Genomic DNA, 57671 nt, shown 5'->3' on the forward strand with positions numbered 1-57671 from the left:
ACAGGACGCCCAGCCCTCTACGACAACGCTATCGACACCGACTACACCCACTCAATCGGCATTCAAAAAGGCCAAATCTAACCCCCGCGACACGCCGAGCCAGACACACATTTTGACCCTTAACCCGAAAGTATTTGATTTTCCTGTGCGAAAACCACATTTGATAATAAAAAATACCCCCCACTTGTTTTACCAAGTGAGGGATATGTTGCGCGCCCCAGGAGGGAGTCGAACCCCCGACCAAGAGATTAGAAGGCTCCTGCTCTATCCACTGAGCTACTGAGGCTAGCCGCTGTTTATATTATCGATTCCTCGGCTAAAAGTCATATCAGCTCCGGGAGGGAGTCGAACCCCCGACCAAGAGATTAGAAGGCTCCCGCTCTCATCTGGAGGCTATATACTCACCTCGTAGAGGGACGAGCGCTGGCCGCGGCGGAGTACTCGGCGGGTTGCCGGGTCGAAGAAGACCAGCCAGAAGGCATAGGCCACGCTGAGCACAGCCGCAATGAGGCGGCCCATGTTCTGATCAAAGTTATCGAGATAGGGCGAGACGGCAAGCTGATCTGAGACCCCGTACATGACAAAGAACAGGGTTGTCAGGAAATAGAAATCTAGCTGCCAGTCGGTACGCACACCTGCCACCACAAACAGCGGGATGAACCAGAGCAGATACCAAGACTGCAACATGGGTGAAAAAACCACAACCATAGCTAGGGCCAGGCCGGTGCGGCGGATGAGGTTTTCGTCCTTTCCCACAAACATGACGACTACGGCCAGCAGCATGCCGGCTAGTTTCCCCAGAGAGAAGAAGGTATCGCGCACCGAATTCGCCAGGGCATTATCACCGGTGATAGACACCAGGATTTGGTTGATTTGTAGCCCCAGGAAGCCAATGGGGGTGAACCAGATGTACTGGCCGCCGGTGGTAGCTAGGGCTCCAATCCATCCAAAGCCCAGGTCGGTTACAGCTCCGAGCACCCAGAGCTCCGCCATGGAGATAGCCAGTGTCATAGCCCAGAAAATAAAGCGGCGGGGCCAGCTGGCTCCCCTACCGGCCCAGAACAGCCCGATAAAAGGTAGGGCGACCAGGGCAATGGGCTTGACAGCTACGGCTGCGGTCACCAGGGTAATTCCCAGTAGGCCGCCCATCGTATCGCGCCGGGCTGCCGCGTGGTATACACCTGCCAGCACCAGGCCGGTCATCAGGGCATCATTATGGGAAGAGGTGATGAAGGCGGCGATAAAGAGGGGGTTGGCCAGCACTAGCCAGTTAGCGCGTATGCCATTGATGCCGTGGAGCTTCGCTAGCTTGGGCACGTAGTAGGCAATAAGCCCCACCCCGATAAGAGCAACCAGCCTAAAGAGGTAGAGGGCGGTATCTACGGAGTCACCGGCGATTTGGGCTACCCATTTTTCAATGTACAGGAAGATGGGGCCGTAGGGCGGAGCCGACTCAGACCACATCTGGTCAGCACCGTACTGGAAGAAGTTATTGACAGAAGAAACCCCGTAATCATAGGGGTTAAGCCCTGAGGCCATGACGCGTCCCTGAGCAAAGTAGGAGAAGACGTCACGGCTATAGAGGGGGAAAGCAAAAAGCTGGGGAAGCATCCAGCAGATAATCGCTGCGGTTGCCCAGCGTTTTGCACGCTGATCCCAAACGAGCAGCTTCTGCACCATGCGTAGCCATTCACGGCAGAGCATCATCGACCCCACAACGAGCAGGGCAATACAGGTAATTAACCCGGGTGCTGTGTAGCGCAGCGGGATAATCCAGTCCACGCGGCGGAAAGGTGAGGCGTCTGCGAGCCACCCCACCCCAAAGGATGCAAACATCACCAGCAGAGAACCGATGGTTCCAAAGATGAGGGTTCGCAGGGGGCTACCCGAAACATAGTGAGCTGTCTTGGGGTTATACCGGTGCACCGGGATGCTGGCGGTATGGGTTTGCGCTGTTCTGGGGCTCATGGTCCTCCTGGCCGAGCAAATGAGTACACCTGATTTTACCCGCCGGCTGAGTGGCACAGGCAGGTCTTAGACCTTCTGCTCTATGAAAATCTGCTGTGGGTTAGGCCCCTAAAGGGGTAGATTGGTTCTGTGTCTATTTCAAATGAACGTATTGTATGGATTGATTGTGAGATGACCGGCCTCTCTCTAGAGAAGGACGCCCTGATTGAGGTCGCCGCGCTGGTGACTGACGGGGATCTCAATATTTTGGGTGACGGCGTGGATGTCGTCATTAAGCCCGAGCCCGAGACCCTTGAGCAGATGGATGATTTTGTGCGCAACATGCACACGGTCTCTGGTCTGCTGGACGACCTGGATCAGGGCATTACCATGGCTGAGGCCCAGCAGCTGGTGCTGGATTATGTGAAGCAGTGGGTTCCCGAGCCGCGCAAGGCTGTACTGGGTGGTAATTCTGTGGGCACCGATAAGACTTTTTTGGTGCGAGATATGCCTGAGCTCGTGGACTACCTGCACTACCGCGTGATTGATGTATCTACTATCAAGGAGCTTTCCCGCCGCTGGTTCGAGAAGGCTACCTATAACGCTCCGGCTAAGACCGGTAACCACCGGGCACTGGGCGATATCCAGGATTCCATTGACGAGCTGCGTTACTACCGCGGAACGGTCTTTGTTCCCTCCCCCGGGCCCGATAGCGCAACCGCCCAGAAGGTTGCCCAGGAGGTTGCGGCAACCCGCCAGCAGGTTAATCCTGCGTAGGGGTTCAGGCGGTGCGGACGCTGCCCGTTGCCTGGCCGCGTCCGCCCGACCCCCAGCCCCAAAAGTCCGTGAGCACAGTCACCCCATATAACCTCATTTTCGATTTGCGGGGAATCAAAACTGTGTGTAAGCTAGTATCCGTTGCCAAAACAAGCCGGTGAAAGAAACGGTAGTTTTTGCAAACATGGTGGTCGTAGCTCAGTTGGCAGAGCGCCTGGTTGTGGTCCAGGAGGTCGCGGGTTCAACCCCCGTCGATCACCCCGAGTAGAAGGGTCGCTACGGTTTTTATCGTAGCGGCCCTTTTTGTTTACCCCGTGTGAGAGGTTATGTCATGACTGTTTTGCCCATTGTTATTCACGGTAACCCGGTTTTGCACCGCCCGGCTGCCCCGGTGACGTCCTTTGATGATGAGCTGCGCAAGCTGATCGACGATATGTACGAGACCCAGGAGGTCTCGAACGGTGTGGGCCTGGCTGCCCCCCAGGTGGGTGTGGGCCTGCGCCTGTTCACCTACAAGTTTGAGAATGAGGACGGTGTACCCCCGCTGGGCGTGGTGGTTAACCCCGTGCTGACTCTGGGTAAGATTTCGACGGCTGATCCTGATCCCTACGATGAGGTTGAGGGCTGCCTGTCCTTCCCCGGTTATTCTTTCCCGCTCAAGCGCGCTGACTGGGTCACGGTCAACGGGTTCGATGGTGAGGGTAACCCGCTGAAGTTTGAGGCGACCGGATGGTTTGCCCGCGTCATGCAGCATGAGACTGACCACTTGGATGGCAAGCTCTACGTGAATCGACTGAACGCCAAGTACACCAAGAAGTACAAGAAAGTTGTTAAAGCTGAGGGCTGGACTGCCGAAGGTAACACCTGGATGCCGGGCGTAGACCCCGACCCCTTTGGTCACGGGGAGTAAAGAACGGGACGCCCGATAAGCCTGGGATGAAGCGCATTTTTCCGAGCGAGGAATCAAAAAATGCGCTGAATCGGTGAGCGCCAGCGAACCGCAGAACCCGGCGTGCGCCGCATAAAACTAAAAGAACGGGACGCCCGATAAGCCGGGTTCTGTACCTACCCGAGGGTAGGCGGCAATCATCCATCTAGACCCGTCGTTGCCGGCGGGTTCAAGCAGCCTACCCGGGCGCTTCACCGCACTGGTTACTAGCGCGCCCTGTTTGGCCTTGCTCCGGGTGGGGTTTACCGAGCTACCGCAGTCGCCTGCGGTACTGGTGAGCTTTTACCTCACCTTTTCACCCTTACCCCGTGGTGGGGCGGTTTGTTTTCTGTGGCACTGGCCTGCAGGTTACCCTGAGTCGACGTTATCGACCACCCTGTGCTGTGGAGCCCGGACTTTCCTCGAAGCGTTTGTGCGCTGCGCGATTGCCTGGGCGTCCCGTTCTGGGGTTCTACTTTACTACACTGGTGGGTATGTTGATTTTGTTTCCGCCGTCTGAGGGTAAGACTCCTGCCACATCTGGTTCCGGGGTTGAGTTGGGTGAGTTGTTGGCTCCTGAGTTGACGGGGGCTCGTGAGGCTGTGGTGGATGAGTTGGTGCGGGTGAGCGGTTTGCCCGATGCTGGGCAGCTGTTGAAGGTGGGCCCGTCCTTGCTGGCTGAGGTTGAGCGGAATACTCGGTTGTGGTTGGAGCCGGCGGCGCCTGCGTCCGAGGTGTATTCGGGCGTTTTGTTTGAGGCTTTTGGGTACGGTTCTTTGGGGGCGGACGCGCGGGCGCGGGCTGATAGGGCTGTTGTGGTGATATCTGCGGCCTGGGGTGCGGTGGGTCTTACCGATATGATTCCGGCCTACCGGCTGTCGATGGGCACGAAGCTGGGTGAGATTGGGGATCTGGCTAAGTTTTGGAAGGGCGAGCTCAAACGCCCCCTAGATGAGTTGGCCGGGGATCAGCTGGTGGTGGATGGCCGCTCTGCTGCTTATGCGAAGGCGTGGACGCCTGCCCCGCAGCGCCATCTGCTGGTTCGGGTGGAGAGGGTGGCGGCTGACGGGAGCCGCAAGGTGGTCTCGCATATGGCTAAGCATTACCGGGGCCTGCTGGGCCGCTATCTGGTGCAGGAGAATCTGACTGAGATTGAGGACGCCGGTGAATTGGCTGAGGCGCTTGCCCCCGGTTTTGAGGTGGAGTTGCTCTCCCCCACCGAGAAGAAGCCGGGTACCCTGACTCTTCTGGTGAGGGAGTAGGGCTCCTAGCGGGTGGAGGCTGAGCCTGCTACCTGCCCGGTGGAGACGGTGAAGTCCCAGGGGTCGGTGTTGAGGGTCGAGACGTAGGTATCGATAGTGAAGCCTCGCTCCTCCAGTTTTTCGGTAAGGAGCCGGGCTGCCCCGTCCATCCAGAGCCATTCGCTGGCGTAGTGGGAGCAGTCGATCAGGGCCGGGGTGCCGCCGCTGATGAGGGCCTGCTCGCGGGCTTCTGAGGCCGGGTGGTGGCGCAGGTCGGCGGTGATGTAGACGTCCGCACCCGATGCGCGGGCATCGCCAAAGAGGGAATCGCCTGCCCCGGTGCAGAGGGCAATTTTTTGGACGCTCTGGTCGGGCCGGCCTGCGATGCGTAGACCGCCGGCGGTTGCCGGCAGAAAGTCAGCAATTTTTTCAGCCAGTTCCTTGAGGCTGACGGGGGCAGGCAGACTGCCAACGCGCCCGATGCCGACGCGAACGTCCGCCCCCTCAATCTGTACGGTCTCTTCCTCGGCCAGGATCTCGGTATCGGTGATGCCCAGCTTGCTCATGAAGACCTCGTTGGTGCCGTGCGGGGCCGAGTCCACGTTGGTGTGGGCGCCCAGCAGGCCGCAGCCAGCCTCAATGAGGGTGTGCACGATTTCGCCCTTGTAGTCGGTATCGGGCAGGAAGGACGCCCCGCGCAGCAGCAGGGGGTGGTGAGTAATGAGCAGGCCCGCGCCTTTTTCTGCAGCCTCGCGGGCAGTTGCCACAGTGGCGTCCACCGCGAAACCAACGGTGGTGACGGGGGCATCAGCGCGCCCGACCACCAGACCAGCAGCGTCCCACTTCTCGGCAAGAGTGGGCGGGAAAATATCGTGGAAGGCCCGGGTTACATCGTTCAGGGTGGGAGTTGAAAGTTCAGTCATGCCCCTATTGTGTCATGAGCGCCGGGGCGGGAATAAGACAGGGGAGCCTACGGTTACCCGAAGTATGCAAAGTTTTGTTGTAGGCGGCGGATGCTTCTGGTGCATCGACGCCGTATATCGTCAGTTTGAAGGAATTACCGCCAGTATCAGCGGCTACACCGGTGGGCACGTTGAGAACCCCACCTACCGCGAAGTCTGTTCGGGTACCACAGGCCACGTCGAGGTCGTCAAGGTGGAGTTTGACGAGACCGTCATTCCCGCCGAAACCGTGCTCGATATCTTCTTCACCTCGCACGACCCCACCAGCTGGGACAGGCAGGGGGCGGACGCCGGCCCCCAGTACCGCTCGGCCCTCTACTACGAGAACGAGGAGCAGAAGGCCCTCTTCGAGGCAGCCATTCAGAGGGCCTCTCAGCTGTGGGACCAGCCCATCGTGACGGTGGTGGAACCCCTGGGCACCTTCTATGAGGCTGAGGACTACCACCAGAACTACTACGCCCTTAACCCCTACCAGGGGTACTGCATGGCCGTCATCAATCCCAAGCTGGCTAAGGCTAGGCAACATTACGCCAGGTTTCTTAGAAGTTAAGCCCTCCCCCTTTGTTTCGTAAACTAGAGGGCGAACCATTCATCGCTTCCACCTGAAAGGTACACTCGTGTCAAAGATGTACAACAATATCACCGAAGTTGTCGGCCGCACTCCCATCGTCCGCCTCAACCGCCTGGATGCTGATCTGCCCGGCAACGTCGCAGTCAAGCTGGAATTCTACAACCCCGCCAACTCCGTCAAGGACCGCATCGGTGTAGCTATCATCGACGCCGCTGAGAAGTCCGGCGCCCTCAAGCCCGGCGGCACCATCGTTGAAGGTACCTCAGGCAACACCGGTATCGCCCTGGCTATGGTGGGCGCTGCCCGCGGCTACAAGGTCATTCTGACCATGCCCGAAACCATGAGCAACGAGCGTCGCGTCATGCTGCGCGCCTACGGTGCTGAAATCGTGCTGACCCCCGGTTCTGAGGGTATGCGCGGTGCTGTTGAAAAGGCCAAGGAAATCGTAGCCTCCACCGAGAACGCTATTCTGGCTTCTCAGTTCTCCAATGAGGCTAACCCCGAGATCCACTACAAGACCACCGGCCCCGAGGTCTGGGAGGCAACCGAGGGCAAGGTTGACATCTTCGTTGCAGGTGTTGGCACCGGTGGCACCGTCTCAGGCACCGGTAAGTTCCTCAAAGAGAAGAACCCTGACATCAAGGTCGTTGCTGTTGAGCCCAAGGACTCCCCCCTGCTGACCGAGGGTAAGGCTGGCCCCCACAAGATCCAGGGCCTGGGCGCTAACTTCGTACCCGATACCCTCAACCGCGACATCTACGACGCCGTCACCGACGTTGCTATCGACGACGCCGTTGCTACCGCCCGCAAGCTGGGCACCGAAGAGGGTATCCTGGGCGGTATCTCCTCCGGTGCAGCCGTTTGGGCCGCCCTGGAAGAGGCTAAGAAGAGCGAGAACGCCGGCAAGCTGATTGTCGCTGTTGTTCCCGACTTCGGTGAGCGCTACATCTCCACCCTGCTCTACGAAGATATCCGCGGCTAAACATTTAGCTCCGTGATAATCTCGGGCACCCCGCTGCTTGGCAGCGGGGTGCCCGTGTGTCTACGTCTGGTGGCCCGCGCGGACGCCTGCCCCGGCTTGACGTAAATATTTTGGGTGAGACGGAATATCGTTCTAGCCGTGACTGTTGTAGAGTTCAGCAAGAGCGCCCGCTGCGCTCCCCTGCCTAGATTTTGAGGAGAAGCATGAGTTTCCGAGCGCGCCTGCGTGAAGACTTAGACACCGTCAAAGCACACGACCCCGCAGCCCGCGGTGATGTGGAAATCATGATTAACTACTCGGGCATGCACGCCATCTGGGCTCACAGGCTGGCCCATAAACTGTGGCAGAAGGACTCTACCCGCACACTAGCCCGCACCCTCAGCCAGTTTGCCCGCTTCATGACGGGGGTTGAGATTCACCCCGGTGCCACCATTGGCCGCCGCTTCTTCATCGACCACGGCATGGGGGTGGTGATTGGTGAAACCACCGAAATCGGTGACGATGTCATGATTTACCACGGGGTGACTCTGGGCGGACGTTCTCTGGAGAAGGGGAAGCGCCACCCCACTATCGGCGACCGTGTGACTATCGGCGCCGGTGCCAAGGTGTTAGGCCCGGTTCTCATCGGTGCTGACTCGGCTATCGGCGGTAACTCGGTGGTCGTACACGACCACCCCGAGGACTCCATCATTACCGGTATTCCTGCCCGCTCGCGTCCGCGCACTCCCGAAAACAAAAAACCCCTGGTCGACGCCGTCGAGTACGTCGACCCAACCATGTGGATCTAATAAAAAATCCCAGCCATACAGGCTGGGGTTTTTTATTCTCCCCATTTTTGGGTGATTAAACTTCGAGATACGACGTTATCGTGACGATACTTCTGGTATTTCTTATTCCAGGGGGTGCGGGCGTGGAAGGCAAAGACTTCGGGGTCCTGAACGAATACGAGCTTTCCGCTGGCACGAGAGAAAAAATCTCTGTGTTCGTTTAGCCTAAGCTCGTCGTCCCAGCCCCCAATAGAACGAATTGACTCAGTGCGTGCTAAGAAGTCATTGGAGGTCATTAGCCGGAAAGGAAGCCCGTGAACCAGCTGCCCGGGTTCGTATGCGGGGTCAGCTGATTTAGCGTACAGGGTATCCGCTTTTGAACCGTAAATATGGGTGCGGAAGGTGGGAACCTCAATCAGGGTACAGGCTACTGCATCCACATCAGGGTGGGCTTCTAAATACTCATAGGCTTTCTGCCAGTTGCTCGCACGAGTATGGACAGTATCGTCATCGGTAAATAGAACATACTTCGTATTTACCTGCTCTAGGGCAGCATTTCGGCCTCGTGAGATGCCCACGTTAAAGGGTAGCTCTACGACCTGAACCGCGGGGTCCCTAGTTGACCAGTGCTTTTCAGAATCATCAGCTACAACTACGCGCCCGGTAAACGTTGTCTGTCGAATGCCGGAAAGGCAACGGTTCATGGTTTTAGGGCGTAAGAAAGTCTTTACCGCAAAGGTCACGTTCTCGTTAAAATCCGAGCTGATGGGAGTCTCTTTACGAAGAGTGTAGCGGGCAGTGAGACTGTAATACTTTACGATAGCGCCTACTACCAGGCCATAACCGAATGTAGTAAGTTTATTCCCCTGATCTCCGATGAGTACTTTCTTCATCTTTGAACGTAACGACATCTCATTCCTTCATCTCTTTGATGCGATATAAATCTGTGCCCTGAGCGATGAAGCGTCAGGGCACAGAGAATATCGAGGTTAGGCGTAGGGCCTAGTGGGTGTGGGAGTCCTCAGCGTTGATTTCGCTGCGGTCGCCGCTCCACTCGGTGTGCCACATGCCCTCGGAATCGATACGGCCGTAGGTGTGAGCACCGAAGAAGTCACGCTGGCCCTGAATCAGGGCAGCGGGCAGGCGCTTGCGGCGCAGGCCGTCGTAGTAGCTCAGGGAGGACGCAAAGACGGGGACGGGCACGCCCTCGGCGGTTGCCTTAGCAACCACGCGACGCCAGGAAGGAACGAGTTCTTCCATGAGCTTCTTGAAGCCGGGAGCCAGCAGCATGTTGGCGGGGGTCTCGTCCTTGTAGGCGTTCATAATTTCGCCCAGCAGTTCTGCACGGATGATGCACCCTGCACGCCAGAGACCTGCGATGACGTCGAGCTTGAGGTCCCAGCCGTACTCGTCACCAGCCTTAGCCAGCATGTCGAGACCCTGGGCGTAGGAAACCAGCTTGGAGGCAAACAGGGCCTTGCGGACGTCCTCAATAAATTCTTCGTCGCCGTTAGCAACGGCGGTGGTTGCGATCAGGCCTGCGGGTAGCTCTTCCTGGGCCTGCTTGCGGGCATCAGAGTTGCTGGAAGACAGGGCGCGGGCGAAGACTGACTCAGCAATGCCGGAAACAGGGGCGCCTAGGTCAAGGGCTGCCTGGACAGTCCAGCGGCCGGTGCCCTTCTGGCCAGCCTCATCGACGATAACGTCAACCAAGGGCTTGCCAGTTTTAGCATCGACCTGAGCCAGAACCTCAGCGGTGATTTCGATGAGGTAGGAGTTGAGGTCGGTGGTATTCCACTGCTTGAAGATTTCTGCCTGGGCAGCGGGTTCTAGACCTGCCACGGTGCGGAGCAGGTCGTAGGCTTCACCGATGACCTGCATGTCAGCGTACTCAATGCCGTTATGGACCATCTTGACGAAGTGGCCAGCGCCATCGGTTGAGATCCAGGCGCAGCAGGGATCGCCGTTGGGGGCCTTAGCTGAGATTTTTTCGAGCAGGGGGCCGAGGGATTCATAGGACTTAGCGGAGCCACCGGGCATGATGGAGGGGCCGTTGAGGGCGCCTTCTTCGCCACCGGAAACACCGATACCGACGAAGTGCAGACCCTTTTCGGCCAGCGCACGCTCGCGGCGGATGGTGTCGGGGAAGTGGGAGTTACCGCCGTCGATGATGACGTCGCCTTCATCGAGCAGGGGTTCGAGCTGTTCAATGACGGCGTCGACGGGGCCGCCTGCCTTCACCATAATCAGGATGCGGCGGGGAGCTTCGAGAGAGTCGACCAGTTCCTGCAGGGTCTCGGTGCGGATGAAGTCACCTTCATCGCCGTGGGCTTCAAGCAGGGCATCGGTTTTTTCAACGGAACGATTGTGCAGGGCTACGGTGTAGCCGTTACGGGCCAGGTTGCGGGCCAGGTTTGCACCCATGACAGCCAGGCCGGTTACACCAATTTGCGCCTTACGAGCAGTATTGTTTTCAGTCATGTCTTAAGACTACGCTGGTCTGCTCTATTTATGCTTCAGGGCTGGGTGAGATGAAGCAAACTCTCACATTATGGGAGAGCAGTAGGGGTCATGGGTTTTTAGGAGTCGTAGGTATCGGTGAAGAGCACCCACACTGCCGCAGCCCCGATAACCAGAGCCACACACGCAAAAATCGACCATAGGGTCACCATGGTTCCTTGAGTGAGGAAGAAGATAGAGATGAGTAGCCAGGTTACGGACAAGAAGACTGCGGTAAAGTTTCGAGGCTTAAAGTTTCTGTTCATCAAAGGGCTACTCCTCGTAGGCGTTTATGTATCGAGATTATTGGCTCGGCAGTTATCCCTCAAAGAATACTGTACGGTCTGGTAGCGGACAGAAAAAGGGAAGAGCCCGGCGTGGAGCTCTTCCCTCTTTAATGTGGGTTGTAAAAATTGCCCTTAGGAAGTCTTAGTTGAAGGTGCAACGGTAGACGAGGTAGTGCTAGCTGCGCCGTTGACTGAGTAAGTCGCGATGTAGCCGGTGTAGAGGCCAGTAATCTCGCTGGGAATCATAGCGTTACCTCCATCTGTGAATTGGCCAGCGATATTAGTCGAGATTGCAGTTCCATCAATCGGAGTTGAGTCTTTACCGGCAATTGAAATATCGCTCAAATCGGTGACGGTGCGGGTAGAGCTGTAAATCAGGTAGTTATCTGATGAGAGCGTAGTACCGTCAGCTAAAGTTACGGTAGATCCGCTATAGGAGCTGAAGGGGCTCCACTCTCGTGCAGATACCTGGTAGTTATGCTCCAGGCCGTCGATTTTATAAAGAGTATTTTTAGGAATCAGAATGACATAGGTCAGTGAAGCGATACTGACGCTTGCAGTGCTTCCATCAGTGGTATAGAGGTCGAAACCACCCTGGCCGCCTCGGTTAGTAGTACCGGTAAAGGAGGCAGGGTCTGTACTGTTTGCAGATTGGAACTCAAATACTTCGCCAAAGCCGGTAGCGTTCACCGTTGGAGTGGACGCAGCGTAGGCAGGGATAGCGGTAGTTGCAAGGACGGCGGGCGCGGCCCAGGCAGTACCCTGTAGCAGGGTACGACGTGAGGTCGGCATGTGGATTCCTCCAATGAATGTGTGCGGTGCGATGAATGAGATTAATAGTTTACCTAGAATTCGCGTACCGAAAGGGAAGAACTGGGGTGAGGTGCGCCCCCATATGCGCCTACAGTTCCCCTTCCAAAGACTTCTTGCATGAGAAGAGGGACCGGGCAGCAAAAAGCCCCACACCGGAGTGTGGGGCTTACCGGTGGGTCCTACCGGGATCGAACCGATGACATCCACGGTGTAAACGTGGCGCTCTACCAGCTGAGCTAAAGACCCTTGCTGTCTCTTCCGCGTTATCTCTCGCGGCGACATGTAATACTCTACGCAGGTCAAAACAGCTGCGCAAATCGAAAAACTCCCCCGAAGCGCAAAAAGACCCGATTTTCTGACCGTTTTCAACAGACAAATATCAGAAAAGTCCATCTTGACATGGGGTTATATTTTTTTTAAAAAAATTATTAACTTTTTTCTACACAGCCCCTTCCAGCGCCAAAATCTGCCAAAAAGGGCCCCTGTCTCACGAGACAGAAGGCCCTCATTCCTATTTCCCTTGCTTCATCACCAGGCGGGAAGCAGCCCAGTCATGCGCCAGAGACTCAGATGTAGTCACATGCAAACCCGCTAATGGAGCAGCTTCTTGAATCTCCACCGGCGGGATATGCCCCTCGCGACCGTTCTTTGGAGTCAGAAGCCACACGACTCCCCCCTCATCCAGGGTTGCCAGCACATCCATAAGCCCGTCGACCAGATCGCCATCTTCAGCACGCCACCACAGCAAGATACCGTCGACCACTTCTTGGTCGTCTTCATCGAGCAGTTCTGTACCCAGAAAATCCTCCAGGGCATCGCGCAAGTCGAAGTCGACGTCCTCATCGTAGCCAAACTCCTGCATCAGGCTGCCAGCAGGCAGTCCTAGCTTCTGACCAACAGTCTCTTTAGTAGCACCGGTGGCGCTCACGTATGTCCTCCAAGAATCAAAAGAAAGTAACGGGCTTGCCATTCCGCAGACCCCTGCGCACCCGCGTCCACTCCTTTGATGAGTGAGCACAGGCATGCTCATAGTTCCTACTGAACACGCTTCAAGGCCCCAAATCAACAGAACACGACCAAAACAGGTCACCTAATTTCACCCACAGAAAAAGAAGGGGCAAGTGACGGCTAATTCACACCCCTAAATCCCTGAAACCACGACCTTAAAACCGGCAAATTGTGACAACATAGAAGAGAAGTTGTCTTAGCGCCTGCCCACCGGCCGCGCAAGGCATACACCCAAGGCTCACCAGGCACATACGCTGCCACAGGTGAACACATACCCCTACAACAAAGAGAGGTTGACTAGTGGGACCCTCAGAAACGAACGATCACGTTTTGAGTGCACTGACCAACAGCTTCACCGACATTGATCCCGAAGAGACCAGCGAGTGGATTGAGTCTTTCGACGACCTGGTTGAAGCTCACGGCACCGAACGTGCACAGTTCATCGTGCGCTCACTCATGCAGCGCGCTGGCCAGAAGTCGATCACCGTACCCATGGTGACTACCACTGACTACGTCAACACCATTCCTGTCGATCAGGAACCCGAATACCCTGGCGACGAACAGATTGAACGCCGCTACCGCGCTATGCTGCGCTGGAACGCTGCCATGATGGTTCAGCGCGCCCAGAAGGCTACCATTGGCGTAGGCGGCCACATTTCCTCCTACGCGGGTGTAGCTACCCTCTACGAAGTAGGTTTCAACCACTTCTTCCGCGGCCGCAACCACCCCGGTGGCGGCGACCAGATTTTCTTCCAGGGCCACTCATCCCCCGGTAACTACGCACGCGCCTTCCTCGAAGGCCGCATCACCGAAGAGCAGCTCGACGGCTTCCGCCAGGAAAAGACCAAGCAGGGCACCCACCTGCCCTCCTATCCCCACCCCCGTAACCTGCCTGATTTCTGGCAGTTCCCCACGGTTTCAATGGGCCTTGGCCCCTTGAACGCCATCCACCAGGCACAGTTCAACAAGTACCTGCACAACCGCGGCATCAAGGACACCTCAGACCAGCACGTCTGGGCCTTCCTGGGTGACGGCGAAATGGATGAGCCCGAGTCACGCGGCGCCCTGCAGCTGGCTGCCAACGACAAGCTCGATAACCTGACCTTCGTGGTCAACTGCAACCTGCAGCGTCTGGACGGCCCCGTTCGCGGTAACGGCAAGATCGTTCAGGAACTTGAAGCCTTCTTCCGCGGCGCAGGCTGGAACGTCATCAAGGTCCTCTGGGGCCGTGAATGGGACTCCCTGCTCGAGAAGGACAAGTCCGGCGAGCTCGTCCGCATCATGAACGAAACCCGCGACGGCGACTACCAGACCTACAAGGCTGAGTCCGGCGGCTTCATCCGCGAGCACTTCTTTGGCCAGACCCCTGAGACCAAGGAACTCGTGGCGGACATGACCGACGACGAAATCTGGGCTATGAAGCGCGGCGCTCACGACTACCAGAAGGTTTACTCAGCCTTCAAGGCAGCTGTTGAGCACAAGGGTCAGCCCACCGTCGTTCTTGCTCAGTCTGTTAAGGGTTACGGCCTGGGTGCCTCCTTCGAGGCCCGCAACGCCACCCACCAGATGAAGAAGCTGTCGATGGAAGACCTGAAGCAGTTCCGCGACCACCTGCGTATCCCCATCTCCGATGAAGAGCTGGAGAAGGACCTCTACAACCCGCCCTACTACCACCCCGGTAAGGACTCCGAAGAGTACAAGTACCTCATGGCTCGCCGTGAGGAACTGGGCGGTTTCGTTCCCTCCCGCAAGAACGTTCAGCCCAAGATTACCCTGCCCTCAGACAAGGCCTACAAGGGTGCATTCAAGGGCACCGGTAAGCAGATGGCTGCTACCACCATGACCTTCGTGCGTCTGCTCAAGGATCTCATGCGTGAGAAGGACTTCGGCCACCGTATCGTGCCCATCATCCCCGATGAGGCCCGAACCTTCGGCATGGACTCCTACTTCCCCACCGCCAAGATTTACAACCCCAACGGCCAGAACTACCTCGCTGTTGACCGTGAACTCATGCTGGCCTACAAGGAATCCCCCGAGGGCAAGATTATTCACGTGGGCATCAATGAGGCTGGCGGCACCGCTGCTTTCACCGCCGTAGGTTCCTCCTACGACACCCACGGCGAACCCATGATCCCCGTCTACATCTTCTACTCGATGTTCGGTTTCCAGCGCACCGGCGATGCCTTCTGGGCAGCAGCTGACCAGATGACTCGCGGCTTCATCATGGGCGCAACTGCTGGCCGCACCACCCTTACCGGTGAAGGCCTGCAGCACGCAGACGGCCACTCACCGGTCCTGGCCGGCACCAACCCCGCAGTGATCCACTACGACCCTGCCTACGGTTACGAAATCGGCCACATCGTCAAGCGCGGTATCGAACACATGTACGGTGACAAGGACGAAGACCACAACGTCATGTACTACATCACCGTCTACAACGAGCCCATTCAGCACCCCGCTGAACCCGAGAACCTCGATGTTGACGGCCTGCTCGGCGGTATCTACCGCCTGCACGAGGCAAAGAATGACGGCCCCCGCGCCCAGCTTCTGGCCTCAGGCGTTGCAGTTCCCTGGGCTGAAAAGGCACAGCAGATTCTGGCCGAGGACTGGGGTGTCTCAGCAGACGTCTGGTCAGTTACCTCATGGACCAACCTGCGCCGCGACGGCCTTGCCGCCGAGCGCGAGCTGCTGACCAACCCGTCCGCCACCCCCCGCACCCCCTTCGTTGCCCAGCAGCTTGAGGGTGCAACCGGCCCCATCGTCGCTGTGTCTGACTACCAGACCGACCTGATGGACGGCATCCGCCAGTTCGTTCCCAACGAATTCGCGACCCTGGGTGCAGACGGCTTCGGCTTCTCAGACACCCGCGCCGGTGCCCGCCGCTTCTTCAAGATCGACGCCGAGTCCATCGTCGTCCGTACCCTGCAGATGCTGGCTAAGCGAGGCGAGGTCCCCGCTGATGCACCTGCTAAAGCCTTCGAGAAGTACGACCTGAACAACATCAATGCAGGCACCTCAGGTACCGCCGGTGGCGACGCCTAAGCCCCTGTGCTGACATGTTCCTAGCTCACAGCGAGTCCTAGATTCGCGCTGAGTGTAAGGGCGGCCCCCACGATTATCGTGGGGGCCGCTTTTGTTCTGGGCAGTCTTTTGCCTAGTCGGTCTTACCCTCTAGTTTTCTTGGGCCGAAGCCCTTAGCTGTGAGTTTTCTTGGCTTTTGAGATTGAACAGCTGTGCCGTCCCGGCTGGCCTGCTAACAGGAGTAGGATAGTTATTTGAACAAAGCGCTAGAAACTTTCAAGTTCTAGGTCTCACACTCTATTTTCAAGGCGGTTACGCGTGATAGCACTGGTGTGCCCCGGCCAGGGGTCGCAGAAGCCCGGGTTCCTCTCAAGCTGGTTAGACCTCGATGGGGTACGCCCCCACCTCGAGCGCCTCTCTGAGGCTGTAAAGCTCGACCTGGTTCATTACGGCACCGAGGCCGATGAGGAAACCATCAAGGACACCGCTATTGCCCAGCCCCTGATTGTGGCAGCTGGTCTTGTCACCGGTCGCCTAGCCCAGAAGGCCCTAGAGGGCCAGAAGCTTGTTTTTGCCGGTCACTCAGTGGGTGAGATTACCGCTTCAGCCCTAGCCGGTGTGCTCACCGAAGAGGACGCCATGCGTTTTATCAAGGTGCGGGCCGACGGCATGGCCCAGGCAGCTGCCGCTACCCCCACCGGCATGGCCGCCGTGCTCGGCGGAGTTGAGGACGACGTCCGCGCCGCTATCGCCGAAGCCAACCTCACCGCCGCCAACTCGAACGGCGGCGGGCAGATTGTAGCCGCTGGTTCCCTCGACGCTCTTGCAGCTTTCGCCGAGAACCCGCCCGCCAAGACCCGCGTGATTCCGCTGAAGGTAGCCGGTGCCTTCCATACCGACTACATGGCGGCAGCCCAGGGGCCCCTGGCAGACTTTGCGGCAGGTCTCTCCCCCGCAGAACCGACTGCTGAGCTGCTCTCGAACTTCGACGGCCAGCCCGTTGCCTCGGGGGCAGCGGCCCTTGAATCGCTGGTTGCCCAGGTGACCCGCCCCGTCCGCTGGGACCTGTGCATGGCAACCCTCGCGGAGCAGGAAGTTACCCGCCTGGTTGAGGTTGCTCCCGCCGGTACCCTCGTGGGTCTGGCCAAGCGCGGTATGCGCGGCACACCGGCGTCCGCTATCAACACCCCCGATGACCTTGCAACCCTAGCCCAGGCTCTTCAGGCCTAAAGTTTCCCCGAAAGGACTTCACGATGCCTACTCTCAAGCAGGTTGAGCCCAACCGCTACTCCCGTATTCTGGGCTACGGTGCTGCCCGCCCCGACCTAATCGTCACCAACGACGATATTGCCGGCCCGATTGACTCCTCAGATGAATGGATCATTCAGCGCACCGGCATCAAGACCCGCCACCGTGCCTCAGAAAAGATTTCTGTAACAGACCTTGCTGTGGGGGCTGCTAAGGACGCCCTGACCGCCTCAGGTGTGCAGGGTGAAGAGCTGGATGCCGTCATCGTCGCCACCATCTCCCACCCCTACGCAACCCCCGCCCTCGCGACCCTGGTAGCTGAAGCTGTGGGGTCCAAGGCTCCCGCTTACGATATCTCAGCAGCCTGTGCAGGCTTCTGCTACGGCATTGCCCAGGCGGACGCCCTGGTGCGCTCCGGCACCGCCCAGAAGGTTCTGGTCATCGGCGTTGAGAAGCTCTCAGACTTCATCGACAACACCGAACGCACCATTTCCTTCTTGCTCGGTGACGGTGCTGGTGCAGCGGTCGTAGGTGCCTCCGATGAGCCCGGTATTGGCCCCACTATCTGGGGGTCGGACGGCGAGCGCTGGGGCGCTGTGGGCATGACCCATTCCATGCTTGATATCCGCAACCGTGATTTTGTGGCTAACCCGGTGCAGGAGGGCGAGAAGCTTTGGCCGACCCTACGTCAGGACGGCCAGACGGTCTTCCGTTGGGCTGTGTGGGAGATGGCTAAGGTTGCGCAGAAGGCTCTCGATACTGCCGGTATTACCGCAGATGACCTGGGGGCGCTGGTGACTCACCAGGCCAACATGCGCATTATCGACCAGATGGTGAAAACCCTGAAGCTGCCCGAGAGCGTTGTGGTGGCCCGCGATATTGAGTGTGCAGGTAACACCTCTGCTGCCTCTGTTCCGCTAGCTGCCCACCAGCTGCTCCAGGACAACCCCGGCCTCTCTGGCAAGTTTGCCCTGCAGATTGGTTTCGGTGCGGGTCTGGCCTACGCGGCCCAGGTTGTTGTGCTCCCCTAACCTGCCCTGTGCCGGGTCGTCGGGGCGGGCGTCCGCACCGTATTTTGACAAAATGTTAGATTTATTTCAAAAATTAGGTGGCGTCACAGCTTAGCTTTGTGCGGGCTAGGGGCTACACTCAATTTTGGAAGCTAAAGTGGGCTCTGCCCGCTTATCCCTCAACCGCTGCGCGCCCCTGCGCGGTGAGTTACATCAGTGGCCCCACGCCACTCATACTAAGACGAAGGAGCCATCATGGCAGATCAGAACGAAATCCTCGCAGGTCTTGCAGAAATCGTGAACGAAGAGACCGGTGTAGAGGTTGAGGACGTCCAGCTCGAGAAGTCCTTCACCGAAGACCTGGACATCGACTCCATCTCAATGATGACCATCGTTGTGAACGCTGAGGAAAAGTTCGGCGTTACCATTCCCGACGAAGAGGTCAAGAACCTGAAGACCGTCGGCGACGCTGTTAACTTCATCGCTAACGCCTAAGTCGCGTTGATCAGGTTGGGCACGGTCTTATCGTGCCCAACCTGCTTTTTATTCTTTACCCCAACCCAAGACTGTATTCGAAGGAATCAAGCATGACTCGTAAAGTTGTGGTCACCGGCCTCGGCGCCACCACCCCCATCGGTGGGGATGTTCCGACGACCTGGGAAAATGCGCTTGCAGGTGTCTCAGGCATCACCACTATTGAAGAGCCCTGGGTTGAGGAATTCGACCTGCCGGTTTCGATTGCTGGCCGTGTGGCTGTAGACGCTGTTGAGTCGGGCCGCCTGACCAAGGTTGAGGCTAAGCGCCTGGACCCCTCGGGCCAGCTGGCTTTGGTTGCGGCGCGCGAGGCCTGGGAGGACGCCGGTTTTAGCGGCCCTGACGCTGAGGCTGCTGAAGAGTGCGATCCGCTGCGGACCGCGGTTGCTTTTGGTACCGGTATCGGTGGTGTGTGGACTCTGCTTGATGCCTGGGATACTCTGCGCGAGAAGGGCCCGCGCCGTATGCTGCCCATGACGGTTCCCATGCTGATGCCCAACTCAAATGCTGCTGCCGTCTCGATGAACCTGAAGGCCCGTGGCGCTGCCCAGACCGTGGTGTCCGCCTGCGCTTCGTCGACCGAAGCTCTCGAGCTCGGCCTGATGCTGATTCGCTCGGGTAAGGCCGATGTGGTGATTGCCGGTGGTTCTGAGGCTGCAATCCACCCCATGACGATTGGCGCCTTTGCAAAGATGCAGGCCCTATCGACCCGCAACGATGACCCTGCTGGTGCTTCCCGCCCCTACGATACCGACCGCGACGGTTTTGTGATGGGTGAGGGCGGCGCTGCGCTAATTCTTGAATCTGAGGAGCATGCGCTGGCCCGCGGTGCCCGTATCTACGCGGAGCTGGCTGGCACCGGCGTCTCAGCGGACGCCCACCACATCACCGCTCCCGACCCGGATGCTCTGGGTGCTACCCGCGCCCTGCAGGAAGCTCTGACCGATGGCGGTATTTCTCCTGAGCAGGTAGTGCACGTCAATGCGCACGCAACCTCTACTCCCGTGGGTGATATCCCCGAGTCCCTGGCTTTGCGTGAGGTCTTCGGGGAGCACACCGGCAAGGTGGCTGTATCTGCAACCAAGTCAATGACCGGTCACCTGCTCGGCGGTGCCGGTGCTCTTGAAGCTGTACTGACTGTTCTTGCGGTTTACCACCGTAAGGCTCCCTGCACCATTAACCTGGAGAACAAGGACCCCGAGATTGACCTCGATGTTGTCACCAAGGCTCGGGACCTTCCTGCCGGTGAGATTGTTGCTGTCTCGAACTCCTTCGGCTTTGGTGGTCACAACGCTGTAGCGGCTTTCCGTAGCGTCAGCAACTAACACCGTGCTGGTCTAGCTTGTGAGAGAGGGCCCTTCTACGCGAACTCTAGTTCGGGCAGAAGGGCCCTTTTCTGTGCTCTGGGGCGGGGGTGCTCTTGCCTTAGGCCCGGAGCCTGACGGTGGCGCTGGCCGATGAGGCGTTAGGACGCAGGGGCTCAAGTTCGTCGTCCCAGGGCTGGCCAACGGCCGCAGAGAACTGCCGGTAGAGTTCATCGAAATTACCGGCTGCCTTTTCGAAGGCGTAGCGGATGCGGTCTTCGGTTACGGTGAAGTTGCCCTGTAGGTCTACCGGTAGGGTACAGATGCCGAGTTCGGGGGTGTGCATGATGCGTAAGGCATCGGAGGATGCGGTGCGGCGCTCGGTGACTTCAAAATAGCTGTCCTTGAAGTGACGGAGGGTGGAAGCGATGAGGGCTGCTCCCCCGCTGTTGCCCTGCCAGCTGATATCTGCACGGTGGTAGCCCGGTTTCTGGGGTTGGGCTTGCCAGGTGGGGGTCAGCCGGTGGGCAGTGAGATTTTCAAGAGCCCAGGTCACGTGGCTTGTGAGGGCTGAGGGGACAGCCAGCAGAAAGATAAAGCCACCGGTAGGGTTGCCGGTTGTCTCTGATGGAAGGGGGACGGGCTGGCCGGTCTTTTCTGCTGGTGAAAACATGGTCTTCCCATCCTATACCTTCTGCCTTACCTTTAGGCCCGGGGGTGAGCCCTGCTATAGGCCTGGGCAAGGCGGTCTACCGAGACGTGGGTGTAGACCTGGGTGGTTGCTAAAGAACTGTGCCCAAGAAACTCTTGGACGGCTCTGATGTCTGCTCCCCCATCGACCATGTGGGTTGCAGCTGTATGGCGGAAGACGTGGGCGCCTGTGGCTTCGGTATCGCCCAAAGTACCCAGCAGGGTGGTAAGGTCTTGGCGAATCTGCCGGGGGTTGGCGCGTTTACCCTGGGGGCCGATGAAGAGGGCGTGTTGAGCCGGGGCGCTTTTAGCTTCTTCTATCTCGGGAAGCCACTGCGGGCGTCCTGCCACAACCCACCGGTTGAGAGCCTGCATAGCCTGGGCTCCGAAGGGCACAACCCGCTCTTTATTGCCCTTACCCAGCACGCGTAGGGTTCGCTGGTGGCGGTCAATGCTTGCTAGGTCGAGACCTGTGAGCTCTGAGATGCGCAACCCGCTGGCGTAGAGTAGCTCCACTACCGCCTGAAGACGCAGGAGTCGGGCGTCCCGCGGGGTCTGCTCCAGAGCTGCTGTGAGGGTTGTGGTGAGGGCCTGCATCTGGGTTTCGCTGAGTACCGAGGGCAGGTGGTTGCTCTTCTTGGGGGTAGTGAGTTTGAGTGCCGGGTTGGCTTGGATGAGTTCTTCTTCCTCCGCCCAGGTGAAGAAGGTCCGCAAGGACGAGGTCCGTCGGGCCATAGAGCTCCGGGCAGCTTGTTTGCGGTGATGGTAGGCTAGCCAGTCTCGAATGACTTCAAGGGTGATGTGGGAGAGGTGGGTGGTGCCGTGCCTGCGAGCGTGGGCAAAGAAATCGGTGAGATCAGAGACGTAGGCCCGAATTGTTTGGGGTGAGCGGTGGAGCTCGTAGGTGAGGTAGCGTTCAAAAGCTTCAAGGGCTCGTACGAACTCTCGGTCTTCGTCGACCGTGGAGGCCCCGATTTTGAGGGTGGTGGGTAGCTGGTCTGCAGAGTGCACCGTACTGCTCCTTCCTACCGGTGACTGAGGTGAGGTCTTCATTCTATCCCCCGGAGCTTTCCGCCGGTGGTTTGGTTTTTCGCCAGCCCATGCCTTCCTGCTCTGCGAGGTTGAGTCGGTTGAGTTGAGATAGGGCAATCATGACGGTTCGGGCAGGTAGCGCAAGGTCAGCACTGAGCTGTTCGACGGTAGCCGGAGTGCGGAGGGGCAGTACGTCCCACACCCGTCTTTGAGTTTCGGTAAGCGAATCCAGGAGCTGCTGGTGGGCAGAAGGAGCTGCAAATAGGCTGGTTTGTTCTGCAGCTATCTCCGAAGTTCTGTCGTCAAGAATCTGCCGGGCATCGGTCACAAGTTGGGCTAGACCGTCTCGAATCAGACGGTGGCAGCCTTCTGAGGTCGGTGAAAAGATAGGGCCGGGTACAGCGTAGACGGGGCGACCCAGTTCCAGAGCATGATGGGCTGTGTTGAGCGCGCCACTGCGCCAGCGGGCTTCGATAACTATGCTGGCCCCGGTGAGAGCGGCGATAAGCCGATTACGTTGAAGGAACCTGTAACGGGTGGGGTTCTGCCCCAGGGGAACCTCGCTCAGCAGCAGGCCCCGTTCAATAATCTCGTGCAGCAGGCGTTCATTGGGCTTGGGGTAAAGACGGTCAAGACCTCCCGCCATCAAAGCTACCGTGGGCAGGGAAGACGTCGCCGTAGCGAGGGCAGCTCGATGGGCGGTGGCATCTACACCAAAGGCTCCGCCTGAGACCACCGTATAGCCCCGGTTTGCTAGTTCACCGGCCAGGTGGCTGGTTGCTGAGTTACCGTAGGAGCTGACATCGCGGGACCCCACTACCGCATAACTCTTTTCGGTGGTGAGCTGAGCCAGCAGCTGGCGGTCTCCCCTGCCCCAGAGGCCGACCGGAGTTTTTTCTGCGAGGTCATTCAAGGCCTGTGGCCAGTCTGGGTCTTCGGGTATACACAGCCAGCTGCCGCTAGCCCGGGCTAAAGCCGTATCCTGTTGGACGCTGATACCTGCCCGTCTGTTCTTCCACCGCTGCGTCCGTTCGCCGATGGCACTAGCTAGGGCAGGTGCCGCAGAGACATCGTGCGCTCCTGCTTCCTCAAGGTGGCGGGCTAAAAGATGCGGGGTGAGCTCCTGACGGCCGGTGAGGTAGTCTGCGGCACGCACCGGTCCCACAAGCCGAAGCAGGGTGTAGGTGGCGACGTCCTCGGGGTCGGTAATGCGCAGGATCTCGGTGCGGGCTCTACGAATATCGTGGTGGGGGTCGTGATGTGTCATGTTTGGTAGCTTTCAGTGGCATGGTTGCGGAAGTAGAGGGCAAGATCAAGGTGGTCTCGGCTGGGGCTGGTGGCTCCATCTAAATCGGCTAAGGTCCAGGCTGTCCGCAGCACTCGGTCATAGCCGCGGGCTGTGAGGGTGCCGTGGTCCAGGGCTGTGGAGAGGGACGAGGTCAGTTGAGCTGAAAGCTTGAGAGGGCCTCGCAGAATCTTGCCGTTCGTCTCAGCGTTGGTGGTCACGCCCAGCGGGGTCAGTCTTTCCGCCTGGGCTTGGCGGGCTTGGCTAACCCGGTAACGGATTTCCTCTGAGCTTTCGTTGGTGCCGCTTGTAGCGAGGTCGGCGGCCGTTACTTTAGGAACACTGATATGAAGATCAATACGGTCGAGCAGGGGCCCCGATAGCCGGCTGAAGTAAGACCTTCGCTCACGGCTGGTACAGGTGCAGTCTAGGCCGCGCCCCACGTTGTAGCCGCAGGGGCAGGGGTTGGCAGCTAAAACGAGTTGGAACCTAGCCGGGTACCGGGCTGAAGCAGCTGATCGGCTAATAATGACTTCGCCGCTTTCGAGGGGCTGGCGCAGAGAATCTAAGACGCTGCGCTTAAATTCCGGGGCTTCATCGAGAAAAAGGACGCCCCGGTGCGCCTTTGAGATGCACCCCGGCTTGGGCAGCCCGGCACCGCCTCCCATAATCGCAGGTGCGCTGGCAGTATGGTGGGGCGCTTCGAAAGGCGGTCTGGTCATCAGTTCGGTGAGCGGCTCCCCCGAACGGCAGAGCGAGTGCACCGCGGTGACATCCAGAGCTTCTTGTGGCGTGAGCGGAGGAAGAATACCGGGGAGGCGTTCAGCCAGCATGGTCTTGCCAGAACCGGGTGGGCCGGTCAGCAACAGGTGATGGCCCCCTGCAGCCGCTATTTCAAGGGCTAGGCGCCCCTCGGCCTGCCCGGCAACATCTGCCATATTAGCGCTCTGCTGCGGGCTGCTGGGCTCCGCAACGGTCCTTTGGCGCCCCACCAGAACTGGTCTTTTGAGCTTTTCTGGTTCGGGACAGCCCAGAAGTTCAAACACTTCAGCAAGACAGCTGACCCCGGTCACTTCAACCCCCTCTATGAGGGCTGCTTCTTGGGCGTTACCCTCGGGCACAACTACCCGCTCATGCCCGGCATCACGGGCAGCTTTGACGGCAGGCAGTACTCCGGGAACCTGTCGCACGCTCCCATCGAGACCGACTTCGCCCAGGAAGACCGTGCGACCTGATGAACCTAGCTGCCCTGCCGCCTGCTGGGCTGCAACCAACATGGCCATATCAAATGCCGAGCCTCGCTTGGGAAGGGTAGGCGGGGTGAGGTTAATGGTGAGTTTCTGGGGTGGCAGGGGCAGCCCGGAATTCTTCGCGGCAGACCGTACCCGGTCTTTGGCCTCGTTCAAAGAACTATCGGGCAGACCGAGCAGCACGAAGCCGGGTAGGGCAGATGAAATATCGGCTTCTACTTCGACGAGGTAGCCGGTGACGCCCACCAGGGCAACCGAATAGGTTCGTGCGAAGGCCACGGCTACACCACCGCCTGCCGATGCTCAAAGGTGAAATCCATTGGGCTCCCGCACAGGGCAATAGCGTCTACTCTCATGGTGGAATAGGGAGCCCGGTTTTCTGCTAACCAGGCGTAGGCCAGGTGTCGTAGCATCTGGCATTTCCGGGCAGTAATGGATTCAAGCGGGTGCCCGTAGCCCGCACCAGAACGGGTTTTAACCTCGATAAAGACCAGGGTCTGGTCGCTATCGCGCATAATCAAATCAAGTTCACCGCTCCACCGCGGCCGCTCTTCAGTTCGTGCAGGCCGCCAGTTACGAGCTAAGAGGGTATAGCCCTGTTGCTCTAAGACTGCCAGGGCGATATCTTCACCCCAGCGCCCCACTTCTTTGGGCCGTAAGGACGCATGGGGTGAGGATGGCTGTAGTGCGGGGTTCATGGGGGGCCTCCTTCAAGTATCAGGGTTAGCCCCATCATGACCTGCAGGGTCTGGTTCTACCTACCTCTGCGCTGGCTGTGGATATCACCCCTTCCCTATACCACCAGGTCAGCACCAGATAGCTCCCGTCTTCGCGCTCATAAACGGTACAGCCATGACGCAACTATGACGCCCCGTGCGTCTTTATCCCCAGCCAGCTGCACCGGGCGTCCGCGCATCTCTGCATACGAAAAACCCGCCCCCTTCCCTCACGGGAAGGAGGCGGGCTCACACGCTAGTTTTTAGGCCGAACCGGGGTCGAAATCACTCATGGTCGGCACGACCAGGTCTTCGGCGGCAGCGCGTTCCTCAACGTTCACATCGCGCACCGAATACACCTTCACATTCTTAACAAACCGAGACTGGCGGAAAATATCCCACACCCACACGTCCTGCATCTCAACCTCAAAATACAGAGACCCGTCAGCAGTTCGCGGGGTCACCTGTACCTGGTTGGCCAGGTAAAAACGGCGGTCGGTCTCAACGATATAGGTAAAGAGCTCAGCTACATTCTTGTACTCTTCATACAGGGCCAGCTGGGCACCTGACTCGTAGCTCTCAAGATCCTCTTGGCTCATACTTCTTCCTTCTCTCGTTCCACCATAGCCTGCTGGATTTGCGCCTCGGTAGCCGGCAACGACCAGCTCAGCCGATGCAAGGGGGTTGGCCCCATCGTTTCTACCGCGGTGCGGTGGGCACCCGATCCGTAGCCCTTATTTTTCGCCCAGCCGTAGCCGGGGTAGCAGGCGTCCAGCTCGTCCATGAGGGCATCGCGCTCCACCTTAGCCACCACCGAAGCTGCCGCGATAGAAGCACAGCGGTAGTCACCCTTAATCTCCATCTGCACCGGCCCGAACCAGCCACCTGGCTCCCCCGCCAGACCTGCCCAGGCTTCAGCCACCAGCCCACGGTAGAGGGCGCTTGCCGGATCAAGATCGGCAAAAAGGTCAGCCTCGGGAGCAGAAAGCCAGTTATGCTTGCCGTCCAAGAGGACGGCATCAGGGTAGGCCCCAGCCCGAGCCACCTGGGCAAGAGCCCGCTGCCCCGCTAAACGCAGGGCCGTGGTGATACCCAGAGCATCAATTTCAGCAGGGCTGGCGTGCCCCACTGCGGTCACGGCCCACTGCTTCACCTGCGGAGCCATCGCCACCCGCTTTTTCTCGGTCAGGGCCTTTGAATCGATAAGCCCCTCGATACTGAGCTGGGCGCTCGCCTCAATCACGGCAACCCCAACGGTTACCGGCCCGGCCAGCGGACCGCGCCCCACCTCGTCCATACCCGCCACCAGGGTCTTGCCCGAGGCAAAAAGCTCGGTTTCGACGCTCAGGTCAGCGGACGCGGTTTCTTTAGTTGGCACGGTCTTACTCGGTATCGGGTACGTCGGCAAAGACATCGCTAGCCCCACCAATGAAAGTGAAGCTAGACAGGGGCCAGGCGACGACGAAGACTTCGCCCACAACATCGGCATCGTTGATGAACTCGGTGCCGGTCTGAATATGGTAGCGGGAGTCAGCAGAGTTAGAGCGGTTATCGCCCATGACGAAGTAGGAGTTCTGGGGAACGATCACGTCGAAGGGAAGCTCGGTGGGGCTTACACCTGGCTTGAGGTAGGTCTCGTCAATTTCTACGCCGTTGACGGTAATACGACCATCGGCGGTACCCACGATGTGGTCACCACCCACGCCAATCACGCGCTTGACCAGGTAGTTTGATGAGCTATCGGGCATAACCCCCACAAAGGCAAGCGCATCACGCACGGGGTTAGAGCTGGTAGAGACCGGCATCCAGCCCTGAGTGTCCTTGAAGACCACGATGTCACCGCGCTCGGCTTCGGTGAAGAGTCCACCTGCCACGTTCACAAAAACGCGGTCGTTGATCTGCAGGGTATCTTCCATGGAGCTAGAAGGAATGTAAAACCCGCGAACCACAAAGGTTTTCAGCAGGAAGGCGATGAGCACCGCGTAGAGGATAATCAGGGCGTACTCTTTGACCGCGCTGTTTTCGCGGCGGCGCTTACCGCCGCGGGGCTTGTCGGTCGAGGCTGTGGTGGCGTCCTGTGCCGCTGCCTCGATGCTGTCTGAATTCTGCTGCTCCATGAGCCCGCACCCTTCTGCTATGAACGTGTTTAGAGGATAGTTTAGTGGTTTTAGCTGGGAGCTTGACCAAAGCGGTGGGCCGGCCAGGCGATGAAGACCGGGGTGCCGATGATTTTCTCGGTGCGGATCATACCGCCGCCGGGTGCCCCTAAGAGGGCCCTGGAGTCAGCGGACGCCGAGCGGTGGTCGCCCATCACCCACATGCGTCCTTCGGGTACCTGCACGCTAAAGCTCACCTCGCTGGCGCTGTCGCCGGGGTAAAGATAGGGCTCTTCGGAAGGCTGCCCATTGATCAGAAGATAGCCCTGGTGGTCGCAGCACTCGACGGTATCGCCAGCTACCCCGATGACGCGCTTGATGTAGACCGTATCTGAACCCACTAACCCGAGCCACTGCCCCGCGGTTGTGAGCGGGTCACGCACCCAGGGGCTGCCGGGCACATAGGGGGCGAAGGAGCCGGTACCGTCAAAAACGACCACATCGCCACGCTGGGGCTCGGTAGCTAGTTTTGAGACTAGAATACGGTCGCCCGGTTCGTAGGTGGGTTCCATGGAACTTGAGGGTATGTAGAACACATCAATGAAAAAGGAACGAACCACCAGGAGCACGGTGAAGGCGAGGGTCGCAGCGACAGCAACAAGGCGCCAGCCCTGTAGAAAGGGTTGGCGCCTTGCCTCAGAAGAGTCGGCGTTTACGCCAGTCTCCATAAATCTGATGAAACCTAAATGGCTTAGGCTTCGCGCTTCTCGCGGATACGAGCAGCCTTACCGTGACGGTCGCGCATGTAGTAGAGCTTTGCACGGCGGACGTCACCGCGGGTGACAACCTCGATCTTTTCGATGACGGGAGAGTGTACGGGGAAGGTACGCTCTACGCCGACACCGAAGGAAACCTTGCGGACGGTGAAGGTTTCGCGGACGCCAGCGCCCTGACGGCCAACAACGAAGCCCTTGAAGACCTGGACACGGCTGCGGTTACCTTCAACAATGTTGACGTGTACGTTCAGGGTGTCGCCGGGGCCGAACTCGGGGATGTCGGTGCGAAGTGACTTGTTATCAATGAAGTCAAGAGTCTGCATTGAGTTTCTCCGTGAATATCTCTGCCGCAGGTCAAACATATTCGGTGTATGTCGCAGGCAGTGTCTAGGGGTCACCGGGTGGTGCCAGACTGATGCTGTCTGCGATGAATTCTTTACTCACCGCGCTCTGAACGGTCAGAGCCGATGGTTCACGCTGTTATAGGTCGCTCTTCCCCCTGCGGCAGGGGCGTGCCCAGCATGAACACAAAGAAAAATTATCCCACAGAAAACCCGCCTGCACCAGGGGTGCCGGGGCGGGCGTCCGCGTGTTGCCTGTGAGCTTACCTACTTTATTAGCCTTCGCTCGAAAGCTCGGCCTCACGCCCAGCTTTTTTGGCAGCTTTCTGCTCGGTGTGCAGCTCCTGCAAGAGCTTGCGATCTTTCTTGTCCCAGTTCTCTGCGGGGTAGGCCTTGACCATATCGGGGCGGCGGGCAAAGGTGCGCTTAATCTGCTCGTCGCGGCGCCAGCGGGCGATAGCACCGTGGTTGCCAGAGAGCAGGACGGGCGGCACCTGCTGATTTCGCCAAGTAGCGGGCTTGGTGTAGACCGGGTACTCCAGCAGCCCGCCGGTGTGGGACTCTTCGGCCAGGGACTCGGGGTTGCCCATGGCACCGGGAATCAGGCGGGTAATGGCCTCAATCATCACCATCACGGCCACTTCGCCCCCGTAGAGCACGTAGTCGCCGATGGATACGGGCAGCACCCTAAATTCCTGCTCAGCCCAGTCCAGTACACGCTCGTCAATGCCTTCGTAGCGGGCCGGGGCGAACACGATGTGCTCTTCTTCTGCCAGGTCGTAGGCCAGCTGCTGGTTGAAGACAGTGCCGGCAGGTGAGGGCACGATGAGCAGGGGTTTGCTCCCGTCCGCCCGCGCGGACGCCGGTGAGGCGGCAAGTGCCTGATCCAGGGCAAGGCCCCAGGGCTCGGGTTTCATAACCATGCCAGCTCCCCCGCCGTAGGGGGTATCGTCGACGGTCTTGTGCCGGTCGAAGGCGAAGTCACGCAGGTTGGTCAGGTGCAGGTCAACCTTGCCCGATTCGCGGGCTTTGCCCATGAGGGAGAGCTCTAGCGGGGCCAGGTATTCGGGGAAGATGGTGATGACGTCAAAGCGCATGAGCGTTAGTTGTGCTCACTCTCGGTCTCGGGTTCTGCTTCTTCATCGTTGCTGTTGAGTTCGAGCAGGCCGGCGGGTGGGTTGATGATGATGTAGCCCTCTTCGGTGTCGATAGCGGGGATGAGTTCTTCGACGAAGGGGATCATGACCTCTTCACCGTCTGCGGTGTTTTCGAGAATCAGCAGATCCTGGGTAGGCATGGTCTGCAGGCCGGTGACGATGGCGATGGGCTCTTCGGGTAGGTAGCCGTCCTTGATGTCGGCGGCCAGGTAGACGGGCAGGTCGAGCAGTTCGTGCTCGTAGTAGCCTTCGTCGTCGCTGTCGGTGTCGGTTTCTGCGGAGGAGTCGAAGGTGAGGCGGGTGTCGCGGAGTTCTTCGGCCTGGTTGCGGTTGGTGACTTCTTCGAAGGCTACGACCAGGATTTTTTTGTTCCAGCGGGATTTTTTGACGGTGAGGGTGCCTGCGGGGGCGATGGTGCCTGCGGGGCTTGCGGGGTTGAAGTTTTCGATGTCGAGCACAGCCCCGGGAGCGAAGCGTTCTTCGGGGGCGTCGGTGAAGAGCTGGACGGTGACTTCGCCGCGGATGCCGTGGGGTTTGCCGATGCGGGCGACCTGTACCTGCACGCGTATCTCCTTGGGGGTAAAGGTGGTGTGGGGTTTGGGTCTAACTTTACCGGGTTTTGCGGACGCCGGTGGGTAGATAAAAGCCCCGTACCAGCGAGATGCTAGCCCGGGGCTTGTGTAGTTAGTTTGAAGGGGTGTTGTGTGCTGTTGCTTCTATACCGAAGGTAGCTGCAGCGTGAAGTTGGGCCGCTTTGCCGGTAAGGGGTTCTTCTTCACGCGGGGTGTTGAGCCCGAGCTCAGCAGCGTGGGAGAGTAGCTCCCAGTATTCTTCGTTATGAAGGAGCATGTTTTCAGCGGAGGTGCTGGTCATTATTGGCCCTCTCTCCTGTTCTCATAGCATGGAAAATTACCATGATGGTGTCGTTCTGAATTGGTTTGACGAGAACTTCGATAAGGTCTCGTGTGTAGGGGTCGGGGTGCCCAATATAGCGGTAGATTGGTTCCTTGCTAATGTCGTATTCGCGATACATCCATTGCGCATGGATGATTGCGTTCCATATCTCAGCTTCGGTATAGCCGTGTTTGAAGGCTGAGCGTGTGTAGTGCTTTCGAGGCACTTTAGTAGGGTCGAAAGTCATGGGAAGCTTCCTGTAGCTTATTCCCCTTTACCCGTTTTCTTTCTCACTCATTATTTTAGAACGCAGGTTACTTGGAGGCAATGGGGGTTCTGAGGCCCAGGCCAGCAGGAGGTATGGCAAGGGCACCAAGGACGCGGACGCCGGTGGGTAGGTACAAGAAAGCCCCTACAGCTGATAAGCGGTAGGGGCTTCTTGAGAAGTATTCAGTTAGCGTCGTCGGTCGGTGTCGATGACGTCTACGCGCACGTGGTCGCCGTCGTTGATGGCGTTGACCACGGTGCGGATGCTCTTGGCGGTGCGGCCGGAGCGGCCAATCACGCGGCCAAGGTCATCAGGGTTCACGCGAACCTCCAGGGTTTCGCCCCGGCGGCCGGTTTTGGCGCGCACCTGGACGTCGTCTGGGTTGTCGACGATACCCCGAACGAGGTGTTCGAGAGCGTCAGCCAACATGATTACTCAGCTGCTTCCTCAGAAGCTGCTTCTTCAGCAGCCTCTTCTGCGGGAGCTTCTTCAGCCTTGTCCTCGCCCTTGGGGGTGATTGCCTCGGGAAGGATGACCGAACCCTTTTCGGGAACAACGAACTCGGGCTTGGCGTCAACGGGCTTAACGGTTGACTCAGCCTTTTCGCCCTTGGCAGCAGCCAGGTCGCCGGTCAGTTTCAGCAGAGCAGCTACCTGCTCGGTGGGCTGGGCGCCAACTGACAGCCAGTACTGGGCACGCTCTGAGTTGATCTCGATGCGTGAGGGGTTCTCGGTCGGGTGGTAAATGCCGATTTCCTCGATAGCCTTACCGTCACGCTTGGTGCGTGAGTCAGCTACTACAACACGGTAGCGGGGATCGCGGATTTTACCGAAACGCTTCAGACGAATTTTAACAGCCACTGTAGTGGTTTCTCCTGTTTTCTATAACTGTTCGAGGTCAGGGGTCAGCTCGTGGGGCGGGCTTCGTCAAGACCTCTGCGGACACAATTTCTCCCGGATGAGAGGGGCCGGGAAAAATCGAGTACCCGTCAAGTATGCCAGCTCCGCCCCGCTTAATCTAGGGTTACGCTCTATGGAGTGAGCGTGTTGTGAGCAAGCTGACCGTATTATTTCCTCAGCGCCTGCTTCCAGCTCACCGAGGTTCCACCGCGCATAATGTTGGCGCGGTAGATGCGGGCGCCGAGCCGGGTGAGGAGGGCTGCTACTGCCAGGGTGAGGGCAAGGGCGAGTAGGGGCTCCCAGAGGGCTACGTCTTCGGTGAGTAGGCGGCGGGGCATGGCGATGGAAGATAGGACAGGCACGAAGGAGACGACTTTGAGCCAGGTTCCTGAGACGTAGATACCGGCGAAGAGGGCGGCGATGAGCACCATGGTGATGGGGTTGGAGAGGTTGGCGATGTCTTCGGTGCGAGCTGCCATGGCACCGACTGCGGCCCAGATGGTGGCGATAGCTGCGAAGCCAACGACGTAGAACAGGGCGAACCAGCCGGCTGAGGGTAGAATCCAGCCGAATTCTGAGGCACTTCCTGTGATTTGCATGCCGATGAGGCCTGCGACTGCGTAGATGGCTACTTGCAGGATGGCGAGCACGATGTTGCCCACGATTTTTCCGGCGAGAAGTTGGCCGAGCGGTATGGCGGTAGCGATGATTTCGACGATGCGGTTTTGTTTTTCTTCGACCACGGAGTTGGCGATGGCTACGCCGAAGAGCACGGTGGTCATGTAGAAAATCATGGCGAAGACCATGGCAATAAGGAAGGCCAGCCCTGCATTGCTGTTGCCGGAGAGGACGCTGGTGCTCACCTGGGTGCCTGCGGCCAGGGCTTGCAGGTCAACGCCTGCATGGGCAGCGTTTTCGGCGGTGATGGTTGAGGTGATGACGGCGCTCAGTTCGGTGACCAGGCTGTTGTCAGGAGATGAGTCGAAAATGAGTTCCCAGCCTTCTTCGGTGGGGGCTAGGTAGGCGTCCGCGTCCCCGTCTGCTACGAGGGTGCGGGCGGCGTCCGCGCTGTCAACCTGGGTGGCGGTATAGCTGGTTTCGTCGTCGCTCGCTGCCTCGGCTGCGGTGACCAGGGAGCTTGCCCGGTCGTCGCTGGTTGCTACGGTGTAGTCGGTAGAACCGGAGCTAACAAAGTAGGGGATGAGGATTGCGGCCAGGATGATGACCAGGGAGAAGATGGTGCCCCCGATAAAGGATTTATCGCGCAACTTGACCATGATTTCGCGGGTGGCAACAATCTGCCAGGCGTTCTTGGCTCTTGAAGTGCGCTGTGCTGGTGTGGTGCTCATTGGCCGGTGACCTTTCGGTAGATGTCGCCGAGGGTGGGAAGCTGGCGGGAGAACTCCTGTATATCGTGTTCCAGACCGCTGCTGAAAATCTGGTGACGGACGCTGGGGAGGTCAGCACCGGGGGCCAGTTCGAGGACGGCGTCGGTGCCAGATACATCAAGGACTCTGACCCCGGGGAGTTCGCGCAGCCAGGCGGCATCGGCCCCGCCCCGGTAGAGGTAGCGAGGGGTGCCTGATTCTCTGAGTTCGGTGGCGCTACCTGCGGCTCGCACGGTGCCTCCATGCAGAATGACGACGCGGTCGCAGAGGCGGTCGACCAGGTCGAGCTGGTGGGATGAGAAGAGGATGGGGACGCCGGTGCGCATGAGCTCCCGCATCATGGAAACCATGGTATCTACGGCTCTGGGGTCCAGGCCGGAGAAGGGCTCATCGAGAATCAGGGCGGTGGGCTGGTGCAGGATTGAGGCTACAATCTGTACCCGCTGTTGGTTGCCCAGGGAGAGGGATTCAAGTTTGTCGTTCAGACGTTCTCCCAGCCCCAGTTCAGTCAGGTGCTCGGTGGCAACGGACCGGGCGGTGCTAGCGCTCATGCCGCGCAACTGCCCCAGGTAAACCAGCTGGGCCAAGATAGCCTGTTTGGGGTAAAGGCCGCGTTCTTCGGGCATGTAGCCAAAGTTTGCGCGGTCTTCGGCGGTGATGGCACGCCCGCCGTACAGTACCTGCCCGGCAGTCGGTTCGAGCAGACCCATAATCATGCGCATGGTGGTGGTCTTACCAGCACCGTTTGCGCCAAGAAAACCGGTCATGGAGCCGGGTTCAACGGTAAAGCTCACCTTTTCTACGGCGGCTGTGGCGGTGGGGCCGCTGCCGTAGACCTTGGTGAGGTCGCGGACTTCTATCGTACGGTCGTTCATAAGGGCACTTCCTGTGGCTTGCTTGTACCCCCAAGTCTAGAAAGTCCACGCAGAGAAGAACTCCCCCGTGGGGCGGAGCTTCACGGGGGAGTTCTTTCGGGGTGCCAACAGACGGAATTAGCCAGCTAGCCCTACCCGGTGGGCAAAAATTACGGCGCCAACCCGGTCACGGCTGTGAGTCTTAGCCAGGATGTTAGAAACGTGAGTTTTGACGGTTGCAGCTCCCAGAAAAAGTTTTTCTGCAATTTCCGCGTTGGTCAGCCCCTGGGCGAGCAGTTCCAGGGTCTCTTTCTCGCGCGGAGTCAGGGCTGCAAGAGCAAAGGCATCGTCGGGGCTCAGGTCACTGTTGGCTAGTGCTCCCCCAGCCTGTCCCTGCCCGATGCTTCCTGCCGGGGTGGCGGCGTCCTGCCCCTTAGTCTGCTCCACAAAACGGGCGATGAGCGGCAGGGTCATTTCGGGTGAGAGCAGAGCAAGACCCCCGGCAACCTTACGGATAGCAGCAACCAGCTCATCAGCGTCTGAAGTTTTGAGCAGGAAACCGCTGGCCCCGGCCTGTAGGGATGAGAAGAGGTAGTCTTCGCGGTCAAAGGTGGTGAGGATTAGGACGGACGTGCCCGGCAGCTTCTCGGTGAGGGCGGCTGTGGCGGTGATTCCGTCCATCACGGGCATTTGAACATCCATGAGAACCACATCGGGGCGGGTGGCTTCGGCAAGATTGAGAGCCTCAGCCCCGTTGCGGGCCTGGCCGACCACCTCGATGTCGTCCTCCATTGAGAGAATGAGGGCGAAACCTGACCTCACCATGTCTTGGTCGTCAGCTAACAGTACTTTGAGGGTCATGAGGTGCTCCTAGAGGCGTGGGGGTCGTGGGTTTCGTCAATGTCTATGGGGAAGCGTACCTGTACCTTCCAGCCGTCCGCACCGCTGCGGCGTCCGATCCAGCAGGTACCCCCCAGGGCAACGGCTCGTTCCCGGATACCCTGTAGACCGTAGCCGTGGCGGCTGGGATCGGGTATGTATTCTTGGCCTTCTCCCCGCTCTGGGCCGGTGGCAGGGCCGTCGTCGGTGACCTCTAATTCTGCCCAGTGGGCTCCAAAGCTGCCGCCGGTACGCAGGGCCAGCACCGCATTCTGGGCAGCTGAATGTTTGCGCACGTTGGTCAGGGCTTCTTGAGCCATGCGGTAGATGGACAGCTGGGTTCCCTGGTGAAGGTGGGTCAGGCGGTCAAGGTCCTGCTCCCCTACCTGCAGCCGGGTCTGGACGCCGACCGAGCTCATGTGCTCTACCAGGTCAAAAATTTCAGCGACCTGGGGTTCTTTCACCGAACCGCCGCCGTGCTCCGCTTCCCCGGCGGCACGCATGACTCGAATCAGGTTCTTCATTTCAGAGACCGACGAGCGAGCCAGCTTTTCAATGTTGGCCAGGGGCTCTGCTGCCAGTTCAGGTTTCTTACTCAGGGCCCGGCGGGCTGCTGCCGCCTGAATCCCCATGGACGAGACGTGGTGGCCCACCGAGTCGTGGAGTTCTCTGGCGATGCGCAGTCGGTCGCGGGTCACGGCGTCCTGGGCCATCTGCTCAGCCTGCCGCTCTAGCTGCTGGGCCTGGGCCGCAAGGACGGTCCGCTGGTAGGCCTGGTTCCAGGCCGTGCGCCCCATCAGGGCTGCGCACCCGTAGTAGAAAAGATTCGTGACGAAAGCCATCACATAGCCGGCGGTCGCCTGGCTAAAAGGCCCGCCGGAGTACTCTTCAACGCCCGCCATACTGTAGGCCGAGTCGGTCACGACCCAGGCAAGCACAATCCAGATGAGGGCGGCGGTGCAGACCAAGGCGTAGACAATCCAGGTCATCGTGCGGTTCTTGCCCCAGGCGATACCGGCATAGAGCACCGCAAAGTAGCAGAGCTGATAGCTCAGGGTAGCGGGCGCTATTTCAGACACATAGCTCAGAGCAAAGAAAAGCGCGGTGGCTAGAAGCATCATGCTCAGCGGGTAGACGCGGCGGAAAATCAGCGGCAGCGTCATCGCCGCAGCGGCCCAGTAGGAGTAGTGAACCTGCTGGGCGTCGTCCCCCAGAAACCCCGCGGAATGGTAGGCGGCGTTCAGTAGCAGGGTTGCGGCAAGCACCACGAGCCAGACCAGCACGTCCCGGCGCAAGGACGCCGCCGGCGGGGTGGGGCGCTCCCAGTCGGGGTCTATCTGTGAGAAGGAAAAACGAGCGACTGTGTTCACCTGCCCACTGTATCAAGACCGGGGCGCTGGCGGCTCCCCCGCGAGGCGGAAGGAGCCGGGCTCTTAGTCGCGAGCGCCGAAGAACCGCCCCAGCTGCTGCCGGGCAAGCTGCCCTGCCTGGCGGCCGAGCTTCTGGGCGTTGCGGACGACCTTGGGGGTCTGCGGCTCGGAGGTTTCTTCTGCCTGCTGCTGGGCCTGGGCCCGGAGCTCTTCAGTCAGTGAGAGGGGCCGCACCCGATGGTGTTCGACCGTGGGCAGTTTCTCGGCTGCCTGCAGGCGGTGGTAGACCCGCGCGATGACCAGTTCGGCTGCGCCGGTAGCCCCGAGGGTGGCTGCTGCGATGAGGGCCGCGCGGGGTGAACGCCCCTGCGCCACGCGCCGGGCTGCCCACAGGGCCAGGGCGCCGGAGGCACCGAGCTGGGCGGTGGCGTCCGCTGTGATAAGCCAGGGGCGTTCCCTAATTTCCCGGCTCACGGTGCTGAGTGTATCGGTGCCGTTGGGGTAGGCGGTGACGCTCTCCTTGAAGCGCTCCAGCCCGTTCATATCGGGGGCGAATTTTCGGTAGCCCACAAACTCGTCAAGGTGCACAGCCCCGGTGAGCACCTTCAGTAATTCTTCGGGCAGTTCGAGGGCATGGATAGTGGATTCCAGCCCGTCGGAACTTTCACAGTCCAGCACGTAGTTGGTCAGGCGGTTAGCGGTTTGCTCATCGAGCCCGTAGAGCCAGATGAGCTGTTCGAGCTGGTCACGGGCGGCTAGCTCCCTGAACGGTGCCGGGAGTAGGCCCGGCAGACTCCAGGCCAGGTTGCCCACTTCGCTGGAGGGGCGTTCCAGAGACGAACCAATCTTAGTGTAGGGTGACCAGCTAAAGGTGAGCACAGAACCCACCAGACCGGAATCGGGTGTACCCATGACCTGGTTAACCCAGTCGGTAACGCTACTGGTTTCGGGACCGGTGGAATCGGCCGGGAGCACGAAGGTCAGGTTCTGACCGAAGAGGGTCTGCTCAGCCACAATCGAGGGCACGTTCATAGCTTCAAGCAGGTTGGCCAGGGTGCAAGGGTCGGCGGTGAGCAGCGACCAGCCCTTATCGGCAGGCGCCGCCTCGACCTCACCGGCCATGAGCTCAGGCTGCATGTAGGTGGCAAGATCAGCCATCGACAGTTCCACCAGCGCAGCGCTCACCCCGTGCGGGTCAAGGCTCAGGGAATCGGTGCCCTGGGAAAAGGACGCCAGGTGGTAGTCCTCCCCCGGCTTTTGGGGCAGAAGGTCAGCGGCACCCGGGAAGAGGGCGTCCAGCTGATTCAGAAACTCGTTCAGGGGCACACCGGGCAACAGCACCCCGGTGCTGTCGGTCTCTACGGTGCGCAAGGACGCCTGCCCCGGCACCCGCTCGCACAGCACGAAGAGCTGGGCGCGGCGTCCGTCCGTCTCAAGGGCCGTCACCGTTGCCACCGACTCTAAATAGCCCGCTAGCTGAGGGGTAATCTCCCAGTTCAGCTCTTCCATCGCGGCCAGAGCCTCTGGGGTGGGGTCGCCGGTCAGCGCCTGAAGTTCCTCTGCGGTAACCTCAGTAGGCACCTGGTCAGGCTCTGCCAGGACCTCTTCGCTCCCCTGTTCTGCCTGCATAATCTGCTGAATCAGGTCATCGAACTTATCGGGGTCGGCAGCGAGCTCTTCAACGCTCTTGAGCTCATCATCGGTGTACTCATAACTCTGAGCTGGGGCCTGAGCCTGCTCCCGAATCATGCCGATAATGCTCTCTAGCTGGTCTCTGACCTGCTGCTCAACGTCAGAGGGTAAGGACGTCTGGTCACCGGCGTCCGCAAGCTGAGGGGTTTCCGCTTCGCCGCCGGTTGTAGCTGAAATCAGTTCACGCCAGTCCGCCCCTGGCTGCGCACGGTCAATGCGTAGACGCACCCACAGTACATCAGAACCCACGACCTGCCCCCGGGAGGTATTCTGCTGGGCAGGTTCACGCTGTGAATCAGTCATATGCTTAAAATCCTAATCAAGGCTACATCAAAAGGGCAGAGCTCTACCCGGGCTACAGGGGAAGAAAAAATCTAGCTGGCAGGTCTTTCGCTAGAGAACTCATACACGGCGCCGGTCTGCACAGCGCGGAAAGCCTGTCGCAGACGGTGGGCGTGACGGGGCCCAAAATAATCATCTAAATCTTCAGGAGCAACCCACTCATAGCCGGTGAGCTCTTCCTCCTGCAGGGTAATCGTCGCGGTCGCAGGTAGCACGCCAGCATCATAAATGTAGTAGGTAGAGTCGCCCCAGATACCCATCTGAAGCCCGTGAAAAATTACCAGCAGGCGGCCCGGTTCTAGGTCAAGACCAACTTCTTCAGCTACCTCACGGAAGCAACCGGCCTGCGGGGCTTCGCCAGCCTCTACGGTACCGCCCGGAATAGTCCAGCCATCCTTATAGTTAGGCTTGACCACCAGCATCTTCCCCTCATCATTTCGAATCAGGGCACCGGCTGCCAGACGACGGGTAGGTAGGGTTGCGATAAAGGCCTTCAGCTCTTCTTCAGGAAGATAAGAATCAACCACGGCACTGCTCCTTCTCGGCTGGCGGTTACTACACCCAATGTACCGCGCCAAATCACAGCGTGAAAGGTAGAGGGGCCCTTGCACTCTCTCAGCAGAACTTCCCCGCCCGCCTTGCGTCCTTAACAACTAAAGGGGCGGGGGAAGCTGACCGCTTACCCCCGCCCCTAGAGCAGGTTTACTTGAGGAACTTCTCAAAGCCCTTGGGCAGGTTCAGGTCCTCGGGCTTGACGTCCTGGGCCTGTTGGCCGAAAGCTGACCCCAGAGCAGCCTGCTGCTTAGCCGCAGCTGCCTGCTCCTGCTGGGCGCGCTTGGCAGGGTTGCCGGAACGAGCCTTCTGCTTGCCCTTACCCTTGCCCTTGTTCTTGCGAGCGGCACCGCCGGCAGCAGCCATACCGGGCATCTGCATGCCACCGGGCATACCTGCCATGTTGCCGCTAGCCAGCTTCTTCATCATCTTCTGGGCCTGGGCAAAACGCTCCATGAGCATGTTGACCTCAGAAACGGTCACACCGGCACCCTTAGCAATACGGGCACGACGGGATCCGTTAATAATCTTGGGAGCCACGCGCTCGTGCGGGGTCATGGAGCGAACAATAGCCTCGACGCGGTCAATTTCCTTCTCGTCAAAGTTCTCCAGCTGCTGACGAATCTGGGCTGCACCCGGCATCATCATGAGCAGCTTCTTCATGGAGCCCATCTTGCGAATCTGCTGCATCTGGGCCAGGAAGTCTTCAAAAGTGAAGTCTTCCTGGTCAACGAACTTCTTGGCCATGCGGTCAGCTTCGGCCTTGTCCCAGGTCTGCTCGGCCTGCTCAATCAGGGTGAGCACGTCACCCATGTCGAGAATACGGCTGGCCATGCGGTCGGGGTGGAACTGCTCAAAGTCGGTGACGTTTTCACCGGTTGAGGCGAACATGATGGGCTTGCCGGTTACCGAAGCAACCGACAGGGCGGCACCACCGCGGGCGTCACCGTCCAGCTTAGAGAGCACAACGCCGGTAAAGTCGACGCCCTCGTTAAAGGCGTTAGCGGTGTTGACGGCGTCCTGACCGATCATGGCGTCGATGACGAAGAGAACTTCGTTAGGTTCAATAGCGTCACGGATGTCGCGGGCCTGCTGCATGAGCTCGGCGTCAACACCCAGGCGGCCTGCGGTATCGACAATAACTACATCGTGCAGCTTGGCGCGGGCCTCAGCTACACCGTCGCGGGCTACCTGCACCGGGTCGCCGGTGGGTACGTCGAATTCGCTGGTGACGCCGGGGTGCGGGGCGTAGACGGGCACGCCAGCGCGCTCACCCACCACCTTGAGCTGGTTAACAGCGTTGGGGCGCTGCAGGTCAGAGGCAACCAGCATAGGGGTGTGGCCCTGCTTCTTGAGCCAGTGGGAAAGCTTACCGGCCAGGGTGGTCTTACCGGCGCCCTGCAGACCGGCCAGCATGATGATGGTGGGGCCGGTCTTGGCCATGTTGATACGGCGGGTCTGGCCACCCAGAATGTTGACCAGCTCTTCGTTAACGATCTTGACGATCTGCTGGGAGGGGTTCAGGGCTTCGGAGACCTCGGCACCCAGGGCGCGTTCCTTGATGTGGGAGGTAAATTCGCGGACGACGGGGACGGCCACGTCGGCATCCAGCAGGGCACGGCGAATCTCGCGAACTGTAGCGTCGATATCTGCTTCAGTCAGCTTGCCTTTGCCGCGCAGGTTTTTGAAGGTTGCTGTCAACCGGTCTGAGAGTGAATTAAACACGGGCTGTGCACTACTTTCGTGGCTGGATGGGCGTCGCGGGCTTAAAGGAGCCCGCTAACAAATTTAAGAATCAGCTATTAAGAATAACGTATATAGGCAAGGGGCCGCCGGGTTTGCGCGGTTGAGAGTCAGAATCCCTGTTTCGACACTTTCGCCGGTTTTCCACGGCTAAACCGTAGAAAACCGGCGAAAAAGTTGAATTCAGAGGTGGGATTACTCCTTGACCCAGCCTGCGTTAATGTAGGCGGACGGGTTGGCGTAGGGGCGCGCAAAGAGGAAGGCACCATAGTTGGCCAGGTTGGTCTTACAGAACCAGATTTCGGGGCCGTTGATGATGGGAATCATGGTGGCAACCTCAGCCATATGCTTCTTCTCAATTTCGTTGGATAGGGCGTTGCGCTCTTCCATTGATTCGATGGTACGCAGGCGTTCGCACATCTCATCAATTTCGTCGGTGCCGATGCCGTTGTAGGTGGCTGAGTGGTAGAAGTACTCTGCTGAACCTGAGGCGTCTTCACCCAGGATGCCGTAGCCGGAGAAGGTCACGTCGTATTCCTTGTTACCGATGACGGTGGAGAAGTTTGCGTCGGGCTGGTTATCGATAGTGCATTCGATGTCGGCGGCCTTCATCTGCTGCACAATGGTCTGGGCAGTGGCTGACGCTACCGGGTCATCACCAAAGGTGGTGATGGCAAACTTTGCGTTACCACTTGAGTTAGCCAGGTATTCACCGTTTTCGCTGTACCCTGCATCGGTCAGGATCTTCTTGGCTGCTTCTACGCCGGTTTCTGCCGGGTAGTTGTCCTGGTAGTCGGTGGCGAAGGGCATGAGCATCATGGAGCCGGGTACTTCTTCGGTCCAGTTCAGGCCGTTGAAGCGGACGGCTGCAATGGCCTGGCGGTCGATAGCGGCAAAGATTGCGCGGCGCAGAGCGGTATCGGTGAGTCGCTCAGGGTTGATAACCAGGCCACCGGCGTACAGGTTCTGGCCGCGGCGGGGCTCAGCACCGCTGGTGCCATCAAGATCGTTGTAGGCGGTCAGGCTGTTTGCGGTCACCGCATCGATTTCGCCGTTGCGGAAGGCCGCACGGGCTGCGGAGGCTTCCATCTGGCGGAAAGTAATACGCTCGAGCAGGGGCTTCTCGCCCCACCAGTTCTCGTTGGGCACAACGGTGAGAACCTTCTGGGCAGAGTCCCAGTTATCGACCTTGTAGGGGCCAGAGAGGTAATCGTTGTTGATGGTATCGAGCAGGCCGTCATTGAAAATTGCAGGATCCTCCATGGCGGGGTGTACCAGGCCGGTACCGAAGAGACCCTCGATGGGGTAGTAGGGTTCGGTCATGGTGATTTTCACCGAGAAAGCGTCGCCATCTTCTTCGATGGAGGCGATGTGAGCGTAAACGCCGGGATCTACGATGTTGTAGCCCTCTTCGGTGAGAGTCTTGTGGGTAACCTGCAGGGCCTTGACGTCCACGGGGGTACCGTCATTAAATTTCGCCTCGGGGTTGAGCTTGATGGAAATGGTCTGTACGCCGTCAGTTTCGCTAGCTTCGTAAGAGGTGCAGTAGTCGGTGTTGACGCTGTATTCGCCGAGAGCATTGGTCTTCCAGAGGCCGCTAACGGTGGCGGTGTTAACAGCTGCCATGACGTTGAGGTTACTGGTGGTGTAGCCGGTTTGGGTGGCTACGTTAAAGTTGGGGCCCAGGGTGGATACGGCGAGGTTAAGGACGCCGCCGGTCTGCAGGTCTGCGCGGTCGCGTTCGTTGATGGCGACGAGCTTTGAAATGTCGTCGCCGCTGGTAAGGGCTGAGCCAGTTTCGGCACTTGATGTATTGCTGTTACCGCCGCAGGCTGCGAGTAGGCCGGTCATGCCAGCTAGGCCGGAAACCAGGAAGAAGGACCTGCGGTTGAGGTTAATACGAGCAGTCATGATGCCATCCTTAGATAAGCAGAACTTAATGTTCGCCACACCTTTTGTGTGATTGAGACTACCCTAGCAGGCAACTCATGCCATAGAAACGTTTCTTCAACCTACATTTCACATAATGGCACGACAAGCGCTGAGCATTTCTATCAGAATTAGATTAGAATATCTAAATATTTCTAATTTGCTCAGTTTTTGCATGACAGTTCCCCAGACAAGAGCCTAAAATCACTAATATTTTGGAGCGGATATAAAAATCTTGCCCCACCACCTTTGAAAAGGTGGTGGGGCAAGCTATCAGTTCTTATCTATTGGTCTAGGACCGTTACTACGAAGACTAGTCCTTCATCCAGCCCACACGAGCCCAGAGGTGCGGGTTCGCAGAGGGGCCACCAAACATAGCAGCTCCGTAGTTGGCCAGCTTGGTCTTGCAGTAGTAGATATCGGGGCCGTTGAAGACAGTGCCAAGAGTTGCAAACTCAGCCATGAATTTCTTTTCGATTTCGTTGCACTTAGCGTTACGTTCAGCGTCGTCCTCAATCTTTTCCATCTCGGCAATCATGGCGTCGATTTCCTCGGAGCCAGCAGCACCGTCAAGGTTGGATGAGTGGTAGAACTGGCGGGTTGCTGTGGTTGCATCTGAACCGACGGAGAAGCCCGAGAAGGTCATGTCGTATTCCATGTTGCCCACAACCGATGCAAAGTTTGCATCGGGCTGCTGGTCGATGGAGCACTCGATACCGATGGCCTTCATCTGTTCAACCATGGTCTGAGCCAAAGCAGCTGACCCGGGGTCATCACCGAAGTTGGTCACGCGGAAGCTAGCGTTTGTGCCGTCCTTAGCGTAGTAATCGCCATTCTTGGTATAGCCAGCATCTTCCAGAATCTTCTGGGCGGCCTCGACACCGCGCTCTTCAGGGTAGTTGTCCTGGTAGTACTCAGAGTTGGGCAGCAGGAGCATAGAGCCCGGAGTCTCTTCGGTCCAGTTCAGACCCTGGAAGCGGATATCTGAAAGTGCCTTGCGGTCGGTACCTGCAAAGATAGCGCGGCGCAGGGCGATATCCTGAATACGGGCGGGGTTGAGGTTCAGACCGCCGGAGAAGAGACGCAGGGAGCGGCGGGGCTCGGCATCAGCGGTGCCTTCAACGTCCTTATAAGCAGCCAAGGTGCGGGCACCCACGGCATCGATCTCGCCGTTGCGGAAAGCTGCTCGGGCCGCAGTAGCCTCCATCTGGCGGAAGGTAATACGCTCCAGCAGGGGCTTGGTGCCCCACCAGCCCTCGTTGGGCACAACAGAAAGACGCTTTTCTGCTGAGTTCCACTCTTCCAGCTTGAAGGGGCCAACGCCGTAGTCCGGGTTGGGGTTATCGGCCCAACCTTCATTGAAGACCTCGGCATCTGCCATGGCAGGGTGAAGCAGGGTACCAAAGAGGCTTTCAGCCGGGTAGTAGGGCTGCGACATAGTCACAACTGCGGAGAAGGCATCGCCATCCTCCTCAATTGACTCAACGAACTCGTACATCCCCGAGGTAACAATGTTGTAGTCACCCTCGGTGGACTTGAAGACGTTCCATGAGGTACGCAGAGACTCGATATCGATGGGGGTGCCATCGTTGAACTTAGCGTTGGGGTTGAGCTTCACACGAATGGTCTGTACGCCATCGACGGTTTCTGACTCATAGGATTCACAGAAGTCGGGGTTAACGCTGGGGTTACCTTCAAAATCTGACTGCCAGATGCCGCTGGTCATCGAGGTGTGGAAGGTTGAGAGAACGAAGCTGTTATCTGCTGAGTTACCATTCTGGGAGGTGATGTTGAAGTCAGGCCCCAGTGAACTAACGGGCAGGTTCAGCACACCGCCAGTCTGCAGGTTAGCCACATCCTGCTCATTGATTTCGACCTTGACCTCATCACCGGCTGCCGCCATGCTGGCAGATGCTGCGCTAGTGGTGTTGCCACCAGAACCACCACAGGCAGTGAGCAGGCCAGTGGTTCCCAGGATGCCGGTACCCCAGAGTAGGGTACGGCGGTTCAGAACTACGTTCTTGTTCATTCTCTCTTCTCCTTTGTAAAGAGGATAGCCCGAAGCCGGGCTTTAAGTGATGCCGACTACATACTATACAAGTAATTTAGCTCATAGCAACTTCGTGTTCAGGATAATGACAGGCGTATTTATGATCCTCACTTGCCACGCTCAATACGGGGACGTTTTCGGTACAGTTCTTCTGCTTGTCTTCGGGAAGTAGCTTGAAGATGGGGCAGCGAGTAGCGAAAGCACAGCCCTCCGGTGCGTTGACGGGGGTGGGTAGGTCACCTTCCAACACAATACGCTGACGATTGGCCTCCACCTCGGGGTCGGGCACGGGAATAGCAGAGAGCAGAGCCCTGGTGTAGGGGTGCACGGGGTTATCAAAGACCTCGTCCACATCACCAATCTCAACCACACGCCCCAGGTACATCACAGCCACCCGGTCAGAGGCGTGGCGCACCACGGCCAAATCGTGTGCCACCATCAGGTAGCTCAGACCCAACTCCACCCGTAGCTGCTCCAGCAGGTTGATGACGCCAGCCTGAACCGATACGTCGAGAGCCGAGACTGGCTCGTCAAGAGCCACCAGTTTGGGATTAACAGCGAGCGCACGGGCGATACCGATACGCTGGCGCTGGCCGCCGGAGAACTGGTTGGGGAAGCGGTTGACGTGGTCGGGTTGCAGCCCGACGGTCTTCATCAGTTCAAGCACACGCTTCTTGATGTCTTTGACGGCCCAGCCCTGGTTTTGCAGGGGCTCAGCCAGAATTTCGTAGACGGTAAAGCGGGGGTCTAGTGCACCCGTTGGGTCCTGGAAAACCATCTGCTGGTTCTTGCGCAGGGCGTTGAGTTCGGAACCGCGCAGACCCTGCTTATTGGAGACACCAGCGATGACGATTTCACCGTCGATATCCTTGGAGAATTCCATGATTTCAAGCAGGGTGGTGGTCTTACCGCAGCCGGACTCACCTACAATCGAGAAGCACTCGCCCTCACGGATATCGAAGCTAACGCCGTTGACTGCCTTGACGGTGCCCACACGGCGCTTGATGAGGGCGCCCTTGGTGAGGGGGAAGAATTTTTTGACGTCCTTTACCTCAAGCACGCTGGCGCGCTCTTCGCGGGGTACGCCGTCGAGGGCGGAGACCGGGATAGAGGGTACGGGGAACATCTGTTCAGGACGTTCGTTGACGAACTTTTCTGCATACAGGCAGGCTGAGCGGTGGTTCTCGCCAGTACCTGCAATGAGCTTGAGCTCAGGCTCTTCGGTGAGGCAGGCGTCCGTAGCTACCGGGCAGCGGGCTGCAAAGGAGCAGCCCACCACAGGCTTGAGCAGGTTGGGCGGGGTTCCCTCAATCGGCACCAGGGAGGTCTTTTCCTTACGGTCCACGCGGGGAACAGCACCCAGTAGGCCGATGGTGTAGGGCATGGAGGGCTTCTTGTAGAGGTCGGCAGCTGCGGCGTGTTCCACTGCCCTGCCGGCGTACATGACCATGATTTCGTCAGCCATACCAGCCACGATTCCCAGGTCGTGGGTAATCATGATGGTGGCAGCACCGGTCTCCTCTTGAGCCTTCTGCATGACTTCAAGAACCTGAGCCTGGATGGTGACGTCTAGCGCGGTGGTGGGCTCGTCGGCAATCAACACGCGCGGCTCGTTCGCAATAGCCATTGCAATCATGACGCGCTGGCGCATACCGCCCGAGAACTCGTGGGGGAAGGACTTGAGGCGGCTCTCAGGGGAAGGAATACCTACCAAACGCAAAAGTTCGATAGAGCGGGCCTGAATAGCCTTTTCGCTCATGCCCTTATTGTGGGCCTTGAGTACCTCAGCCAGCTGGTGGCCGATAGTGAAGACCGGGGTCAGCGATGATAGCGGATCCTGGAAAACCATGGAAATCTCTTTGCCACGGTAGTCGCACATCTGCTTGTCGCTCATACCCAGCAACTCGGTGCCGTTGTACTTGATAGAGCCGGTGATATCTGCGGTGGTAGGGTGCAGACCCATGATAGCCATAGAGGCAACCGACTTACCCGAGCCGGATTCACCCACGATGCCGAGTGTCTTGCCCGCGTACAGGTCGAAGTCAATGCCGCGCACCGCGTGCACAATACCGTTTTCAGTATTGAACTTTACGTTGAGGTCTCGGACGCTCAGTACTGGTGTAGTGCTCATTTACTTCTTCTTTTTCTTAACTTTGCCAACGGACAGGGAGGTGGGATCGAAGGCGTCACGCAAGCCGTCATTCATCAGGGCCAGGGGGCCAACCAGCAGGAAGAAGAACAGCAACGGAATCCAGAACATCCAGGGCAGGGTATTGATCTGGCTTGAAGCCTGGGCAATGAGTGACCCCAGTGAGAAGTTGGGGTATTTCACGCCGATACCGATGAAGGTATACGACACTTCAGCCAGAATCGCAGCGGTGATGCCGCGGGTAAATTCAAGGACCATCAGTGACCCGATGTTAGGTACCAGGTGACGCCAGACAATCTTGAGGGGGTGCACACCCATATAGCGGGCTGCCTTGACGTAGTCACGAGAAATCAGCGACATGGCCATGGCTCGAATGACACGGGCTGTGTACATCCAGCTGAAGATTAGGAGCACAATGGTCAGAATGAGCCAGCCAGGCAGGTTATCGCGGATAGCCTGGCCGCCGGCACCGTTGATGACGATAGCCACAACCAGCAGGCTGGGTGCCATAATCAGGGTTTCAAGAACGAACAGCATGGTCTTGTCAATCTTGCTGCCGAAGTAGGCCATGATGCAGCCGTAAATAGCGGCGAAAATGACGGATACACCACCCACAATCAGACCGATAAAGACCGAGGTACGCACCGCTTCAACCATCTGAGCATAGAGGTCGGTACCTGCACTGGTAGTACCAAACCAGTGTTCGGCGCTGGGGCCGGTGGAGATGTAGAAGGGGTCAATAGTAGTGGTGTCCCATTTAGATAGGAAGCCGCCAAAAAGGCCGAAAGCTATCACCAGCAGCAGAACGACTAGGCCAAAAACCGCGGTTTTATTGCGCATAAAGCGGCGGAAGATAATCTTCTTCTTGCTAATAATCTCGAAATCGGCATTGGTCTGGTCGACCCGGGTGATGATGCCAGTGAGGTTGTTGTGATCGATGGAAGGTGAATTACTCATGAGATCCTCACTCGGGGATCGACAATGGTGGTGGCGATATCAGCGATAATCGCACCAACTGCGAAGATGAAGGAACCGTAAGCCAGGGTGGCTACCGCCGCGTTGACGTCCTGAGCACCAATTGCCTGGACCGACCAAAGACCGATACCGGGCCAGGCGAAAATGGCCTCAGCAAAGAAGCCACCGGTAAAGATCGCAGGGACGGTATAGGCGATGGACTGGGCTACCGGAATGAAGGAGACACGCAGAGCGTGGCGGCGGATAGCCTGGTTGCGGGTCAAGCCTTTAGCACGAGCAGTTCGGACGAAGTCAGCGTTGACGCTGTCGAGCAGATACTGGCGCTGGGCAATCTGATACCCGCCCCAGCTCATAATCGTGATACAAAACGTAGGTACGACGTAGTGGGCTGCCAAGTCCACCCAGTACTCGAAGCTGCCCGGTGTGAGACCTGGCGAGGAGATGCCAGTCACAAAGAAGATGCGCTCCCCCGCGGCATTATTGATGGCAACAGCACCGAGCTGCACCAGGAAGTAGGCAATGGGAGCAGGCAGGATGTAGACCAGGTAGGAGTAGCCGGTAATCACGCGGTCTGAGAACTTGTACTGACGGGCTGCCGAGTAAACGCCCAGTGCCACGCCGATGACGAGAGAAAGAATGACGGCTACCAGGTAGAGGCGGGTCGATACCCAAACGCGCTGACCGAACTCAGAGTTGATGTAGGCGCCGTTGGGGCTTCGCCCCCAGTCCCAGTGAAGAACAACGTTGGATAACCACTGGATGTAACGCTCCCAGGCGCTCATTGAAGGGTCGAGGTTAAGGGCAGCGAAGTTACGCTGAATTTGTTCGGGCGAGGGGCGGGGAATGCGTTCCTGTTCTAGCAGGGCGGGGTTCAGGGAGGTGACGGCGAGAAAGTAGCCACCGGTCGTCGTTAAGAAGATCATGACGACGTAGATAGCCACTCGCCTCAACAGATACTTGATCATGAGGCGAACTCTTTCTGAGAAACGATCATTGTGTGTGAGCCTTTACAGATACTGTCGGGCTTGTGATTCCCAACATATACTGACGTATTGAGTTGAGTATATTTAGTCGCTTGCGCCACAGCAAGTTGGCCAACACGCCCCATTTGTCGCAGGCAGTGCCCTTGAAACACAGGAGAAACAAATCATCCATGAGAATTCCTGTAATACCGCGGGAGTTTCGCCCCGTCCGCACCTTCAGCCCCCAATACTGAAGTGTTTGGTTGGTGAAAGGTTTAAAAACATTAAACACTTTCCCACGTTCTCTCGCATATTAATTGAGTATTTGTTCAACAATCATCGGGGATAAAGCAACCCGAGGTCCCTTCATATCAAAGAGGCCTCGGGCAACTGAGTAAGTTATGTTATTTGTCTTTAGGCTAGGTTGATGTCCAGCAGAATCGGGGTGTGATCCTGGCGCGGGCCTGAGTCAATCATTTCTGAGGCTCGCACCCTATCGGCAATGCGGTTGGAAACCAGCCAGTAGTCAATGCGCCAGCCGGTGTTGTTAATCTTTGAGGTACGGGACCGCTGGGCCCACCAGGTGTAGGCACCGGTGACGTCCCCGTGCATATGGCGGAAGGTGTCGGTAAAACCCCGGGAGAGAATATGGGTAAAGCCCTCGCGCTCTTCGTCGGTGAAGCCGGGTGAGCGGCGGTTAGCCTTAGGGTTGGCCAGGTCAATTTCGGTGTGGGCAACGTTGAAGTCACCGGTTGCAAGCACGGGCTTGGAGGCGTCCAGGCCGGCAAGGTAATCGGCGTAGAGGCGGTCCCAGGCTTGGCGGTCAGGCAGGCGGCGCAGCCCGTCTGAAGCGTTGGGGGTGTAGACCTGGGTGACGTAGAAGTCCTCAAATTCCAGGGTAATCATGCGCCCTTCGGCATCCATGGTGGTGGGGGCAGAGAGGCGGGGGTAGGTGACGGTGGGCTCTAGCTCCTGCTTGTAGAGGAACATGGTGCCCGCATAGCCCTTGCGGGCGGGTTCGTCGGAAGATACCCAGGCGATCTTGTAATCGGGGAAGTAGGTGTGGAGGGCTTCGAGATGTTTCTTGGTGGGTCCCTTGGCTGAAAGCTTGGTTTCTTGGAGGGCAAGGACGTCGGGGTTCAGCAGGGCGATGGAGGCAAAGACATCGCGAGAGAGCAGGGCACGGGCCGACTCACTGGTGAGTGCAGCATTGAGTGAATCAACATTCCAGGAGACAAGTTTCATGCCCTCTAGTCTACCCGGCGCTCCCCCGCCGCCGTCCTCATCTCCATGCTTACCCCTTCCCTGCCAGCGCTCCAGGCTAGACCGCAAAAGGTAAGGGCAGACCCACGAAACCGTGGGTCTGCCCTAGATCTGTAGGACGCTTGTGTTTAGATGGCGGAGACGCCGCGTTCTCCGGTACGGACCCGCACCACCTCGTCCACGCTGCTCACCCAGATTTTGCCGTCCCCGGCGCTGCCGGTGTTAGCGGTGGCGATGATCAAGTCGATGATGTCCTCCGCCCGATCAAGGTCAGCCAGGATTTCCAGTCGAATTTTAGGAATCAGGCGAATGTCGTATTCCTTGCCGCGGTAGACCTCTACGTGTCCGTGCTGGCGTCCGTAACCCTGGGCTTCTGAGACCGTCATCCCGTCGACCCCAAAGTTTTCGAGGGCCTGGCGGATGTCGTCAAATTTTTCGGGCTGAATCAAAGCGGTAATGAGTTTCATGGCGTGAACTCCCTCTAGTTTTTAGCGAAGGCACCGGAGGTACCACTCGACATGGCGTAGGCGGTTTCGGCGTGCTGGGCCAGGTCGATACCCTGGATCTCCTGCTTCTCGCTGACCCGGAAGCCCATGGTGCGGTGAATCGGGATCACAATCAGCAGGGTCACAACCGCGCAGTAGGCCATAGAAATCAGGGTTGCGACGGTCTGTGTGACCAGCAGGCCTAGACCGCCACCGTAGAAGAGACCTGCGGTTCCGGTGGCCGGGGTTGCGATAAAACCGAGGGCCAGGGTGCCGATGAGGCCGGAGACCAGGTGCACACCCACTACGTCAAGAGAATCGTCGTAGCCGAAGCGGTACTTGAGGCCCACAGCCCAGCCTGAGGCGATACCCGAGATAAAGCCCAGGGCTAGGGCGCCAACCGGGTCAACGTTGGCGCAGGCCGGGGTGATGGCTACCAGGCCAGAGACCAGGCCGGACGCCGCACCCAGGGAGGTCACGTGGCCGTCGCGGATTCGTTCAAGCAGGGCCCAGCCGAGCATGGCAGCTGCCGGGGCGGCAAGGGTGTTGACCCAGATCAGACCTGCCTGGGCGCCGTCCGCAGCAGCCCCCACGTTGAAGCCGAACCAGCCAAACCAGAGGATAGCTGCACCCAGCATGACCAGGGGCAGGGAGTGGGGGCGCTGGTTGGGGTCTTCCCCAAAGCCCTTGCGAGCGCCCAGTACCAGGGCCAGGATTAGACCGGCGACGCCGGCGTTGATGTGAATGACCAGGCCGCCTGCAAAGTCGATGGCTTCGCCGAACATAGCCCCGATGAAGCCCTCTTCACCGAAAAGGCCGCCGCCCCACACCATGAAGGCCAGGGGGCAGTAGACCAGGGTGAGCCAGAGGGGCACAAAGATGCACCAGGCCCCGAAGCGGGCGCGGTCTGCAATAGACCCTGAGATGATAGCCACCGCGATGATAGCGAAGGTGGAGCTGAAGGCTACCGAGAGGAGGTTGGTGCCGCCGTCCGCAAGCGTAGCTGATAGGCCAAAATCGTTGAAGGGTGAGCCGACGATGTCGTGGATGAGGGCATCTCCCCCGCTCATGCTGTAGCCCCACAGCACCCAGCACACGCCGACGAGACCCATTGAGATGACCGACATCATCATCATGTTGAGTGCTGACTTGGCTCGCGTCATACCGCTGTAGAAGAGAGCGAGACCCGGTGTCATGAACAGAACAAGTGCCGCGGCGACCACGGTCCAAACATCACTGGCGGTGAGTTCCATGCCTGTTACCCCTTTCAAAACCCGTATAGAAAACCTGTGTGCCGGTAGACCGGCTCTTGGTGTGTTGACAGGTTCTATTGTTCTCTGCGCGTGTTTCGGTTGCTTGCGCGTGGAGTTTCGCTCCGGTTACAGGTGTCCTCCCCGTGTTGCGGGTATGAAAACAGGGGTTACGGGGGTGTTTCGGGCAGTAACGGGCAGGTTACCGGCGCTCTAGGTGGACATGAAAAAACCGGGGGAACTGTTTGAAACAGTTCCCCCGGCTCCTCGATGAACTCGGGCTGCGCCTTAGTCGAGGAGGGCGTCAACGAAGGCACCGGGCTCGAAGGGTGCCAGGTCGTCGGGGCCTTCGCCCAGGCCGATGAGCTTGACGGGCACGCCCAGCTCTTCCTGGATAGCGACCACGATGCCGCCCTTGGCTGAGCCGTCGAGCTTGGTCAGCACGATGCCGGTAATCTGAACGACCTCGGAGAAGACCTTGGCCTGGATCATGCCGTTCTGGCCGGTGGTGGCGTCAATGACCAGGAGCACCTCGGTGACCGGGGCTTCTTTCTCGACCACGCGCTTGATTTTGCCCAGCTGGTCCATCAGGCCGGCCTTGTTCTGCAGGCGTCCGGCGGTGTCAATCATGACGGTATCGACGCCGCGGGCCTTGCCCTCGCGGATAGCCTCGAAGGCAACGGAAGCCGGGTCGGCGCCGTCCTTATCGGAGCGGACGGTGTCGACCCCTACGCGATCGCCCCAGGTCTGGAGCTGGTCGGCAGCTGCCGCGCGGAAGGTGTCGGCGGCACCCAGCAGGAGGTTCTTCTCTTCAGCGACCATCACGCGGGCCAGCTTGCCCACGGTAGTGGTCTTACCCACGCCGTTTACACCGACGACCAGCACGACGCCGGGGTTGCCGTCGGCACCGTCCAATGCCAGGGAGCGGTCGGTATCTTCACCCACGATTGAAAGAAGCTCCTCACGCAGCATCTGCTTGACGTGGGCGGGATTCTCAGTGCCCTCCACGCGCACACGCTGCTGCAGGGCCTCCACCAGGCGGGCCGAGGGCTCAGCACCCAGGTCTGCCAGGAGCAGGGTCTCTTCGACCTCGTCCCAGACGTCCTGGTCAATCTTGTCGCGGGACAGCAGGGCCAGCAGGCCCTTGCCCAACAGGTTGTTAGAGCGGGAGAGTCGGGCGCGCAGACGCACCAGACGGCCCTGGGCGGACGCCGGACGCTCGATAGTAGTGACCGGCCCGTCAGCGCTATCTGCGGGGAGGTCATCGGCATCGCGGGTGCCCTCGTAGCCTTCCTTAGGGGCCTTAGGGCCGCGCAGCAGAACCGCGAGCACGCCACCTAGAATCAGCACACCGAGAAGTATGTACACAATGAGAGTTAGAGAATCATTCACCCTTCTAGCTTGCCATATTCTCCCCGCCCCATACAGCCCCAGCGATGGGAGTAGAATGCACTTCTGCACACTGCCACCCCACACCGGCGGGCATTGTGAGCTAAGATACTTTTCAGACAGATACACGCAGCATAGAAGCAGCAGAGCACAAGCGCATGAGCAACCACATCCCCACCCCCTCCATGGACACCGGGGCCATCCCCATCATCCCCGAATCCGTACGGCAGGAAAGCCGCAACCAAAAGCCCCACACCAAAGAAACCGTCAAGGTGCCGACCCAAATCAAGGTCCTGATTGCGGCCTCATTCCTCATTGCCCTCGGCTACGGCCTGGTCGCCCCCGTGCTCCCCGGCTTTGCCCGTAGCTTCGATGTGGGAGCCATGGCAGCGACCTTCGTTGTCTCAGCCTTCGCCCTCTCGCGCCTGGCTTTCGCGCCGGCGTCCGGACGCCTCATCTCCCGCTTCGGCGAGCGCCGCATCTACTCGGCGGGCCTCATTATTGTGGGACTGGGATCCATTGGAGCCGGACTTTCAGTTAACTACCCCATGCTCATTGCCTCCCGCATTGTCGGTGGCACCGGCTCCGTCATGTTTACCGTGGCCGCCATGGGCATCTTGGTGCGCAACTCACCCCCGACGATTCGGGGTAAGGTCTCGGGCTACTTTGCTACGTCCTTCCTGCTGGGCAATATTTTGGGGCCCGTGCTGGGGGCAGCGGCCTCGTCCCTGGGTATGCGGGTACCCTTCTTTGTCTATGCGGCAATGCTCCTGTGTGCTGCCCTGGTAGTGCTCACCCAGCTCAAGGACGAGCCGCAAGAGGTCAACCTCAACACCCAGGGTATCGCCGTACCCAAGCCCGAACTCAAGCTAGCCGACGCCCTGAAGTTCACCAACTTCAAAGCAGCCCTCGTGACCAACCTGGCGGTAGGGTGGAGCGTCTTCGGCCTACAGTCCACCGTAGTTCCCCTCGCCGCCGTAGCCCTCCTAGCTAGCCTGCACGCCGGTGAAGCCGGCTACGATGCCGCCGCTGCCGGAGCCAAGCTGGCAGGTTTCACCCTGGCAACCTACGCAGCCGGTAACGCCCTAATCCAGATTTACTCGGGCAAAATGGGCGATAAGATTGGCCGCCGCCCCATGGTCTTTTCCGGGCTGATTCTGGCAGGTATCGTCACCATCGTCTTTGGCCTGATTACCAACCCGGTTGTCTTTGTGGGGGCAGCCGTACTTCTGGGCATTGCTTCGGCCCTGCTCGGCCCCTCCCTGCAGGCTGCTGTATCAGATATTGTGGGCAACAAGCGCTCCGGTGGCCAGCCCCTGGCCTACTACCAGATGGTCTCAGACATCGGCCTGATCGTCGGCCCGCTCGTAGCTGGCTTTATCATCGACGCCTGGGGCTTCTTCCCCGCCTTTATCGTGGCCGGCGCTCTGCTTCTTCTTGCGGCTATTGGCTGGTTCCCCGGCTACCGCCCCAAGTTCCCGGCAGACATAGCTGACGAAGGCTACACCGGCAAGTAGCTTGCCCTAGTCCGCCAGGCGGTGCGAGAGCACGCTTGAAACCCCCTGCCGCATGGTGATGCCGTAGAGGGTATCGGCCTGGGCCATGGTGCGCTGGTGGTGGGTAATCATCAACAGCTGGGACTTCTCCCGCAGCTGCCCTAGCACCTCCAGCAGACGGCCCAGGTTACGGTCATCAAGCGCCGCTTCTACCTCATCCAGCACATAGAAGGGGGCAGGGCGAGCCATAAAGACTGCCAGCAGCAGAGCCAAAGAGGCCAGGGTGCGCTCGCCGCCAGAGAGCAGGGAAAGGCGGGTGACTTTCTTACCGGCCGGTGTCACTCGGATATCAAGCCCACTGTGCTCAAGGTCGTTGGGGTCGGCCAGTACCAGTTCGGCCTGGCCGCCGGGAAAGAGCAGGGCAAAGATTCGACTGAACTCCACCTGCACATCGGCTAGTGCCCGGGTGAAAGAGGTTTCGATCTGGCCGGTCACATCCTTCATGACGGCCCGCAGGTCTGCCCGCGAGGTCTTGATGTCTTTAATCTGCTGGCGCAGGTAGCTATGGCGCTGTTCGAGGGCCTCATATTCTTCAAGGGCTAGGGGGTTGATAACTCCCAGGCGGGCCAGCTCTGCCTCGGCTGCCGCCAGGTCAGTCTCGATGTCCTCCCGGGGCAGGTCACTGGCCTTGTGGCTCTCTAGCAGGGCCTCAAGGCTGAGCCCCAATTCGCTATCTATCCGCTGGGTTAGGGCTTCCCAGCGGGCTTCAACGCGGGCGCCCTGGGCCGACGATTCAGCCTGCAGGGTTAGGGCAGCAGCCAGGGAGGTCTGGGCACCGGCCAGTTCTTCGCGGGTGGCGGTGAGCACCTGCTGGGCCTGCTCAGCTCGGGCCAGGGCCTTGCTGTATTCCTCGTTCTCCTGACTCTCCACCTGTTCGAGGGCCAGCGCCAGAGCCTTGGCGCAGGCAGCTACCCTGCGGGCACGACGACCGGCGTCAGCGGCCTCTTGTTGACGCAGCTGACGAACCTCCTCAGCCTTTTCGAGGGCAGCAAGGGCTTCTTGGGCCTGGGTGAGACGGGCCTGGGCTGCTTCCTCTTTTTCGCGGGCGTAGGTTGCTGTGGCCTCGGCGAGGGTTTTACCCTCCTGGGCTTCGACCAGGGTTTTTTCTGCGGTGCGGACAGCCTCGCGCAGGGTAGCGCTGTCGGCTTGGGGTTCCGTGCTGCGGGCTCGAGCCAGAGCCTCTTGGGCGGCCTCCACGTGCCTTTGGGTCTCTTTCTGGGCTTCTTCAGCACGGGTGGCGGCTTCTTGCAGACGGTCAAGGGCCGCCTGTGAGCTTTCTGCCCGGCCGGTGAGGGTGGCAAGGTCTGCCCGGGCGGCAGCTAGCTGGGCCGTGAGTGAACCGGTGGTGCGAGCCTGGGCTTTTTCAGCCTCCTGAGCAGCCTTTAGTGCTTCTTCGGCCTGCTGGTGGGCCCTCTCTGCCTGCTCCTGTTGCTGGGCAAGCTCCCGCTGGGTCTGTTGAGCTCGGGTGAGTTCAGCGTAGCGTTCAGTCAGGGGCCGCTCTTGGGAGGGGTAGAGGGTTGAGCCTGCGGTTAGCACGGTACCGTCGGGGGTCACAGCGCGGACGCCCGGGTGGGCAGCTACCAGTGCGCGGGCGGCTTCTTCGTCGGGAGTCAGGTAGGTATCGGCGGTGAGCACGGCGAGGGCGCGGCTGAGGGCCTGCGGTGCGGTCAGGACGTCCGCCAGCGGGCGAGCTTGATAAACCTCAGCTTGAGATATAGATAGTTCTCGCAGGTCAATCTGCTCAATTTCACCCTCAAAGGAATAAAGCTGGGTTACTCCAGCGGGCAGGGACTCACCGCTCGTCAGGGTGAGGGCCCTCAGATAGGGGCCCAAGGCAGCAGCCACAGCAGCCTGCCAGGTATCTTCAATCTCAAGTAGAGAAATAAGTTCCTGAGCTCCCTGCTCCAGGGCCTGCTGGCGGAGACCTTCACTATCGCCACTTTCGGCATCGTCATGCTGCCAGGCCGCCTCAAGGGCCTCGCAGCGAGCTTGAGCAGCATGAAGCTTTACCTGAGCTTGATGCAGTTCTTTGCGGCTGGACTCCACCGCTTCGCTCGCCCGCTGCCGCGCCCGACGCAGGTTTTCTTCTTCGGCTTCGGCCCGCTCTAGCTGCTCCCGGTAGCCGTTCACAGCTGCCTGGGCCCGCTCGGTATCAGCACCGGCTGAAGCCCCCTGCTCTTTAGCTTCGGCATACTCAGCTACTCGTCGGGCGGTCTCTTCACCGGCTCGCTCAAAAGCTACGCGGGCGGTAGCCAGCTGGGCGGTAAGCTGCGACAGGTTCTCCTTATAGTCCCGCACCTGCTGGTCGGCCGTAGCCAGGGCCTGCCGGGCTGCGCTCTGCTCTGCCCGAGCCTTTTCTAGGGCAGAGTGGGCAGCGGTAAGTTCTTCTTCAGCCGCTTTCCCCGCCTCCCGGGCCCGTTCAAGATTTTCTTCCTCACGGGCACAGGCCTGCTGAGCCGAAACCAGGCGGGTGGCGGCGTCCTGGTCTTCTTCCTGGTGGTGGGAGGCGGACAAACGTTCAGCGGCCACCAGCTGAACCGTCTCCACCAGGTGGGCAACCTCTTTCAGGGAGGTACGGCGCTGGGTGGCCTCATCAAGTGCCTGCTGGGCTACCTGCCGGGCCTTGGCCAACTCCCCCAGCTGCCCCTCGAGGGTGCGGCTGCGCTCCTGCGCCCGTAGGCGGGCAGCCTCAGCCTGCTGGCCAGCGGCCTGCTCGGCCTCCCGCTCCTGCATCATGGCACGCGCGTCATGAGCCAGAAGATCAGCGGTCAGACTGCGAACACGACCCGCCACCTCGCTAGCTGCCCGGGCCGCGTCAGCCTGCTCCCGGCGTCCTTCCAGCTGCTCAGACAGCTCACCGGCTAAATCCTCCAGCCGGTCAAGATTGGTCTTCAAATCATCAAGCTTGCTCGCGGTCTTCGCCTGGCGCTTACGGTGCTTGAGCAAGCCGGCAGCCTGCTCAATCAGCTCGCGCCGGTCATCAGCGGTGCCGTGCAAAATCTTATCGACCTGCCCCTGCCCCACCAGGGTGTAGAGTTCCCGGCCCACACCGGCGTCCGCCAGTAAGTCCTGCACATCAGCCAGACGGGCAGGCTCCCCGTTAATCTCGTACTCAGAACCGCCTGCAGAAAACATGGTGCGCGAAAGCCGAATCTCAGCATGAGGCAGCGGCAGGGCGCCGTCCTCGTTATCAATCACCAGCTCAACCCTGGCGCGCCCCAGCGCACCGCGGGAACCACCGCCAGCAAAAATGACGTCCTTCATGGCGCCGCCGCGCAGCTGCTTAGCCCCCTGGGCACCCATCACCCAGGCAAGGGCATCCACCACGTTCGACTTACCCGACCCGTTCGGCCCCACCAGCACATTCAAGCCCGGCTCAAACTCAAACACGGTGGCCGACGCAAAAGACTTAAAGCCGCGCACGGTCAAAGATTTTAGGTACATAGTGGTAGGCCCCATCGGTTGGGTAAAAACAGGTTTGGGTCGGCTTACCACTTTACCGCAGGCCCGCGCCCCTGTTCGGTGTGAGATGAACCCGCA

The 57671-nt window shown here is 59.1% G+C and carries 52 protein-coding genes, 3 tRNA genes and 1 other RNA gene; 13 read left to right on the top strand and 43 right to left on the bottom strand.

Annotated elements, in window-relative coordinates:
• Window positions 1–213 precede the first annotated feature (213 nt).
• A tRNA-Arg gene (locus tag L6758_RS02885) sits at window positions 214–286 on the bottom strand.
• A 107-nt stretch (window positions 287–393) separates the two neighbouring features.
• Entirely contained in the window at window positions 394–1968 is a 1575-nt protein-coding gene (gene mptB / locus L6758_RS02890) for a polyprenol phosphomannose-dependent alpha 1,6 mannosyltransferase MptB (protein ID WP_237205784.1), read from the bottom strand.
• A 129-nt stretch (window positions 1969–2097) separates the two neighbouring features.
• On the opposite strand from mptB, the gene orn reads away from it, so the two are divergent.
• From orn to def, 3 genes are all read left to right on the top strand, one after another.
• Window positions 2098–2724 carry an oligoribonuclease gene (gene orn, locus L6758_RS02895; protein ID WP_237205785.1) on the top strand — a complete coding sequence of 209 codons (627 nt, stop codon included), beginning with the start codon at window positions 2098–2100 and terminating at the stop codon, window positions 2722–2724.
• 187 nt (window positions 2725–2911) lie between these two features.
• Window positions 2912–2984: transfer RNA gene (locus L6758_RS02900), tRNA-His, on the top strand.
• A 71-nt stretch (window positions 2985–3055) separates the two neighbouring features.
• On the top strand, window positions 3056–3634 hold the full coding sequence (gene def / locus L6758_RS02905; RefSeq protein ID WP_237194068.1) for a peptide deformylase: 579 nt from the start codon (window positions 3056–3058) through the stop codon (window positions 3632–3634).
• A gap of 122 nt (window positions 3635–3756) precedes the next feature.
• Here the strand turns inward: def and rnpB are convergent.
• Window positions 3757–4114: RNase P RNA component class A (rnpB, locus tag L6758_RS02910), an RNA gene on the bottom strand.
• A gap of 32 nt (window positions 4115–4146) precedes the next feature.
• Here rnpB and L6758_RS02915 point away from each other — a divergent pair.
• Entirely contained in the window at window positions 4147–4914 is a 768-nt protein-coding gene (locus L6758_RS02915) for a YaaA family protein (protein WP_237205786.1), read from the top strand.
• A 5-nt stretch (window positions 4915–4919) separates the two neighbouring features.
• Here the strand turns inward: L6758_RS02915 and L6758_RS02920 are convergent, their stop codons facing one another.
• Window positions 4920–5816 (bottom strand): Nif3-like dinuclear metal center hexameric protein, encoded by an 897-nt coding sequence (locus L6758_RS02920; RefSeq protein WP_237205787.1) that lies wholly within the window; start codon window positions 5814–5816, stop codon window positions 4920–4922.
• Between the two features lie 64 nt (window positions 5817–5880).
• On the opposite strand from L6758_RS02920, the gene msrA reads away from it, so the two are divergent.
• From msrA to epsC, 3 genes are all read left to right on the top strand, one after another.
• Window positions 5881–6405 (top strand): peptide-methionine (S)-S-oxide reductase MsrA, encoded by a 525-nt coding sequence (gene msrA, locus L6758_RS02925; RefSeq protein ID WP_237205788.1) that lies wholly within the window; start codon window positions 5881–5883, stop codon window positions 6403–6405.
• Window positions 6406–6481: 76 nt separating this feature from the next.
• Window positions 6482–7408 (top strand): cysteine synthase A, encoded by a 927-nt coding sequence (gene cysK, locus L6758_RS02930; RefSeq protein ID WP_237205820.1) that lies wholly within the window; start codon window positions 6482–6484, stop codon window positions 7406–7408.
• Between the two features lie 203 nt (window positions 7409–7611).
• Entirely contained in the window at window positions 7612–8196 is a 585-nt protein-coding gene (epsC, locus tag L6758_RS02935) for a serine O-acetyltransferase EpsC (protein WP_185174564.1), read from the top strand.
• A gap of 32 nt (window positions 8197–8228) precedes the next feature.
• Here the strand turns inward: epsC and L6758_RS02940 are convergent, their stop codons facing one another.
• From L6758_RS02940 to L6758_RS02965, 6 genes are all read right to left on the bottom strand, one after another.
• On the bottom strand, window positions 8229–9086 hold the full coding sequence (locus L6758_RS02940; protein ID WP_237199701.1) for a glycosyltransferase family 2 protein: 858 nt from the start codon (window positions 9084–9086) through the stop codon (window positions 8229–8231).
• A 91-nt stretch (window positions 9087–9177) separates the two neighbouring features.
• On the bottom strand, window positions 9178–10656 hold the full coding sequence (gndA, locus tag L6758_RS02945; RefSeq protein WP_237205789.1) for an NADP-dependent phosphogluconate dehydrogenase: 1479 nt from the start codon (window positions 10654–10656) through the stop codon (window positions 9178–9180).
• Between the two features lie 98 nt (window positions 10657–10754).
• Window positions 10755–10940, bottom strand: coding sequence for a hypothetical protein (locus tag L6758_RS02950; protein ID WP_237194092.1), 186 nt, complete (start codon window positions 10938–10940; stop codon window positions 10755–10757).
• Window positions 10941–11093: 153 nt separating this feature from the next.
• The gene (locus L6758_RS02955) at window positions 11094–11753 is read right to left on the bottom strand and encodes a hypothetical protein (protein WP_237194094.1); all 660 of its coding nucleotides are present in this window, start codon (window positions 11751–11753) and stop codon (window positions 11094–11096) included.
• A 194-nt stretch (window positions 11754–11947) separates the two neighbouring features.
• Window positions 11948–12020, bottom strand: a tRNA-Val gene (locus L6758_RS02960).
• 265 nt (window positions 12021–12285) lie between these two features.
• A complete protein-coding gene (locus L6758_RS02965; protein WP_237194096.1) occupies window positions 12286–12702 on the bottom strand; it encodes a DUF3052 domain-containing protein in 417 nt (138 codons plus the stop codon).
• A gap of 380 nt (window positions 12703–13082) precedes the next feature.
• Between L6758_RS02965 and aceE the strand changes: the two genes are divergently transcribed.
• The 5 genes from aceE to fabF all read left to right on the top strand — a co-directional run bounded on the left by aceE (window position 13083) and on the right by fabF (window position 19920).
• Window positions 13083–15824 (top strand): pyruvate dehydrogenase (acetyl-transferring), homodimeric type, encoded by a 2742-nt coding sequence (aceE, locus tag L6758_RS02970; protein ID WP_237194098.1) that lies wholly within the window; start codon window positions 13083–13085, stop codon window positions 15822–15824.
• Window positions 15825–16121: 297 nt separating this feature from the next.
• Window positions 16122–17033: an ACP S-malonyltransferase gene (locus L6758_RS02975; RefSeq protein ID WP_237205791.1), complete on the top strand. Its 912-nt coding sequence runs from the start codon at window positions 16122–16124 to the stop codon at window positions 17031–17033.
• Between the two features lie 23 nt (window positions 17034–17056).
• Window positions 17057–18082 carry a beta-ketoacyl-ACP synthase III gene (locus L6758_RS02980; protein ID WP_237205792.1) on the top strand — a complete coding sequence of 342 codons (1026 nt, stop codon included), beginning with the start codon at window positions 17057–17059 and terminating at the stop codon, window positions 18080–18082.
• 234 nt (window positions 18083–18316) lie between these two features.
• Window positions 18317–18556 (top strand): acyl carrier protein, encoded by a 240-nt coding sequence (locus L6758_RS02985; protein WP_185174557.1) that lies wholly within the window; start codon window positions 18317–18319, stop codon window positions 18554–18556.
• A 92-nt stretch (window positions 18557–18648) separates the two neighbouring features.
• Window positions 18649–19920: a beta-ketoacyl-ACP synthase II gene (fabF, locus tag L6758_RS02990; protein WP_237205793.1), complete on the top strand. Its 1272-nt coding sequence runs from the start codon at window positions 18649–18651 to the stop codon at window positions 19918–19920.
• A 100-nt stretch (window positions 19921–20020) separates the two neighbouring features.
• Here fabF and L6758_RS02995 read toward each other — a convergent pair whose 3' ends face one another.
• From L6758_RS02995 to ftsY, 32 genes are all read right to left on the bottom strand, one after another.
• Window positions 20021–20572 (bottom strand): DUF3145 family protein, encoded by a 552-nt coding sequence (locus tag L6758_RS02995; RefSeq protein WP_237205794.1) that lies wholly within the window; start codon window positions 20570–20572, stop codon window positions 20021–20023.
• A 32-nt stretch (window positions 20573–20604) separates the two neighbouring features.
• Window positions 20605–21600, bottom strand: coding sequence for a tyrosine recombinase XerC (locus L6758_RS03000; RefSeq protein ID WP_237194108.1), 996 nt, complete (start codon window positions 21598–21600; stop codon window positions 20605–20607).
• Between the two features lie 43 nt (window positions 21601–21643).
• Window positions 21644–22888, bottom strand: coding sequence for a DNA-processing protein DprA (gene dprA / locus L6758_RS03005; protein ID WP_237205795.1), 1245 nt, complete (start codon window positions 22886–22888; stop codon window positions 21644–21646).
• Window positions 22885–24435: a YifB family Mg chelatase-like AAA ATPase gene (locus L6758_RS03010; RefSeq protein WP_237205796.1), complete on the bottom strand. Its 1551-nt coding sequence runs from the start codon at window positions 24433–24435 to the stop codon at window positions 22885–22887. Before L6758_RS03010 ends, dprA begins: the two co-directional genes overlap by 4 nt.
• Before the next feature lie 2 nt (window positions 24436–24437).
• A complete protein-coding gene (locus L6758_RS03015) occupies window positions 24438–24854 on the bottom strand; it encodes a YraN family protein (RefSeq protein WP_237194114.1) in 417 nt (138 codons plus the stop codon).
• Window positions 24855–25135: 281 nt separating this feature from the next.
• Window positions 25136–25471, bottom strand: coding sequence for a DUF2469 family protein (locus tag L6758_RS03020; RefSeq protein WP_185174550.1), 336 nt, complete (start codon window positions 25469–25471; stop codon window positions 25136–25138).
• On the bottom strand, window positions 25468–26250 hold the full coding sequence (locus L6758_RS03025; RefSeq protein ID WP_237205797.1) for a ribonuclease HII: 783 nt from the start codon (window positions 26248–26250) through the stop codon (window positions 25468–25470). Before L6758_RS03025 ends, L6758_RS03020 begins: the two co-directional genes overlap by 4 nt.
• A gap of 4 nt (window positions 26251–26254) precedes the next feature.
• Window positions 26255–26989 (bottom strand): signal peptidase I, encoded by a 735-nt coding sequence (lepB, locus tag L6758_RS03030; protein ID WP_237186101.1) that lies wholly within the window; start codon window positions 26987–26989, stop codon window positions 26255–26257.
• A gap of 50 nt (window positions 26990–27039) precedes the next feature.
• Entirely contained in the window at window positions 27040–27696 is a 657-nt protein-coding gene (lepB, locus tag L6758_RS03035) for a signal peptidase I (RefSeq protein WP_237205798.1), read from the bottom strand.
• Between the two features lie 23 nt (window positions 27697–27719).
• Window positions 27720–28067, bottom strand: a complete 348-nt coding sequence (gene rplS, locus L6758_RS03040) for a 50S ribosomal protein L19 (protein WP_135011098.1) — start codon at window positions 28065–28067, stop codon at window positions 27720–27722.
• Window positions 28068–28360: 293 nt separating this feature from the next.
• Window positions 28361–29182 (bottom strand): tRNA (guanosine(37)-N1)-methyltransferase TrmD, encoded by an 822-nt coding sequence (gene trmD, locus L6758_RS03045; protein ID WP_237205799.1) that lies wholly within the window; start codon window positions 29180–29182, stop codon window positions 28361–28363.
• Window positions 29183–29187: 5 nt separating this feature from the next.
• Complete coding sequence (gene rimM / locus L6758_RS03050; RefSeq protein WP_237205800.1) at window positions 29188–29805, bottom strand: ribosome maturation factor RimM; 618 nt, start codon at window positions 29803–29805, stop codon at window positions 29188–29190.
• A 121-nt stretch (window positions 29806–29926) separates the two neighbouring features.
• A complete protein-coding gene (locus L6758_RS03055) occupies window positions 29927–30115 on the bottom strand; it encodes a hypothetical protein (protein ID WP_237194130.1) in 189 nt (62 codons plus the stop codon).
• A complete protein-coding gene (locus tag L6758_RS03060; RefSeq protein WP_237194132.1) occupies window positions 30096–30383 on the bottom strand; it encodes a hypothetical protein in 288 nt (95 codons plus the stop codon). Before L6758_RS03060 ends, L6758_RS03055 begins: the two co-directional genes overlap by 20 nt.
• Window positions 30384–30590: 207 nt before the next feature.
• Window positions 30591–30833 carry an RNA-binding protein gene (locus L6758_RS03065; protein WP_135011094.1) on the bottom strand — a complete coding sequence of 81 codons (243 nt, stop codon included), beginning with the start codon at window positions 30831–30833 and terminating at the stop codon, window positions 30591–30593.
• Window positions 30834–30835: 2 nt separating this feature from the next.
• Window positions 30836–31264: a 30S ribosomal protein S16 gene (rpsP, locus tag L6758_RS03070; protein WP_185174544.1), complete on the bottom strand. Its 429-nt coding sequence runs from the start codon at window positions 31262–31264 to the stop codon at window positions 30836–30838.
• 206 nt (window positions 31265–31470) lie between these two features.
• A complete protein-coding gene (locus L6758_RS03075; protein WP_237205801.1) occupies window positions 31471–32652 on the bottom strand; it encodes an ABC transporter permease in 1182 nt (393 codons plus the stop codon).
• Window positions 32649–33566, bottom strand: a complete 918-nt coding sequence (locus L6758_RS03080) for an ABC transporter ATP-binding protein (protein ID WP_237186093.1) — start codon at window positions 33564–33566, stop codon at window positions 32649–32651. The genes L6758_RS03075 and L6758_RS03080 overlap by 4 nt, the downstream gene beginning before the upstream one ends.
• A gap of 117 nt (window positions 33567–33683) precedes the next feature.
• On the bottom strand, window positions 33684–34406 hold the full coding sequence (locus L6758_RS03085) for a response regulator transcription factor (RefSeq protein WP_237205802.1): 723 nt from the start codon (window positions 34404–34406) through the stop codon (window positions 33684–33686).
• Window positions 34403–35794, bottom strand: a complete 1392-nt coding sequence (locus L6758_RS03090) for a sensor histidine kinase (RefSeq protein ID WP_237205803.1) — start codon at window positions 35792–35794, stop codon at window positions 34403–34405. Before L6758_RS03090 ends, L6758_RS03085 begins: the two co-directional genes overlap by 4 nt.
• Window positions 35795–35857: 63 nt before the next feature.
• Window positions 35858–37789: a hypothetical protein gene (locus L6758_RS03095; protein WP_237205804.1), complete on the bottom strand. Its 1932-nt coding sequence runs from the start codon at window positions 37787–37789 to the stop codon at window positions 35858–35860.
• 71 nt (window positions 37790–37860) lie between these two features.
• Window positions 37861–38355: an NUDIX domain-containing protein gene (locus tag L6758_RS03100; protein WP_237205805.1), complete on the bottom strand. Its 495-nt coding sequence runs from the start codon at window positions 38353–38355 to the stop codon at window positions 37861–37863.
• A 175-nt stretch (window positions 38356–38530) separates the two neighbouring features.
• Window positions 38531–40105, bottom strand: a complete 1575-nt coding sequence (gene ffh / locus L6758_RS03105; protein ID WP_237205806.1) for a signal recognition particle protein — start codon at window positions 40103–40105, stop codon at window positions 38531–38533.
• A 213-nt stretch (window positions 40106–40318) separates the two neighbouring features.
• The gene (locus L6758_RS03110) at window positions 40319–42034 is read right to left on the bottom strand and encodes an ABC transporter family substrate-binding protein (RefSeq protein ID WP_237205807.1); all 1716 of its coding nucleotides are present in this window, start codon (window positions 42032–42034) and stop codon (window positions 40319–40321) included.
• Window positions 42035–42365: 331 nt separating this feature from the next.
• Window positions 42366–44081, bottom strand: coding sequence for an ABC transporter family substrate-binding protein (locus L6758_RS03115; protein WP_237194156.1), 1716 nt, complete (start codon window positions 44079–44081; stop codon window positions 42366–42368).
• Window positions 44082–44157: 76 nt separating this feature from the next.
• Window positions 44158–46233, bottom strand: a complete 2076-nt coding sequence (locus L6758_RS03120) for a dipeptide ABC transporter ATP-binding protein (RefSeq protein ID WP_237205808.1) — start codon at window positions 46231–46233, stop codon at window positions 44158–44160.
• A complete protein-coding gene (locus tag L6758_RS03125) occupies window positions 46234–47208 on the bottom strand; it encodes an ABC transporter permease (protein ID WP_237198595.1) in 975 nt (324 codons plus the stop codon).
• Window positions 47205–48191, bottom strand: coding sequence for an ABC transporter permease (locus L6758_RS03130; protein WP_237205809.1), 987 nt, complete (start codon window positions 48189–48191; stop codon window positions 47205–47207). The genes L6758_RS03125 and L6758_RS03130 overlap by 4 nt, the downstream gene beginning before the upstream one ends.
• Window positions 48192–48602: 411 nt before the next feature.
• Complete coding sequence (locus L6758_RS03135; RefSeq protein ID WP_237205810.1) at window positions 48603–49433, bottom strand: exodeoxyribonuclease III; 831 nt, start codon at window positions 49431–49433, stop codon at window positions 48603–48605.
• Window positions 49434–49579: 146 nt separating this feature from the next.
• Window positions 49580–49918, bottom strand: coding sequence for a P-II family nitrogen regulator (locus L6758_RS03140; protein WP_237205811.1), 339 nt, complete (start codon window positions 49916–49918; stop codon window positions 49580–49582).
• Between the two features lie 14 nt (window positions 49919–49932).
• Window positions 49933–51189 carry an ammonium transporter gene (locus L6758_RS03145; RefSeq protein WP_237205812.1) on the bottom strand — a complete coding sequence of 419 codons (1257 nt, stop codon included), beginning with the start codon at window positions 51187–51189 and terminating at the stop codon, window positions 49933–49935.
• Between the two features lie 285 nt (window positions 51190–51474).
• Entirely contained in the window at window positions 51475–52578 is a 1104-nt protein-coding gene (gene ftsY, locus L6758_RS03150; RefSeq protein ID WP_185174532.1) for a signal recognition particle-docking protein FtsY, read from the bottom strand.
• A gap of 155 nt (window positions 52579–52733) precedes the next feature.
• Between ftsY and L6758_RS03155 the strand changes: the two genes are divergently transcribed.
• Entirely contained in the window at window positions 52734–54092 is a 1359-nt protein-coding gene (locus L6758_RS03155; RefSeq protein ID WP_237205813.1) for an MFS transporter, read from the top strand.
• A gap of 6 nt (window positions 54093–54098) precedes the next feature.
• On the opposite strand, the gene smc is transcribed toward L6758_RS03155, so the two are convergent.
• Window positions 54099–57575: a chromosome segregation protein SMC gene (smc, locus tag L6758_RS03160; RefSeq protein ID WP_237205814.1), complete on the bottom strand. Its 3477-nt coding sequence runs from the start codon at window positions 57573–57575 to the stop codon at window positions 54099–54101.
• Between the last annotated feature and the right edge of the window lie 96 nt (window positions 57576–57671).

Origin of the sequence: Rothia nasimurium, assembly GCF_928382285.1 — a bacterium.
Lineage (GTDB): Bacteria > Actinomycetota > Actinomycetes > Actinomycetales > Micrococcaceae > Rothia > Rothia nasimurium_E.

Coding starts and splice junctions, on each gene's coding strand:
- L6758_RS03075 (WP_237205801.1), bottom strand. CDS start 32,652: ATGAGCACCACACCAGCACAGCGCACTTCAAGAGCCAAGAACGCCTGG.
- cysK (WP_237205820.1), top strand. CDS start 6,482: ATGTACAACAATATCACCGAAGTTGTCGGCCGCACTCCCATCGTCCGC.
- mptB (WP_237205784.1), bottom strand. CDS start 1,968: ATGAGCCCCAGAACAGCGCAAACCCATACCGCCAGCATCCCGGTGCAC.
- L6758_RS03020 (WP_185174550.1), bottom strand. CDS start 25,471: ATGAGCCAAGAGGATCTTGAGAGCTACGAGTCAGGTGCCCAGCTGGCC.
- L6758_RS03135 (WP_237205810.1), bottom strand. CDS start 49,433: ATGAAACTTGTCTCCTGGAATGTTGATTCACTCAATGCTGCACTCACC.
- trmD (WP_237205799.1), bottom strand. CDS start 29,182: ATGCGCTTTGACGTCATCACCATCTTCCCCGAATACCTGGCCCCGCTA.
- rplS (WP_135011098.1), bottom strand. CDS start 28,067: ATGCAGACTCTTGACTTCATTGATAACAAGTCACTTCGCACCGACATC.
- smc (WP_237205814.1), bottom strand. CDS start 57,575: ATGTACCTAAAATCTTTGACCGTGCGCGGCTTTAAGTCTTTTGCGTCG.
- L6758_RS03140 (WP_237205811.1), bottom strand. CDS start 49,918: ATGAAACTCATTACCGCTTTGATTCAGCCCGAAAAATTTGACGACATC.
- L6758_RS03055 (WP_237194130.1), bottom strand. CDS start 30,115: ATGACCAGCACCTCCGCTGAAAACATGCTCCTTCATAACGAAGAATAC.
- L6758_RS03145 (WP_237205812.1), bottom strand. CDS start 51,189: ATGGAACTCACCGCCAGTGATGTTTGGACCGTGGTCGCCGCGGCACTT.
- epsC (WP_185174564.1), top strand. CDS start 7,612: ATGAGTTTCCGAGCGCGCCTGCGTGAAGACTTAGACACCGTCAAAGCA.
- L6758_RS03060 (WP_237194132.1), bottom strand. CDS start 30,383: ATGACTTTCGACCCTACTAAAGTGCCTCGAAAGCACTACACACGCTCA.
- L6758_RS03110 (WP_237205807.1), bottom strand. CDS start 42,034: ATGACTGCTCGTATTAACCTCAACCGCAGGTCCTTCTTCCTGGTTTCC.
- dprA (WP_237205795.1), bottom strand. CDS start 22,888: ATGACACATCACGACCCCCACCACGATATTCGTAGAGCCCGCACCGAG.
- L6758_RS03120 (WP_237205808.1), bottom strand. CDS start 46,233: ATGAGCACTACACCAGTACTGAGCGTCCGAGACCTCAACGTAAAGTTC.
- L6758_RS02980 (WP_237205792.1), top strand. CDS start 17,057: ATGCCTACTCTCAAGCAGGTTGAGCCCAACCGCTACTCCCGTATTCTG.
- L6758_RS02940 (WP_237199701.1), bottom strand. CDS start 9,086: ATGTCGTTACGTTCAAAGATGAAGAAAGTACTCATCGGAGATCAGGGG.
- lepB (WP_237205798.1), bottom strand. CDS start 27,696: ATGGAGACTGGCGTAAACGCCGACTCTTCTGAGGCAAGGCGCCAACCC.
- L6758_RS03065 (WP_135011094.1), bottom strand. CDS start 30,833: ATGTTGGCTGACGCTCTCGAACACCTCGTTCGGGGTATCGTCGACAAC.
- L6758_RS02985 (WP_185174557.1), top strand. CDS start 18,317: ATGGCAGATCAGAACGAAATCCTCGCAGGTCTTGCAGAAATCGTGAAC.
- def (WP_237194068.1), top strand. CDS start 3,056: ATGACTGTTTTGCCCATTGTTATTCACGGTAACCCGGTTTTGCACCGC.
- L6758_RS02950 (WP_237194092.1), bottom strand. CDS start 10,940: ATGAACAGAAACTTTAAGCCTCGAAACTTTACCGCAGTCTTCTTGTCC.
- gndA (WP_237205789.1), bottom strand. CDS start 10,656: ATGACTGAAAACAATACTGCTCGTAAGGCGCAAATTGGTGTAACCGGC.
- L6758_RS02955 (WP_237194094.1), bottom strand. CDS start 11,753: ATGCCGACCTCACGTCGTACCCTGCTACAGGGTACTGCCTGGGCCGCG.
- L6758_RS03130 (WP_237205809.1), bottom strand. CDS start 48,191: ATGATCAAGTATCTGTTGAGGCGAGTGGCTATCTACGTCGTCATGATC.
- L6758_RS03095 (WP_237205804.1), bottom strand. CDS start 37,789: ATGACTGATTCACAGCGTGAACCTGCCCAGCAGAATACCTCCCGGGGG.
- L6758_RS03125 (WP_237198595.1), bottom strand. CDS start 47,208: ATGAGTAATTCACCTTCCATCGATCACAACAACCTCACTGGCATCATC.
- L6758_RS02995 (WP_237205794.1), bottom strand. CDS start 20,572: ATGTTTTCACCAGCAGAAAAGACCGGCCAGCCCGTCCCCCTTCCATCA.
- L6758_RS03085 (WP_237205802.1), bottom strand. CDS start 34,406: ATGACCCTCAAAGTACTGTTAGCTGACGACCAAGACATGGTGAGGTCA.
- L6758_RS03080 (WP_237186093.1), bottom strand. CDS start 33,566: ATGAACGACCGTACGATAGAAGTCCGCGACCTCACCAAGGTCTACGGC.
- lepB (WP_237186101.1), bottom strand. CDS start 26,989: ATGGAGCAGCAGAATTCAGACAGCATCGAGGCAGCGGCACAGGACGCC.
- L6758_RS03115 (WP_237194156.1), bottom strand. CDS start 44,081: ATGAACAAGAACGTAGTTCTGAACCGCCGTACCCTACTCTGGGGTACC.
- msrA (WP_237205788.1), top strand. CDS start 5,881: ATGCAAAGTTTTGTTGTAGGCGGCGGATGCTTCTGGTGCATCGACGCC.
- fabF (WP_237205793.1), top strand. CDS start 18,649: ATGACTCGTAAAGTTGTGGTCACCGGCCTCGGCGCCACCACCCCCATC.
- L6758_RS02915 (WP_237205786.1), top strand. CDS start 4,147: ATGTTGATTTTGTTTCCGCCGTCTGAGGGTAAGACTCCTGCCACATCT.
- L6758_RS02920 (WP_237205787.1), bottom strand. CDS start 5,816: ATGACTGAACTTTCAACTCCCACCCTGAACGATGTAACCCGGGCCTTC.
- L6758_RS03015 (WP_237194114.1), bottom strand. CDS start 24,854: ATGAACCCCGCACTACAGCCATCCTCACCCCATGCGTCCTTACGGCCC.
- L6758_RS03155 (WP_237205813.1), top strand. CDS start 52,734: ATGAGCAACCACATCCCCACCCCCTCCATGGACACCGGGGCCATCCCC.